Origin of the sequence: Clostridium sp. (assembly GCF_050717535.1) — a bacterium.
Taxonomy (GTDB): Bacteria; Bacillota; Clostridia; order Clostridiales; family Clostridiaceae; genus Clostridium_AD.
This window is the reverse complement of record NZ_JBOITM010000072.1, coordinates 1-57671: the sequence shown is the minus strand read 5'-3', so window position 1 is coordinate 57671 and position 57671 is coordinate 1. Positions and strand designations below refer to the sequence as shown.

Genomic DNA, 57671 nt, shown 5'->3' with positions numbered 1-57671 from the left:
TGGAATGGGTGGTGGTTCTAGAGCACCTGGAGGTGGATTCTAATGATTAAAATAACTAATTTGTACAAGATTTATACAATGGGTCAAAATAAAGTAGCTGCATTAAATGGCATAGACTTGCATATAAATTTACATGAATTTGTTGCCATAGTTGGTCCATCCGGCTCAGGTAAATCTACACTTATGAATATGCTTGGCTGCTTAGATGTTCCTACTTCTGGTAGTTATAAGTTAGATGGACAAGAAGTAAGTAGGTTAAAGGACGATAGATTAGCAGAAATAAGAAATTTTAAAATAGGATTTATATTTCAAAAATTCAATTTGCTTCAAAAATTATCAGCAATAGAAAATGTTGAGCTTCCACTAATTTACCAAGGTGTGCACAATAGGGAAGCTAAACAAAGAGCAATTGAGGCACTAACTACGGTTGGTCTTAAAGATAGGATGTATCATAGACCTAGTGAATTATCAGGAGGTCAGCAGCAAAGAGTAGCTATCGCTAGAGCCTTAGTTACAAAACCTCCAGTACTCCTTGCTGACGAGCCTACTGGAGCCCTAGATAGCAAAACTGGAATTGAAGTAATGAACATGCTTAAAGAGCTTAATTCTAATGGAAATACAATAGTCTTAATAACTCATGATAATGATCTTGCCAGCCAGGCAAAACGTATAATAAGAATTTCAGATGGAGAGATTACTGAGGATATGGAGGTGGCACAGTGAAGTTTTTTCAAGCTTATAAAATGGCTATAAAGAGTATAGTCTCTAATAAGGTTAGATCCTTCCTTACAATGCTTGGAGTTATTATTGGTGTAGGATCAGTAATTATTGCGGTAGGTGTTGCGCAAGGAAGTACCGCGAGTATAACAAGTTCACTATCTGGCCTTGGTTCAAATTTAATAAATATTAACATAACGGGTAGAGGTAGTAACAGAAATGTTACCTATGATGAGTTAAAAAAGTTTCAGAGTGAAAATAGTACAATAATTTCTAATATTGCCCCACAAGCTTCAAGTAGTGGTATAGTAAAGTCAGGAAGTTTAAGTCGTGATACTACCATACTCGGTACAAGCCCTGATTATTCAGCTATTAATAGTACTACAGTACAAGAGGGTAGATTTTTAATTCAAATGGATATTGATTATAATCAAAAGATAGTAGTTATAGGAACCGCTGTTGCTAATGATATTTTTAAAGGCACAAGTCCTATAGGAAAGACTATGAAGATAATTGGGCAACAGTTTAAGGTTGTTGGAGTGCTTACACAAACCGCAGATGGAGTTGATTCTTCTACTGATGATAGAGTTATCATACCAATAAGTGTTGCAACAAAACTCAATAAGTCTGCAATAATAAAAAATTTTTCGGCGGAGGCAGTAAGTGCTGATACTGTAGATCAATCTGTGGTAATTTTAACTGCATTTTTGACTAAGATTTATAAAAGCACTGATGCCTTTAGAGTTACAAATATGGCGGCGGTATTATCTACACTTAATTCAATTACATCGACCCTTACGGTAGTGCTTGCAGGTATAGCCAGCATATCTCTTGTGGTAGGTGGAATAGGAATAATGAATATTATGCTAGTTTCAGTAACTGAGAGGACAAGAGAAATAGGAGTTAGAAAAGCTATTGGTGCTAAGAAAAGGAATATATTAACCCAGTTTTTAATTGAAGCTCTGGTGGTAACTGGCCTAGGTGGAATTATGGGAGTGATTATTGGTGTTTGTACCATACATTTTGTTATAGGAGGTCTTGGAATAGTCCCAGAGGTATATTCAATTCCATGGATTTTACTTTCTTTTGGCATCTCACTTTTAATAGGGGTGGTTTTTGGAATGTATCCAGCCAACAAAGCAGCAAATTTAAATCCAATAGATGCGTTAGCATATGAATAAATTAGTAAAAAGGATGGTGCAAAAATGAATATAAAAAAAGCAAGTTTAAGTTTAATGTTAACAGGTGTAATGATATTTTCTACCGTAGGCTCCTCACTAGTTTTTGCAATTTCAAACCCTCTAAGCTACTCAGGTTCAATGGAGAAAATGCAACAATTAAAGGTTATAGATAAGGCTACAAAGGGTGAGAATGGACTGGTAACTAGAGGCCAATTAGTAAAAGCCATAGCAATAGCTGATGGATTGTCTTCCACCGCATTAAACTTAAATGGTACAACAATTTTCCCGGATATAAAAGCTAATAGTGATCTTAGCGGATATGTTAAAGGAGTGGTAGGTGTAGGTTTAATGTTTGGAACACCAGATGGATCTTTTCATCCTGAGCAGTATGTAACAATGGCAGAGATGGATACAATTATGGTGAGGATGCTTGGATATACAGATGCAGACCCGGAGCTTTCAAAATTGTCATGGCCTAACAATTATATTCAGCAGGCTTATAAATTAGGATTAACTACTGATATAGCTTATAAAAAAAGCGATAAGTTAACTTATAAAGTATCAGCAGTTATGTTTGATAGGCTTTTCAGTACATTGGTTAAAGACTCTCAAACCGAATATTTTTCTGATAAATATTTTGAGGATGAATATTTAAATACTGACATTACAGGCAGCTTAAAAGAAGTAACAGTGGTGGGAAATTCAAAAACCTCCGATGATCTTTTAGACAACGAAGTTTATCTTGCAGGTCAAGGATTAACTAGTTTAACAAAATATACAGTTAATAGTAATGCTGGGGACGTTGAACTTGGAGTAAAATATAAGCTTTATATTGATGGAGCTAATATTACTAAAGTAAGTGTAAAAGAAAATTCTACAGAAAACTATGCTGTAACAGGCATAACAAGTTCATTAATAGCTTACACGGATGACAAGGATTTAGCTCAAACTATGACACTACCAAAAGCTTCATTATATTACTATCATGGAGTATATGTAGATTATGAAGTTGCAGTTAAAGCTATTAGGGCTTATTCTTCAATTATTCTAACAAAGAAGAGTGACAATTCAGGCTATGATTATGGTATCATTGTTGATGCTAATTTTGGTGCACCACAAGTCTATAAAAATGACAATGCTAAACTTCTAGATCAGCTTAAGAATACAAAGTATTCGTATATTTATAGAGGTGCAAATATTCAGGAATCTCAATTGAATGCTTATGATGTGGTTTATTTTGTATCAGATATTTGGAATAAAAACACATTTGTTTATGTAAATGATAAGGTTGTTATTGGTACAATTAAAGCATTTACACCAGATATGCTTAATCCAACTGGACTCACAATTAATGGTATAAATTATACATTTAGTAAATATTTCAATAAGGCTAGACTTAATAATTATGATGGCGCTATTGGAAGTTTCTTAACTAATGTTAATGTTGATGATTTTAAAACTTTGCTTTTGGGTGTTGATGGGAAGATAGTAGATATTTACTAGGTGTGGTGAGGACTGCAAATACCTGTAAAAAGAAGGAGGATTGCTCTAAAGGGCAATCCTCCTTCTTTTTAAATTTGCCTTGACATAAAATATTTAATGTTTTATAATATGATTCGTAAGCTAAATATACCTACGCGAAATATTTGGAAGCGAAATATATTTAAGGTGGTGATTTTGTGGAAACATTAAATGATAGTATAGAAGTAGCAAAGTTGTTCCAAGAGGTTATGCTACTCTTTAAACATAATATGAGTAAAGTGCTTAACGACTCGAGTATGTCTGCGCCTCAAGGTATGGTTATGCAGCTTTTGAGTAAAGAAAAGAAGCTGAAGATAACAGAACTCAGTAATCATCTTTGTTTATCAAATAGTACGGTCTCTGGTATTATCGATAGGCTCGAGAAGCAAGACCTGGTGGTAAGAGAAAGAAGCATCGATGATAAGAGAGTAGTTTATGTAAGTATAACCAAAAGTTTTGAAGATATACATGAAAGCTTTCATAAGGAAATTGGAAAAAGTATAGAGAAAATAATGAGCCAAGGTAGCAGTGAGGAACTTAATAAGATTCTCGAAGGCTTAGATATACTTAGGAAGCTTTTAAGAGAACAACAAAAATAAAGCAATAACAATGAGTGGAGATGATATTAATGTTTAAATTATTCCGATTTTTAAAACAGTACACATTGCAAATAATAGTGATAGTTCTATTAGTTTTTACTCAAGTGCTAGCAAATCTATATTTGCCAACATTGATGGCTGATATAGTAGACAAAGGTATATCACAAAAGGATACATTGCAATCTATTTCATTTTTAGGTTTTAACGGAACTTATAAAGGTATAAATTATATTATTAGAATAGGTGGAATCATGCTATTAGTATCGGCAGGTGGAGTTTTATGCTCAGTTGTAGCTTCATTTTTATCTTCAAGAACTGCTGTAGGGCTTGGTAGAATTATTCGTAATAAATTATTTACTAAAGTTGAAGGGTTCACCCTACATGAGTTTGATAAGGTTGGGACTGCCACACTTATAACAAGGACTACAAATGACGTTGTTCAAGTTCAAACAGCAACTGTAATGATTTTTTCTATTATGTTGTTTGCTCCTTTAACTGCCATAGGAGGTATTGTTATGGCATTAAGAGAGGATGTGCAACTAACTTGGATTTTTGCAGTTGTAGTACCGATTCTTGGAATTATTATTGGAATAACTCTTAAATATGCTATGCCATTATTTAAATTGATGCAAGTAAAATTAGATAAATTAAATCTTGTATTACGTGAAGGACTTACGGGTATTAGAGTAATACGTGCATTTAATCGAATTGACACTGAAAAATCTAGATTTGATGATGCAAACGCAGATCTTATGGAAAATGCTATAAAAGTTAATAAAATCATGGCATTTTTAATGCCAATAATGATGTTAATCATGAATGTGACAACAGTTTCTATTATTTGGTTTGGTGCTAAAAGAATAGATGCTGGGAGTATCCAAGTTGGTTCATTAATTGCATTTATGCAATATGGGATGCAAATTTTAATGGGATTCTTAATGCTTGCTATGGTATTTATAATGATACCAAGAGCGCAGGCCTCTGCAATAAGAATAAACGAAGTATTAGAAATGGAATCTGAAATTATTGATTCAAAGAATACTATATTAGCAAATAAACAAAGTGGATATGTTGAGTTTAAAAATGTAACATTTAGTTACCAAGGGGCAGATCAGCCAGCTATTTGTGACATATCATTTAGTGCAAAACCTGGTGAAACAACAGCTATTATTGGGGGTACAGGTGCTGGTAAATCAACACTTATAAACTTAATACCACGTTTTTATGATGTGACTTCTGGATCCATATTGGTTAATGGAGTAGATATACGAGAAATGAGTCAAGAGGATCTTCGGTCAAAAATAGGTTTTGTTCCTCAAAATACTGTGCTTTTTACTGGAAGTATTGCGGATAATATTAAATATGGTAAAGATAATGCTACTATGGAAGAAATTAAATATGCAGCAAATGTAGCACAAGCAACGGATTTTATAAATGGAATGAAAGAAGGATATGAACATATTATTGCTCAGGGAGGAACCAATGTATCTGGTGGACAAAAGCAGCGTCTGTCCATAGCACGTGCACTAGTTAGAAAGCCTGAAATATATATTTTTGATGATAGTTTTTCAGCACTTGATTTTAAAACTGATGCAAGACTAAGGGCAGCACTTAAAAGTGAAACGATAAAGTCTACAGTGATAATTATTGCTCAAAGGGTTGCAACAGTTATGAATGCAGATAGAATTATAGTTTTAGATGAAGGTGCAATTGCGGGCATTGGAACTCACAAAGAACTTTTAAACAGTTGTAAGATATATCATGAGATTGTAGCTTCACAGCTTTCAGAGGAGGAATTAGCATGAGCGAAAACAAAAATACGAGCAAATCAAGTGGAGGCGGTATGGGTCGATCGGGTGGACCAATGGGATCATTTAAGGGACCTATAGTTAAAGCCAAAGACTTTAAAGGAACATTAAAAAGACTTTTAAGTTATTTAAAACCACAAAGAACCAATTTTATTTTAGTATTTATATTTGCAATTATCAGTACTATTTTTACTATAGTAGGGCCTAAGATTTCAGCAAAAGCTATAGATAAATTGGTTGAGGGTATTAAAAGTAAATATGGTTTAATTCAGATGCATGCTGCGCAAGATAAAATAGCAGCTGCAATAAAGGCTAATCCAGGAGCAGCAAAGAGTCCCAAAGTAATTGATGGACTGGATCAAATTAAAACCGGAATTGCTAAGATAATGGATATAAACGGTGGTAACATAGATTTCGTATATATTCAAAATATTATTATTTTGTTACTTGGATTGTATTTAATAAGTACAGTTTTCGGATTCCTTCAACAATATATAATGGCTGGAGTGGCACAGAAAACTGTTTATAATCTTAGACGTGAAGTTGAAGATAAGTTATCCAGGCTTCCACTTAAGTTTTTTGATGGAAGAACCCATGGTGAGATATTAAGTCGTGTTACAAATGATGTTGACAATATATCAACAACACTTCAACAAAGTCTTACTCAGCTTGTTACCGCTATTGTTACCATCGTTGGTATTGTTATTATGATGCTTACAATAAGCCCACTTATGACACTTGTTGTTATTTTAACTTTGCCACTATATATTACTGTGACAGCTTTAGTTGCAAAGCGATCTCAAAAACATTTTGCAGCTCAGCAAAAGGAAATTGGAGCTCTTAATGGCCATGTTGAAGAGATGTATACAGGACATAAAATTGTTAAATCCTTTGGTCACGAGAAAGATTCAATTAAAGAGTTTGAAGATATTAATGATAGATTATACAATGCAGGCTGGAAAGCTCAGTTTATATCAGGAATAATAATGCCTATGATGAGATTTGTTAGTAATATAGGTTATGTAGTAGTTTGCGTTGTTGGTGGATTTTTAGCAACACAAGGTAAAATCACCATAGGTAACATTCAAGCCTTTATTCAATATTCTAGTCAGTTTACTCAACCAATAGTTCAAACTGCAAATATTGCCAATATAATTCAATCAACAGTAGCTTCGGCTGAACGTATTTTTGAATTGTTAGATGAAGTAGAAGAGATTACGGAAACTAGTAATATTAAGGTGATTGAATTACCTAAGGGAGAAGTTAAGTTTGAACATGTTGATTTTAGCTATAAAGCAGATGAACCTCTTATTGTGAATATGAACCTTGATGTAAAACGTGGTCATACAATTGCAATTGTTGGACCAACGGGTGCTGGTAAAACTACACTTGTTAACTTGTTAATGAGGTTTTATGAGATAGATGCTGGTAAAATTACAGTTGATGGAGTGGATATAAGAGACATAAAACGTGGTGAACTACGTAGTATGTTTGGTATGGTACTTCAAGATACTTGGCTGTTTAATGGCACTATAATGGATAATATTGCTTATGGAAAAGAGGGAGCAACGGAGGAGGAGATTATGAAGGCGGCACGAGCAGCTCATGCACATCACTTTATTAAGACTCTTCCTGATGGATATAATACAATACTAAATGAAGAAGCTTCAAATATATCACAGGGACAAAAGCAACTTCTTACTATAGCAAGGGCGATACTTGCAAACCCAACTATTATGATACTTGATGAAGCTACAAGTAACGTTGACTCAAGAACAGAAGTTTATATACAAAATGCTATGACGGCACTTATGCAAAACAGAACAAGTTTTGTAATTGCACATAGACTTTCTACAATTAAAGAGGCAGAGCTAATATTAGTTATGAATAAGGGAAGTATCATTGAGATGGGTAATCATAATGAACTTCTTGATAAGAATGGCTTCTATGCAGACCTTTATAATAGTCAGTTCGCTGGGGCTGATTTGGATAACGATGTTATATAAGGGAAGACTCCTGGCTAATATGTAATATAAGCAAAACTGCTGATAAGGATAACTTATCAGCAGTTTTTTCCCTGTTATGAAACTTAAAAAAATGAGTGTTGGATTACTTGAAAGGGTAATCTTTCTTCATTTTGTAAAATATTAATAAAAAGTATTGACATGTAAAAAATGAAAATATATAATATATTACGTACACAAAATATTACTATGCGAAATGTATTTAATGGGAAAAACTATAAGGTGGTGAATAATATGGAAGAATTAAATGAAGAAAACAAATTATATGATAGCATTGAAGTTGCAAAACTCTTTCTTAGTGTTATGGGGCTGTTTAAACATAATATAATAAAAAGTTTTGAACACACTGGAATCACTGCACCTCAAGCTATGGTTATGGGAATACTCAGTAAAGAAAAAAAGATAAAAATATCTGGACTTAGCAATAAGCTTGGCTTATCTAATAGTACGGTGTCTGGAATTGTTGATCGGCTTGAAAAACAAGGTATTGTAGAAAGGGAAAGAAGTCGTGAGGACAGAAGAGTTGTTTATGTAAATATCTGCCCTAAATTCAATGAAGTACATGGAGATGCTCATAAATTAATTCGAGAAAATACTGCAAATGTAATAAAAAAAGCTACACCTGAAGAAATTAGTAAAATAGTTGAGGGGCTTAGCATTCTTAAAAAGCTTTTAATAGAGTAGTAAAAATAATTAACCCTAGTTCACTTATGGGAGATGAATAATTCGTGATTAAATTGTACAGATACTTAGATGAATTTACAACACAAATTGCAGCGATAATTGTACTCATTTTCTTTCAAGTGATTGCAAATCTTTATTTACCAACCTTAAGTTCAGATATTATTGACAAAGGGATTGTTAATAATGATTTAAATTACATTATAAGAATTGGTGGGCTTATGCTTATTATTTCAGCAGGTGGCGTATTATGTTCTGTGGTAGCGGGATTCTTATCCTCAAGAACTGCAGTAGGCCTTGGAATGATTATTCGCGGTAAGATTTTTGAAAAGGTAGAAAGTTTCTCACTACATGAATTTGATAAAATAGGTACGGCTACGTTAATAACAAGAACAACAAATGACGTAACTCAAATTCAGCAAGTAACGGTAATGATGTTTTCTATAATGTTATTTGCACCACTTACTGGTATAGGTGGTATTATTATGGCGCTGAGAGAGGACAAACCTTTAACCTGGATTTTCGTAGTAGTAATTCCAGTACTTTTTATTATTATTGGTTCAGTTCTTCGAAAGGGCCTTCCACTGTTTAAGTTAATGCAGGTTAAATTAGATAAACTAAATCTTGTTTTACGTGAAGGACTTACAGGTATTAGAGTAATACGTGCTTTTAATCGTATAGAACATGAGAAAAAAAGGTTCGATTTTGCAAATCGCGATCTTATGGATAACTCAGTAAAAGTAAATATAATTATGGCTATATTAATGCCAGTTATGATGCTTATTATGAATCTTACAACAATTGCAATTTTCTGGTTTGGAAGCATGCGAATAGATGCTGGTAGTATGCAAGTTGGATCACTTATGGCATTTATTCAATATGGAATGCAAATTTTATTTTCTTTCTTAATGGTTGCAATGATGTTTATTATGATACCCAGGGGTCAAGCTTCCGCAGTAAGGATAAATGAGGTACTAGATATGCAGCCTGATATCGAAGATTTAGAAAAGACAAGGCTAGCAGATGAGAAAAATGGTTATGTTGAGTTTAAGGAAGTCTCATTTAGCTATCCAGGTGCAGAACAACCAGCAATTAGTAATATAAACTTTAGTGCGGGACCTGGAGAAACAACAGCTATTATAGGAGGTACTGGTTCAGGTAAATCCACTCTAGTAAATTTAATACCTCGTTTTTATGATGTTGTTTCGGGGTCAGTTTTGGTGAATGGGGTGGATGTACGCGAAATTAGCCAGGAAGACTTAAGGTCAAAAATAGGTTATGTTCCACAAAAAAATATTCTCTTTTCTGGTACTATTAATGAAAATATTAAATATGGAAATGATAGTGCTACGCGAGAGCAAATTGTGCATGCGGCTGATGTAGCTCAAGCCACAGAGTTTATAAATGGAATGGATATGGGGTTTGATCATTTCATTGCACAAGGAGGGACTAATGTTTCAGGTGGGCAAAAACAACGTCTTTCTATCGCTCGTGCCTTAGTTAGACAACCTGAGATATATATATTTGATGATAGTTTTTCAGCACTTGATTTTAAAACAGATGCAAAACTTCGGGGTGCGCTTAAAAAAGAAACAGCTATTGCCACTGTTATTATCATAGCCCAAAGAGTTGCAACAGTTATGGATGCAGATAGAATAATAGTTTTAGACGAAGGCCGAATTGCGGGAATAGGAACTCATAAAGAACTTTTAGATAGTTGCAGAGTATATCATGAAATTGTATCCTCACAGCTCTCAGAGGAGGAATTAAAATGAGCGAAAATACTAAAAATGAAAAACCTAAAGGAGGGCCTGGTGGAGGCTTTGGAGGGAATTTAGGAAAACCTGTAGAGAAAGCAAAGGACTTTAAGGGCACGCTGATGAGGCTTTTGTCATACTTAAAGCCAGAGATGTTTAAATTTATCATGGTATTTATATTTGCAATTTTAAGTACAATTTTTAGTATAGTGGGTCCAAAGATTTTAGGGAAGGCAACAACTAGTTTGTTTGAGGGCATAATGGCTAAAATGCAGCTGAAAACTTTAATACCACAAGAGGCTATGCTTGCACCACTAGCAGCGAATCCATATACTGCTACGCCAACAGTTGTAGCGAGTCTAGTCAAAGTTAAAGCTGCTATTGCTCAAATAATAAATTTTAATGGTGGTAACATAAACTTTCCATATATAAAACGTATAATTTTACTGTTAATCGCATTATATGTGATTAGTGCATTATTCGGTTACGTCCAACAGTATATAATGGCTGGAGTAGCTCAGAAAACTGTTTATATTCTGCGAACAGATGTTGAAGATAAATTATCTAGATTACCACTGGAATTTTTTGATTCAAGAACTCATGGTGAAATACTAAGTCGTGTTACTAATGATGTAGATAATATCGCGACTACGCTTCAACAAAGTCTTACACAACTTGTTACATCAATGGCTACTATTATTGGGGTTGTTGTTATGATGTTATCAATAAGCCCATTATTGACACTGGTGGTTATACTGACGCTGCCAATATATGGAATAGTGGTGATGTTAATTGCGAAGAAATCACAAAAATTTTTCGCAGCTCAACAGAAAGAGATTGGTGCGCTTAATGGTCATGTGGAAGAGATGTATACAGGGCATAAAATTGTTAAAGCCTTTGGACATGAAAAGGATTCTGTAAGACAGTTTAATACAATTAATAAAAGACTATATAATTCAGGTTGGAAAGCACAGTTTATCTCAGGTATGATAATGCCACTAATGAGATTTATAAGTAATTTAGGTTACGTTTTAGTGTCGGTGGTAGGTGGTATTCTAGCCACTCAAGGGAAAATTAGTGTAGGTGATATTCAGGCATTTATTCAATATTCTAGTCAGTTTACTCAACCAATTGTTCAAACTGCAAATATTGCAAATGTAATTCAATCAACGGTGGCATCTGCTGAGCGTGTTTTTGAACTTTTAGATGAGGTGGAAGAATTACCTGATGAAGTTAATGCTAAAGTTTTACAGTCACCTAAAGGTGAAGTAAAGTTTGAAAATGTAGATTTCAGCTATAAAACAGGAGAACCACTTATAAAAAATATGAACATTGACGTAAGGCAGGGCCATACTATAGCTATTGTAGGACCAACTGGTGCCGGTAAATCTACTCTTGTTAACCTATTGATGCGTTTTTATGAAATAGATGCTGGAACAATTTCTATTGATGGAGTAGACGTTAAAGATATAAAACGTGGAGAGCTAAGAAATATGTTTGGTATGGTACTTCAAGATACCTGGTTATTTAATGGCACAATAATGGAAAATATAGCTTACGGTAAAGAAGGTTCAGGGCTAGAGGAAGTTATGGTGGCAGCTAAAGCGGCTCATGCCCATCACTTTATTAAGACCCTTCCAGATGGTTACGATACTTTGCTTAATGAGGAAGCATCTAATATATCACAGGGTCAGAAACAGCTTTTAACCATTGCTAGGGCCATACTTGCAAATCCAGCAATAATGATACTAGATGAAGCTACAAGTAGTGTTGACTCAAGGACAGAAGTTTATATACAAAAGGCCATGGCAGAGCTTATGCAAAATAGAACAAGTTTTGTTATTGCACATAGACTTTCTACAATTAGAGATGCAGAGCTAATACTAGTTATGGATAAGGGAAGTATTATTGAGATGGGTAGCCATTATGAACTGCTTTCCCAAAAAGGTTTTTATGAAGATCTTTATAACAGTCAATTTGCTGGTGCAAATTTAGATAATTAAAATAAAAGAAATATCCTATAAATAATAAAGGTAGGTGCACAAAATGAAGGGTAAATTTAAATTATTGTTAACAAGTATTTTAGTCCTGGCTTTACTTTTAGGAGGGGCTACAGTGATATATTATTGGTATGCTGATACCCATTATGTGTCAACGGATAATGCGGTAATATCTGCTGATTTTATAAAAGTAACACCAATGGCTTCTGGAAAACTTTTGGAGTTTAATGTAAAAGAAGGAGATTCTGTAGTTAAGGATCAGCTTCTTGGGCGAATAGATGCGGGTGTAACTGCTGGTGCGGCTTCAAATATAAGAGCACCAATTAGTGGGACAATTGTACAAAACAATACACATATTGGAGAATACGTATCAAGTTTGCAGGTGCCAACACTTGCTCTGATAATGGATCCTGCGCATATTTATGTTACAGCTAATATAGATGAAACAGACCTTAATAAAATAAAGATAGGCCAATCAGTTAGTATAACTATAGATCAATTTAAGGGTGAAAAATTTGCTGGTAAAGTAAAATCAATTGCACAAGCAGCAGCGGATGCTTTCTCTTTTCTTCCAGCTCAAACCAGTGGTACTTTTACAAAGGTTGAAAAAAGAGTGCAAGTTAAAATTGAATTTAATACTATTGATACTAAATTATTACCAGGCACAAATGCCAGTGTGAAAATACAAACAAAGAAGTAGTGCATGAGATAATCTATAAGTTTAATAAATGTGAATGGAAGGTGACTAATATTGAATTTAGAGTTAAATAATAAAACTAATAAGGCACATAAAAAGAGATTTCGAAGAATAGTAGGGCTTTTGGTAATAGCAATTATCGTTATTACCGGGGTAATATTAAATAATACTGTGATGAGTAATAAGGTAGTAGGTTCTAGAAGTGCCGCAAATCAGAAAACTGCAACTGTAAAAAGAGGCAATATAGACATTGTGGTTCAAGGTTCAGGTCCTATAAATTTTACTAAAAGTAATAAACTATATTCTAGAGTTAATGCAACAATTAAAAAGGTTAATTTTAAAACTGGGGATAAGGTTAAAGCAGGGGATGTAATATATGTACTTGATGATAAAGATGCTCAAACTGCTTTAAATGTTTCTAAGCAAGGACTAGAACAAGTAAAGGTGTCTGCAGATGCATCTAATGAAGCTGTAGGTAATTTGTCAATTAATGCTCCATTTACAGGACAAGTAACCAATATTCCTGTAAGTGTTGGTGATACTGTTCAACCTGGAGGCACAGTTCTTACAATTGTAGATACTTCAAAACTTAAAGTATTACTTAATTTTAATGCTGCAGATGTAGGACAAATAGCCTTGGGTCAAGTAGCTACTATAAGTGTAGCTTCGTTAATGCAAGAGGTTAATGGAACTGTGACCTATATAAGTAACCAGCCCTCAGCAACAATTTCGGGGGGGCAGTTATACACAGTAGAAGTGCAAATTAATAATCCAGGTGCTCTTCTTGGGGGGATGCTTGCTAGTGGACAGGTTAAAACATCTAAAGGGAGTGTATCTAGTACAAATAATGCTAGTCTAAATTATTTAAATAAGCAAGCAGTTATTAGCAAGACTGGAGGAACGGTTAAGCGAATTGCAGTTAAAGAAAGTCAAAAGGTTAGTTCCGGAAGTCTTCTTATTCAAATGGAAAATAATACAGTTATGAGAGCTCAAGAAACTTCCAATATAGGGATTGTAACTTCTAAGGACCAAATAAGCTTAACTGGTTCACAGCTTGAATATTTTAAAGTAGTTTCTCCTATTAGTGGAGTGTTATCAACTGTGAGCTTCCAAGCTGGAGATATCGTAAGTCCCGGTATGCAAGTCTCAGAAGTCTTAGATACCACACAAATGAAATTTGATGTACCTGTGGATGAAATTGATATAGCTAAAATAGTACCAAGGCAGAAGGTAAATATTAGAGTAAGTTCTCTTCCAGATACTTTAACCACTCCAGTTCTAGGTGAGGTTGAATACGTTGCAGTTAAAGGTACTTCTGTAAGTGGAGTAAACACATATCCAGTAACTATTAAGGCCTTGGGTGGATTTAATATACTTAAGGGTGGAATGAATGCAAATGCTGAAATACAAGTAACTAATAAACAAAATGTGTTATACCTTCCCGTAGAGGCAATAACAAAGTCTGAGGGGTTAAACTATGTTTTAGTAAAAGGAAAACAAGAGGGTGGAGAGCAAAGGGAAGTGAAATTAGGCGTAAGTAATGTGAAATATGTAGAGATTACCAGTGGATTAAAAGAAGGTGATGCAGTAATTTTGGCTCAACCATATGCAGCAGTAAAGTAGGGGTAGACCTTTGGGTAAATAGGAATTAAATTATGCAGCAATGTGTTAATAACAAAAAGGATGGTGTAAAAAATGAAATTTAAAAAAACAGGTTTAAGTTTGATATTGGCAAGTGTAATGGTACTTTCTACTATAGGTTCCTCTCAAGTTTTTGCAATCTCAAACCCTCTAAGCTACTCAGGTTCAATGGAGAAAATGCAACAATTAAAGGTTATAGATAAGGCTACAAAGGGTGAGAATGGACTGGTAACTAGAGGTCAATTAGTAAAAGCCATAGCAATAGCTGATGGATTGTCTTCCACCGCATTAAACTTAAATGGTACAACAATTTTCCCGGATATAAAAGCTAATAGTGATCTTAGCGGATATGTTAAAGGAGTGGTAGGTGTAGGTTTAATGTTTGGAACACCAGATGGATCTTTTCATCCTGAGCAGTATGTAACAATGGCAGAGATGGATACAATTATGGTGAGGATGCTTGGATATACAGATGCAGACCCGGAGCTTTCAAAATTGTCATGGCCTAACAATTATATTCAGCAGGCTTATAAATTAGGATTAACTACTGATATAGCTTATAAAAAAAGCGATAAGTTAACTTATAAAGTATCAGCAGTTATGTTTGATAGGCTTTTCAGTACATTGGTTAAAGACTCTCAAACCGAATATTTTTCTGATAAATATTTTGAGGATGAATATTTAAATACTGACATTACAGGCAGCTTAAAAGAAGTAACAGTGGTGGGAAATTCAAAAACCTCCGATGATCTTTTAGACAACGAAGTTTATCTTGCAGGTCAAGGATTAACTAGTTTAACAAAATATACAGTTAATAGTAATGCTGGGGACGTTGAACTTGGAGTAAAATATAAGCTTTATATTGATGGAGCTAATATTACTAAAGTAAGTGTAAAAGAAAATTCTACAGAAAACTATGCTGTAACAGGCATAACAAGTTCATTAATAGCTTACACGGATGACAAGGATTTAGCTCAAACTATGACACTACCAAAAGCTTCATTATATTACTATCATGGAGTATATGTAGATTATGAAGTTGCAGTTAAAGCTATTAGGGCTTATTCTTCAATTATTCTAACAAAGAAGAGTGACAATTCAGGCTATGATTATGGTATCATTGTTGATGCTAATTTTGGTGCACCACAAGTCTATAAAAATGACAATGCTAAACTTCTAGATCAGCTTAAGAATACAAAGTATTCGTATATTTATAGAGGTGCAAATATTCAGGAATCTCAATTGAATGCTTATGATGTGGTTTATTTTGTATCAGATATTTGGAATAAAAACACATTTGTTTATGTAAATGATAAGGTTGTTATTGGTACAATTAAAGCATTTACACCAGATATGCTTAATCCAACTGGACTTACAATTAATGGTATAAACTATACATTTAGTAAATATTTCAATAAGGCTAGACTTAATAATTATGATGGCGCTATTGGAAGTTTCTTAACTAATGTTAATGTTGATGATTTTAAAACTTTGCTTTTGGGCATTGATGGGAAGATAGTAGATATTTACTAGGGGTCAGACTCCTGGGTAAAAAATTAAACTGAAAAAACAGCACCTTTTAAATAAAAGGTGCTGTTTTTTTGTTATCTTTATTTAATAAGAACATTGAATATAAAGCTTTATTACAGTAGTATACATAAAGATTTAACTCAATGAAAGAAATGGGAAATAATATAAATCTTAGTTTCCTGTTAAACCACTTTTGTGAAACTCTTTTACAAAGTTTTCAGTTGTTTTATTTATTTTCTCTTTTAAGAAGATTCCAAGAAATAGGGAAACAACAAAATAAATTGCGAGTATTAACATATCTTTAATTAATACACCTGGTATAATTCCTGCGGTTGCTTCTCGCATTCCACCTATGGCATAAGTAAAGGGCATCATAGGATTTATATATTGAAAGAAATCACCTAATAATTCTATTGGAAAGGTTCCTCCAGAACCAGAAACTTGTAATACCATTGTTACCATGGTGATAGCTAGACCACCGTGACCGAAAACCGATACTAATGTATATATGATGGTAACAAACACTATACTTACATACACTCCAATTAGTACCATTATAATAGGAGATACGGTATAAGTCTTAAGAACTAATAAGTTTCCGGCAATAGTTACTAAAGTTTGCATAATTGATACACTTACAAAAAGAAGATATCTTCCCAGAAAGCTTTCGTTTGTATTTATAGGTGTGCCATCATCAAATTTTCTAACATGAACTGACAACAATGAAACTAGTATATAGGCACCAACCCAAATAGCAAGTGTAGTATAAAAGGGGGTCATAGCTGAGCCGTAATTAGGTATTGGGTAGACTCTATTTTCTACTAAATCTATGGGATTTGATAAAAAGTCACTTTTCTTTTTGCCATCCTCTTTTAGTATCTTTATAAGCTCATTAAGCTTTTCATCAGAAGTAAGAAGCTTTAATTTTTCTGAATTTGAATGCATATCTTGTTGAATCTTAGGGAATTTGTTTTTTATTTCCTTTAAGCTGTTTACACCTTGGTCTAGCTGAGTATTGGTTTGATCAAGTATACTATTAAATAGTGGCATAGCACCTTGTATATTCTGTAACATAGTGCCTGCATTGTTTGTTATATCACTTGCATTGTTTATTGTATTGTTTATTGTATCGTCAATTACTGGGTCAGTATCTCTGTTGAAATTATCAATTGTATTACTCATTAATCCTGAAGTTTTATTGGCGCCGTTTATTGCAGCATTTATATCACTAGTTAAAACCTCATTACCAGTATCTATGGTATTAATCATAGAATTAACATTGGTTTGCTGCGTTACCATTTCAGTTCTAACTCTTGAAAGACTATTATTGAAAGCATCAACAACGTTACCAGTTATGAAATTATCTATTAGCTTATTAAAATTTAAAACATTGTCGATTTTCTTTATTCCTTCACTATAGTTATTTCGAACTTTAACTAAAGTTGCTCTAATTAGAGAATTATTTGAAGGATTGCTATCTTGAAGTTGAATTAAAGAGGATTCTGCAATATCCGCTGTATTCTTTATAAGGGTAAGGTCAGATTTGATAATTGGAGATACATTTTTAAATGGATTTTTTGCCTTTCCAATATATTCATCACTTGTTTTAGTAATATCCAAAGTATTGTCTACGGAACCAGATATAACAGGAATATCTTTTTGGATGTTTTTCATGAATTTCTGAAACATTACAGAACTTTCATAAGCATTGTCTATGGACTTTCCAATTGCGGGCATATTATCATCTATGCTAATCATTTTATCAATAAGAAGTTCAAGTTCCGGTTTGTTTTTTTCTAGATTATTTCCAAGTTTGTTAAGATAAGTGAAAATTGTTCCACCAGCTGTTTCAATAAAGCTTTCCGTAATTTGTCCACGTAGAGCAGTGGCACCTTTTCCAGTAATTTTTGGTGCTATAGCATTTCTTTTTTCATTAACAGTATAAATTAGTTTTGCTTTTATTGGGTTATTATGTGTTGCAATAGAAAGGAGATCCTTTGAAAAATCCTTGGATATAGTCAAGCTAGCATAATATTTACCAGTTTTTACACCCTCTTGTGCTTGGGTTTCATTCACAAAGGTCCAACCAATAGAGTCATTAGTCTTTAATTTTTTTATTACATCATTTCCAATATTAATTCTAGGTTCTTTTGGCTTTGAATCAGTAGCCAGGGGAGCTGAGCCAGCATCCAAATTGACAACTGCAACTAAAATTCCACTAGTATTTGAATATGGGTCCCAGCCTGCTTGAATATTAAACCATGCATAAAGCGCGGGTAGACATGATACCCCAACTATTATCAGTATTGTTATATAGTTGGAGAATATATTTTTCATATCTCTTTTGTAAATTTTGAAAACAATTTTCATATCTATTTTATGAGGTTTTAAAATATTTTTTATATATATTTTAGAACTTTTTAAAATATTCTTCATAGACCTCCACAACCTTACATATATATTTTTGTTTATAGTTCTTATAGTATTTTTAAATGAATGCTATTAATCTGCAAAGCCACTATCATGAAAAAGTTTTGCAGAGCGCTCAGCTATTTTACTCATTTTATCTTGTAATAAAAATCCTGAAAATAAAAAAACAATAAAATATTTGCCAAGTGTTAACACATCCATAATTAATGCTTCTGGTAAAATTCCTGCGATGGCTTCCCTCATCCCACCTATAGAATAAGTATATGGAAGCATAGGGTTTATATGTTGAGAGAACGTGCCTAGCATTTCTACTGGAAATGTTCCTCCTGAGGCTGAAATTTGTAATACCATTACTACAACCAGCAAGGCTTTACCTATATTTCCAAAAATACATACGGTGGAATACATAATAGTAACAAATACAATACTTACATAAAGTCCAAAAAGTACAAGGATAACGGGAGAAACAGCATAAGTCTTAAGTAAAAACAAGTTTCCACCCATAGTTACTAAAACTTGTATAGCTCCAATACTTATAAAGGTAAAATATCTCCCTAAAAATTTTTCTTTTGTAGTTATAGGTATGGTACTTTTAAAGTCGTTAACCTCAACTGATAGGAATGAAAACATTATCAGCGAACCTACCCAAATAGCAAGTGTAGTATAAAATGCGGACATAGCCGAACCATAATTAGGTATTGGATACATTCTATTTTCTTTTATTTCTATTGGGTTTGATAAGAAATTGCTTTCTTTATTACCGTCCTTTTTTAACATGAGGATAATATCATTAAGTTTTTTATCACTAGTAAGTGTTTTTAATTGTTCTGCACTTGAATGCATATCTTGTTCTGTTTTGGGGAAAGTATCCTTTATTTTTTTTAAACTATTTACTTTTGAGTCCACTTGGGCGCCAGTATCATTAAGTATTTTACTGACCGCGGGCAGATTGCCTTTTAGTTTCTGTAACATGCTGGTTGCATTTTTGGATAGCACGGTTATATTATCCATTGCATTATCAATTTTAGGATTGATATTAGTGTCAAATTCATCCGTTAAATTTTTAGTTAAACTTGAAGCTTTATTTGCTCCATTTATTGCAGCACTTACATCGCTAATTAAAATCGGATTACCACGCTCTAATGTATTAATCATAGAATTGACATCATTTTGCTGGGTTGCCATTTCATTTCTAGCATTTGAAAGAGTATTAATTAAAGTCCCAATATTATCGCTTTCTAAAAAATTGTTCATTGATTTATTTAAACTTAAAACATTGTCAATTAATCTTATTCCATCACTATACTGGTCTCTAGCACTAATCAAAGTCTGTTTAATTAAAGCATTATTTGATGGGTGTAAGTCTTGAACATCCTTTAATGAAGATTCAGCAGTATTAGCTATATCATTTATAAGGGAAAGGTTTTTCTTTACAATTGGATATACTTCTTTCATTGAATCTTTAGACTTTGCTACATAGGAACCACTTGTCTTAGTAAAATCCAAAATATTGTCTACTCCATTAGTTATAGCAGGGATATCTCCCTGAACCTTTTTAATATATGTTTGAAACATTACAGATTCCTCATAAACATTATCTAGGGACTTTTTAATCTTAGGCATATTATCATCTAGCTTAACAATCATATCAACCATACTTTCTAGTTGAGGTTTATTATTTTCGAGTTCCACACCAACTTGAGTTAGAAAAGAAAAAATTGTTCCACTAGCTGTTTCGATAAAAGTTTTCGTGATTTCTGCTTGCAGGGAACTTGCACCACTTCCGGTGATTTTTGGAGATATAGCATTTACTTTTTCATTAACTGTGTAAATTAATTTTGCTTTCGTTGGACTCGCGCTAGTTGCAACAGAAAGGAGGTCTGTTGAAAACTCCTTAGGAATAGTCAAGCTAGCATAATATTTACCGTATTTTATACCTTCTTTAGCCTCGCTCTCATTTACAAAAGTCCAATTAAAAGAGTTATTAGTTTTTAAGGTTTTTATCACATCATTTCCAACGTTAACCTTAACACTTCTTAATTCTGAACCACTATCTAGATTAACAACTGCAACTGAAAGCCCTTTGGTATTTAAATATGGATCCCATCCAGCTTTAATATTAAACCATGCATAAAGTGCTGGTAATATAGTTAGTAATAGTATGATGGTTAGGGTTGCAGGACTTTTTACTATGTTTCTAATATCTCTTTTATAAATTCTAAAAACATTTTTGAAATTTATTTTATGATTTATTAAAATGCTTTTTATATAAATTTTAGAGACTCTAAAGGCATTTTTTATATATATTTTAGAATTTCTCAAGGCAATTTTTATATATAATTTAGAGCCTTTTAAAATATTTTTCATAAACTATCACGACCTTACATATTTATTTTTAGGGACTTATTCGCTTTATTTTTTCTATAATCATAATCAATTTTTTTCGAATTTATTTACCAGAATACAAGTCATCAGTATATCTTAGCACCTTTAAGATTAAATGTATATATTAGAAGGGCAAAGAATATACAGCAAAGATTTGGAGCATTTCTAATAAGGTATTGACATCTATAGGCCATTGAATTAAAATTTAACTTAATTGTTAATTAAATACGTGTTGTATGAAAATGGGGACGTCTAGCTATTTCGTTAGCAAACAAAGGAATAGCAGAGGGGGAATTTGATTGAGTGAAGCAATTGTTGTTAAAAATTTAGTGAAGTCTTATCATATGGGTGAAACAAAAATTATTGCTGTTGATGATGTAAGCTTTTCCATAAAAACAGGATCTTTGGTTGTTTTGATTGGAGCAAGTGGTGCTGGCAAATCTACAGTTTTAAATATTTTAGGTGGAATGGATACAGCGACGTCTGGAAGTGTTAATGTTCTTGGACAGGAAATAACAAACTATAATGATTTAAAACTTACATTATATAGAAGAAATAGCATAGGGTTTGTTTTTCAGTTCTATAATCTTATGCCAAATCTAAATGTTCTAGAAAATGTAGAATTGGCAAGTCATATATGTAAAAATCCAATTGATGCAAGAGAAAGCCTAAGGCTGGTTGGACTATCAGATAGAGAAAGAAATTTTCCGTCTCAAATATCTGGGGGAGAACAGCAAAGGGTTGCTATTGCAAGGGCTCTTGCTAAAAACCCAGATTTATTATTATGTGATGAACCAACTGGGGCATTGGATTATATAACAGGTAAAAGTGTACTTTCACTTTTACATAAAATATGCCGTGAGAATAATAAAATTGTCATAATTGTAACGCATAACCTTGCAATTGCACCTATAGGAGATATGGTTATCAGAATGAAGAGTGGACAGGTAGTAAGTATTGAAGAAAATCCATCACCTATACCTGTGGAGAGGATTGAGTGGTGATATAGATGCTAATTCGTAACTTTTTTAGAGATATATTTTCAACATTACCAAGGCTTCTTGCTGTAATAATTATTACGGCCCTTGGGGCAATGGTTTATGTTGGTATGAGTGGATATGGTTATAACCTTACCAAAGTAGCTAATAGTTATTATAAAAGTCAGAATGTTGCTGATTATTGGGTGTATGGAAGTCAGTTTACTAAATTAGATGAAAAGCAAATTGCTAAGCTTGATGCTGTGGAGAGTATACAATCAGAAATCAGTATACCAACAGAAGATTATGAAGATGAAAATATTAGCATTGACCTAAGTGGTGTATCAGGGGATTTTAATATTAATAAACCATATATTATATCTGGAAGGATGTTCCAAAGTAATAGGGAATGTATGCTAGATGCTTCCTACGCAAAAGCTCATAATATCAATATTGATGATAAAATTGAGCTAAGAATTAAAGAAATGGAAAAAAAGTTAACTTTCACCGTTTGTGCGTTAATTAATAGCCCAGAAAATATATACAATGTGGGTGGTATGGAGCTCGTACCTAATAGCTATAAACATGGGTTTGCATATGTAAAAGAAGATGCATTGGGCGATATGAAAGAGATCATGTCCTATAATAAAATTACTTTAAAAGTTGTGGATAATACAGATAAAAATAAATTCAAAGTGGATATGGAGAAAATCCTGGGAACAAAGTTAAACCAGCTTTTAAGTTTTGAGGATAATCAAAAGGCTTCTATTATAATAAGTGAAGTTAAAAATACAAAAGCAATCGCCAGTATACTACCTATGATATTCTTTCTCATTGCAGCATTTATTATGTTTACTACTATGTCAAGGGTTGTAGAAAACAATAGAATGATGATAGGAACATTAAAGGCATTTGGCTATAGCAAAATAGTTATTTTCAATTATTTTTTCTCTTATGCCTTTATAGTGGTTATTTTGGGTAATCTTGTGGGAGTCCTATCGTCAAGCTTAATAACAAACTCAATGTTAAAGATGGCTACTACTAGTATGACTATGCCGAAACTTATAGTTAGCTTTGATGTTTTATCAATTTTCAAGTCGGTAGTTATTACAACTATTATTTGCTGTGGTACAGCCGCATTTATATGTGCCCGTGAGATAAGATACTCCCCAGCAGAATGTATGAGACCAAAGTCACCGAAGGTTGGTCGCAAAAATTTTATTGAAAGAATTAAATTTTTATGGGCAAAGATGAATTTTGAACAAAAGACTATAGCGCGGAATATATTCAGAAATAAAATGAGATTAATTATGTGCGTTTTGGGTGTTTCAGGTTGTATGGCAATTATAATTACAGCTTTTGGATTTCGAGATACTACTGGAAAATTAATGGTTAACATGTTTTCAAATATGTATAAATATGATATTCAGGTAATATTCAAAAAAGACACCTCCATCTTAGAAACTGAGAGAATAAAAAAACTTGTTAGTGTAGATAAGGCTGAAAGTGTAATGAGTGCGGTTATTAAAGTATCTAAAGGTTCTAAAAGTGAAAGTAGTACAATTAGTGTGATGGAGGATACAATATCGCTGATGGTGCCTACTATGGAAGCCATGGATAGTATGGTTATGCCCAGTGGCGGAGTTATAGTATCAACTTTTCTTTCGAAAAAGTTAAATATTCATGAGGGAGATATCATTGACCTTGTAGTTTCGGAAGAAAATGATGTAAGAAAAGTAAAGGTAGTTTCTATTAAAGACAATATCACAGGTTGTTATGTAAGTAGATCCCTATGGAGAAAAATTGGCGAGGAATATACAACCTCTTATATATATATAAATACAAAGGATCCAACTAGTTTTATAAAAAATACAAAAAAATATGACTTTATCCTTGCTATAAAACAAAAGAGTGAACTAGTAGATTCTATAAATAGTCAGATGAGTGCAATGAACACAATTGCCTTCATACTTATTGTTTTTGGTGGAATTCTTGCACTAGTGGTTTTATATAACTTGGGGATTTTAAATTTTTATGAACGAATGAGAGAGCTTGCAACCTTAAAGGTACTTGGATTTATGAATAATGAAATAAAGACATTGGTTTTAAGAGAAAATACGATTTTCACAATTATTGGCATTATTATTGGAATGCCAATGGGTATAGGACTCACAAGATTTATAATGACTGCCTCAGCACAAGAAGATATGACATTTAGTCCATATATTAAGGGTGTTACATTCCTATATGCTGCAGGGTTAACCTTTATGTTTTCTATTTTTGTTAATATGCTTCTTAGTAAAAAGCTAAAGCAAATTGATATGCTTGGAGCTTTAAAAAGTGTAGAGTAGCTCATGTTAATAGCATTGTAACTTCCAATGTAGCTTCCAATAAGAACAGTTGCACAGATGATGATTTGATATTCAAATATTGAATTTATAAAATCAAGGGGGGAATAAATAAAAATGAAAAAAATATTTTCAAAGAAAATTGTAAAATATACTGTAGGGATTGTTATAATAGTAATTGTATCTGTGCTTTTATACAAATCACCTATAGTTCAAAATAAACTTGCAGGCAAAGTAGTTATAGAAAAAACTGCCATAGTAAAGAAGGGGGATATAAAGTTTTTGGTGTCAGGTACAGGAGCAGTATATTATGGGAAAACTGCAGCTATATCATCGAAGGTAAACAGTAAAGTAACAAACATATATTTTAAAGAGGGAGACAGGGTTAAAGTTGGCGACTTGATTTGTGATTTCGATGATTCTGCGGCTATTTTAACTGCCAGCCAAAGCAAAAATGCACTAGTTACAAATCAATTATCTAATGATGCAAATACAACACTTGTAAGCAAACTTAATATTGTGACACCTTTTTCAGGTCAAATTACTAATATTGTAGTAAAACAGGGAGATGTAGTTCAAAAGGGAGGAGAATTATTTACTATTGCTGATACTTCAAAACTAAAGCTAGCAGTGGAATTTAATGCAGCTGATATAAATAAGATATCTGTAAATCAATCCGTTGATGTAAATATAACCTCTTTGATGCAATCGGTTAAGGGAAAAATCACCTATAAAAGTGACAAGTCAGTATCTACAAGTTCTGGAGGTAAGTTATATACTGTAGAAATAACAATGAATAATCCAGGGGCACTTTCAGAAGGTATGAAAGCTGGTGCATCAATAGACACATCAAGCGGAAGTATATCCAGTACAAATAGCGAAGCTTTAGAATATATAAATAAGACAACCGTTATAAGTGAAACTGGTGGCACAGTAAATAATATTTCCATGAAGAAAAACCAACAAATTAATTCGGGAAGCGAAGTTATTAAAATTAAAAATGATGATGTTACACTAAATCAAGAAATAGGTGTTTCTAAGATTACTGATTCAGAGATTCAAATAGCCTCAACTCAGAATCAGCTTGGAGACTATAAAATATATGCACCTATAGATGGTATAATAGCTAAGCAGATAATAAACAAAGGCGATAGTATAATCATGGCACAGTCAGTAACTACTATAGAAGAAACAAATGTAGTACAAGTTGATGTAGATATAGACGAGCTAGAAATAGCTAAAGTTGCTATAGGACAAAAGGCAAAACTTACTGTAGATGCTATTCCCGGGACAATAGCAGTGCCTATAGAAGGTGAGGTTGTAAAAATAGCGCTTGATGGAATTTCTAAAAATGGTGTAACAAACTTTGTAGTAACTATTAAGGTTAAGGGTATACAGAGCATGCTTAAAGGTGGAATGAATTTAAGCGCTGACATAGAAACAGAAAGTACAACTAATGTATTGTATCTTCCCAAAGAAGCAATAAAAAAGGCTTCTGGAAAATCAATAGTAAAGGTTAAAGAAGGTAACGAAAATGTAGTAGAAAAGGAAGTTAAGGTTGGGGTAAGTAATGGTTCTATTGTAGAAATAAGGAGTGGGCTTAGGGTAGGAACTATTGTGATTTTGCCTGGAAATAAGTAATGATATCCTCAAAAAATACCTTATATTATAGAGAATAAGCTTCATAGATTAATTGGTTGTACAAAGTAGATTGGAGATGGTGAAAATAAGTAAAAAAATATCAAAAATAGTACTAACGTTAACTATGGCATTAATTTTAATTATAGGAAGACAAGCCATAGCCTTTGGAATAACAAATCCAACATTAGATTTCCTGAAAATGTACAAGTTAGTTGATACTTATACAATTAGTAATATTAAAAATGGAGATAGTGGAGATTTGCTTAATACAAAAGCAACTATAACTTTAGGAACTGATTTAAATTCTCCATATATCACAAATGTAAGTGATTTTAAAGCATCTGAAGGGACAATAACTAAAGATGTAAATGGCATTTATGTGTTGACGGCTGTAATGGATCGCACAGCTCCAAATACCTCGCATTCTATATCTATTGAAAGAACTTTTACAACAGGGACTATTGATTATAATATAGATAAGTCTAAAGTTACATCAGATTATAGTCAATTAGACAATTATATGGATTATTTAAAAGAAGAAGCTGGTGTAGAAGTAAATAGTTCAGCAATACAGGCAAAGGCTAAGTTGCTAACTGAAAATATTGCTAATCCTTATGATAAAGCTTTTGCAATATTTAGATTTGTTAACACAAGTATGACGTATAATCTAGATTCACAATATGCAAACAAAGGCGCTTTAAGTGCACTAGTTTTTAAAGAGGGTGTATGTCAAGATTATGCGCAGCTATTTGTTGCTTTATGTAGAGCGAGTGGAATACCTGCTAGAACTGTGATTGGATTTAGGAATAATGCTAATTTGATTAACAAAAGCTCTGTTGATTTAACAGGACTCGGGCATATGTGGGCAGAAATATATTTGCCGAGTTATGGATGGACCATTGCCGAACCAACTGAAGTATTTGACAATAACGGTGTAATAATCAAATCAGTATCAGATAATACACTAATGCAATATTTTGCTAAAGCACTTATACCATCGGAACACATTGCTACTAGCTACGAAACCGGTGTGTCCTTTAGAAGTGCAGTTGTTACATCAAATTATTACCGTGAAACAGTTAGTAGACCTACCATGAGCACAAATTCTAAATCAATGCTGTATTTAGAAGATGATGAAATTATTAAAACAATTGAAACGGCTAAATCGGCTATAGAAAATACAGATAATAATCTTACATTAGATAATTATAAAAAAGCAATGGAATTAGTGTATAAGTTGGATGATTCAGTGACAGAAAAAAAATCGTTATTAGAAAAGCTAGATATTATATTAGAGAATTTAGTAACTAAAAATCCAAAAGATGAAAAAATGAAAGAATTAGGTAAAATTATTGTTGCTATTAAAAGAGCGGAATTGCAAACAAGCTACAGTACTTATGATTCAGCAATATACTTAATGTCAACATTAAGTGATTCTGATTTTGGAAAGGCATCAAATAGGCTAAAGGATAGATTATCAATAGTAGCTACTAAAATTGAATATAAAAAATCAAATAGTAAATTTTTAGATTTAGCAGATTTCCCATTTTTACAAAGTAAAGATACTAAAAAAGTTTGGAATATAACATTTACTCAATTAGTTGATGCAAAAACAGTTAATACTGATAATATCTCAATAAAAAACTCCAAAGGCAAATTGATTGATTTTAAGGCATCTTCTAATGGAAAAATTATAAGTATATCACCGATTAATAAATTTGAACTTGATGAACAATATGCAGTTTATATTAGTAACAAGGTTCTAAGTATCAGAGGTGATTGCATCACAAATGGTTGGTACTTCACCTTTAAAATTAATCCTTAAAAATCAAGTGCAACTATTTGCAAGTTTTAACGTAATTTATAATGGGTAATCAAAATGAGAATGTATTGTTGGAGTTAACTATTGTTGGAGTTAATTAAAATGAGAATTTATTATTTGCTTTAAAAGCATGTGATATAATAAACTATAATTTGATGAAATAAACTGTAATTAGTGACGATTAATATTGGGATAAAGCCTATTAGGAGGAATTTAGTGTGAAAAAAAATGAAACTGCAATAATAACAGAAAAGGAATCAGTAAACATAGAGCTGCATCTTAATGAATATGATAAAGGGGCTATGTCTGATTTTCAAAAGGAATTTTTGAATGAAGAGTTAGCGGATCTACCACCTTTAGAAGAGGGTCAAGTATCTATTAATGGTATATATACCTTTGATATGGGAGATAAAATAGAGGTTAGTGTTTATTTTAGAAATGGACTTACAAATCAAATTAACTTTGACAAGGTTCCACTAGTAATTGTAAATAATAATGGAGATATACTTGCGAAACAAACTATGTACATGCAGGAGTTTGGCATATTACCTTCTCTTTCTGCAAGACCTTATAAAATTTATTTTGATAAGGCAAACGTATTTGTTGATACAATTCCAATGGATGATTGGAAAATACAATTTGAAAATACTGTTAGTGCTATAAATACTGTAAAGATTGAATTTGAAGACATGCCAGAAAATATGGACCACGATTTAAAAAATAGCTTCGTAAAATTTTTAAATAAGTTACCATATATAAAAGCTGGAGATGTTAATGTTGAGGTATTTAAAATAGAAAAACGCATGGATAACTCTATTTCTATAGTTGTATTAATCCGTAATGGTTGTGATAAAGTTATAAACTTAGAAAAATTGCCAATATTAGTAGAAGATTTACAAGGCGAAACAGTAGCTAAGGGAATATTTGAAACCCAAAACGTAAATGTTAACGCACATAAAGCTAAAATTTATCAACTTGTTATAACAGAAGATTATATTGTTAATAAGGATTATGACATAAATAACTGCAAAGTACATTTTAAAGCATAAACCCTTGGGGCAGGTTCACACCCGGGGGTCAACCCCACCCCGGGATTTTAAAACATATCCTTCTTGTTCAAGTAATAAATAACCAATATGCCAATAACACCAACGATTGCAACCACATACCAAAAGCCCATGCCTACACCAGTAGTACCAAAGGGTACTCCAGTTACATTCATACCAAATAGGCCAGAAATCATATTAGGTATAGCCATAACTATAGTAATAGCAGCTAGTAATTTCATTACTATATTAAGGTTATTTGAAATAACAGACGCATAAGCACCCATAGTTCCACTTAAAATGTTACTATAAATAGTACACATCTCTATAGCCTGCCTATTTTCAATAATAACATCTTCTAATACGTCATTATCATCCTCATACTTTTCAAGGACGTCTAGTTTAAGCATTTTTTCCAAGGTGACCTCATTTGCTTTTAAGGAAGTAGAAAAATATACAAGAGACTTTTCAAGTGCCAATAGTTGAAGAAGTTCCTTGTTTTTCATGGATTTATGTAACTGTTTCTCTACCATATAGCTTTTCTTGTCAATTTGTCTTAAATATATAAGATAAAAGTTGGCAATTCTATATAAGATTTGTAACATAAATCTTGAACGCTTAAAAGTAAAAAAAGAGCCAACCTTTCCTGTAGTAAAATCTGATAATATTTTGCTGTTTTTTAAACATACAGTAATTATAACTTTATCAGTATGTATCATGGATAGTGGGTAAGTATCATAGGTTAGTGAGTTATCATCCATATCTGTAAAGGGAATATCCAAAATAATTAAGGTGCAATCATCTATATCTATTCGAGAAGTTTCCTCTTCATCTAAGGCAGCTTTTAAAAAATCCATAGGAACATTTGCCTTTTTTGATACAAATATTAATTCCTCATCAGAAGGATCTATCATATTAATCCAGCAACCTGCCTCTATATTTTCCAGCTTTGTTAGCTGTTTATTTTCTGCACTGCTATATATTGAAATCAATATAACACCTCCTTGTATATTCCCTTTACATTATAATCCATAGAAGAGGATATATACAACTAAAATTAATTTAATGATTTTTAGCTATAGAGATTAAAATGGTGTTGACAAAAAACTTTGAATAATTGATAATGAATATGAAATGCTATACATGATGAATTAGAAAATTGGAATAATAATAAAGTAATTATACTAAATATATTGTAGAGTATTATTTTGGGAGGTAATTCATGGATTTATACTCACTTTTTACAATTGCTTTAGCATTATCTTTAGATGCTTTTGGGGTGGCTTTATGTATAGGATTAAATAGTCAAACTAGATTCACAAATAAGATAGGTTTTATTATTTCTTTTGCATTTTTCCAATTTTTATTTTCATACATAGGGGCTTATGCTGGTTTTCTTTTCAACACATATGTAGCGGCCATGCCCAGTATAATTGGTGGCATGCTTATATCTTTCGTTGGAGTGCTAATGATTAAAGAAGGCATTGAGGATCAGGGGAAGTGTCCATTACTGAAACTTAAAATGTATTTTATTTTAGGAATGTCGGTAAGCATAGATGCTATGGTGATAGGTTTCACAGTATTAAATAATATAACAAAGGTTATATTATTTAAAGATACATTATTTATTGGTGGTATAACTCTAGTAATGTCCACAGCGGCCTTTATAATTTCTAAATATCTAAAAAAAATAGAAGTTGTAGGAAAATATGCGGACTATATTGGGGGAATAATTTTAATAATTTTTGGGTTAAAAATGATGTTTTTTTAAACGAAAGGATGATAAACATGTTAGAAAAATTAAAAGGTTTAAATTCATATGAGGCATTTAAATATTTTAAAGAGATGAATCAGATTCCAAGAGGCTCAGGTAATGAGAAAGCAGTAAGTGATTGGTTTGTAAAATTTGCAAAGGAACGTAAGTTGGAGGTTATACAAGATAGTGCGTTTAATGTTATTATTAAAAAACCTGCAACAAAAGGTTATGAGAAGGCTCCAATTATAATACTTCAAGGTCACATGGACATGGTTTGTGAAAAAAACTTAGATATAGTTCATGATTTTGAAAAAGATCCTATTGAATTTATTGTAGAAGGAGATTTTTTAAGAGCTAATGGAACTACTTTGGGAGCTGACGATGGAATTGCAGTAGCATTTGGCCTTGCTGTTCTTGCATCGGAGGGTATTGCTCATCCATCAATAGAGTTATTAATAACTACTGAAGAAGAAACAGGTATGGGTGGTGCTAAGGCGCTAGAGCGTAAAAATTTAGATGGAAAAATATTAATAAATATAGATTCAGAAGAAGAAGGAAAACTTTTAGTAAGTTGCGCTGGTGGAGTAAGAGAAAAAATAATGCTCCCAATAACTTGGGAAAAAGCAGATAAAAGTTTTATAAACTGTGCAATAAGACTAAGAGGCTTAAACGGCGGACACTCTGGAATGGAAATTAACAAAGAAAGAGGAAATGCTAACAAAATTATGGGACGTTTCCTAATGGATTTAAAATCAGTTATAGATTTCAAAATAAATTCAATAAACGGCGGAGCTAAAAACAATGCAATTCCTCGCGAAGCAGATGCTATTATATTGTTTAGAGAAAATGATAAGACACTCGTTATTGAAAAATTATCACAGTGGAATTCTATATTGAAAAATGAACTGAAAAGTGTTGACCCAGAAGTTAATTTAGCTATGGAAATACTAGATAAAAAAGTTGAAAGAAATTTTTCGGATGATACTGCTACAAAAGCACTGCAAGTACTTTTCCTTATTCCAAATGGAGTTAAAAGTATGAGTATGGAAATTGCTGGCCTAGTGCAAAGTTCAACAAATATAGGAGTTCTTATTACTCATGAAGATAATGTAGAATTTGATTCTGCAATAAGAAGTTCTGTAAAGACTTTAAAGCAAGCAATATGTGATGAAACTATAGTACTTGCAGAAATGGTAGGAGCAACTATTGAATTCCAATCTGATTATCCAGAGTGGGCATATAATCCAAACTCTGAGATAAGAAAAGTATTACAAAAGACATATAATGATACATTTGGTAAGATGCCTGAAATAGCAGCTATACATGCTGGTCTTGAGTGCGCATTATTTAGTGAAAAATTTGAGGGCGAACTTGATCAAATATCATTTGGACCTAATGTTTATGATGTACACACACCTAAAGAGCATTTAAGTATCTCATCAACAGATAGAATGTTTACTTACTTGGTAGCAATATTAAAGGAAATTAAATAAACAATCTACATTAATGTATTAATCCGTTTTAGTGGGTTCTGAAAGGCTTTTACTTTTGTAGAAGCCTTTTTGTAATATGAAAAAAGATCCATTATTCAATGCAATGCTTGTATTCATGACAAGATTGAGGTATATTATAATTGTTATAATTGTTATAATAATTTAGTAAGGTGATGTAAATGGATATAATTTTGTACTTAAAAGAGAAAAATATTAAAGTTACTAAAGCAAGAAAAAGTATATTGGAAATTTTACTTTCTAGTGAAGATGCTATAAATGCAAATCTTATATATTCATTGCTTAAAAAAGATAACATAAAAATAGACTTGTCTACGGTATATAGAACACTAGATTTGCTGGAGAGTAAAAAAATTTTAAATAAATTTGATTTGGGAAATAATATGTATAACTATACTATAATTAAAAATGCGCATAAACATATAATTCAATGTGATTTATGTCATAAGGAAATGATTATAGATTGCCCTATACCTCAGATAGAGGAACAAATAAGAGCAAAGACTGGAATAACACTTACAGAAAGTCGTGTTTATTTAAAAGGTATTTGCAAAGAATGCAGTGAATGTAGTGACTGCAATAAATGTAAAAAATAAGAGAGGATGGTTTTTATGCAATTTTCTTCACTAGTACTAATGGAAATAGATAAAGAAACTAATCAATTTGTTAAAGAACTTGGAAGCTTTGAAGCTTCAGAGGGAGCACAATTTGTTACAAAATTAAATTATTATGGAGAATCCATAAACTTGTATTTTGATACTCAGGTAGATGTGGAGGAGTGGCAATATACAGCAATTTATGATTATTTTAATGAAGAAGCTTTTAAATCTAAAGGTTATTCTATTGAAGTTATCGATGATGAATATAACCCAACTTGGCTGGTAAAGTTTGAATATTCTAAAGACCATGAGGTTGTTTCCGATGCTATAATTGAGATATGTGAGTTAATAAAGCAAGAACTTAAGGAAGCCTTTGAAAAAATCAAAGGAAAAGAAGAAGAATATAAATAGATGAAAAAATGTTGGCAATTTATAAAAATACTTAATTTAAGAATGAATTTTTAGGAGTAATTATGAGACTTGAATTTATTAATAGAGTAAAGGTTGACGAGATTTTAGGACGAAATATATTAACAAATGACGGAAGCATTTTGCTACGAACAGGAGTCAAGTTGACGGAGCAGTATATTGTAAAGCTAAAAGAATTAGGCGTTTTTTATGTATATGTAGAAGATGCTAGATTAGATGATATAACAATAGAAGATGAAAAATTAAGTGATTTAAAAGCAATAACAATGAAAAATATGTCTAAGATAATAAAAAATGTAACCACTGGAGATAAAAAAGGTACTAAAGATTCATTAGCAGTTGTGGAAGATTTAGTTAATTATATTATCGAGATGGGTGATGTAAATAAAAGCTTGTATGACATTCAAACTTATGATAATTATACCTACCTTCACTCTATAGATACAGGAATTATGGCGATTTTTCTTGGCCTTTCAATGAACCTAAAGCAAAATGAATTAAAAGAGCTAAGTATTGGAGCAATATTACATGATATAGGTAAGATTAAAGTTCCTATAAAGATTATAACAAAGCCAGGTAAACTTACAGTTGAAGAGTTTGAAGAAATTAAGAAGCATCCTACTTATGGAAGAAGTATTCTAGAAAAAAATTATTCTATATCTACCGAGGTCCTAAAAGCAGTAGAATTTCATCATGAAAGAGTTGATGGTAACGGCTATCCATTTGGGCTTATGGGTAATGCAATCCCTAAATTCGCAAAAATAATTTGTGTTTGTGATGTTTATGATGCTGTAAGTAATGATAGAACTTATAGAGAAAAATTTAGTCCTAGTGATGCTTATGAACTAATTTTAGCAGGTTCTGGGAATGCCTTTGACGAGGAAATAGTACAAAGATTTAAAGAAACATTCTCAGTATTTCCGTTAGGTGTTTGTTTAAAGCTATCCAATGGAGTGGAGGGCTATGTAATTAAGCAAAATAAAAATTTTCCTGATAGACCTATAATAAGAGTGCTTTATGAACATAAAACTAGAAAACCTATTAAATTTTATGAAATAGATCTATTAGAATTTCCTAATGTTGTAATTAAGTCAATAATATGAAATGGGTGTCATCCAAATGGCAAGTTTTAACTTGCCATTTGTCACGTGAGTGACACCATATAGGAGCAAAATATGAAAGAAAAAAATATAGAAATAGTTATGAATGGTCTTACGAGGCAATATGGATATTTATTAGACAATATAAAAAGTGGGGATAACAATTCTGAACTATGGACATTGAGCAAAGATATAAGTGGAGTGCAGTACAGATTAATATTTATGAACTCCCAGAGCCTAGATAAGTTAAAACAATACCATATTTTAGAGGACAAAAACAATATATATATACTATTCTCTGATGATGAACTGAGTTTAGAAAAAGATAACCAGGCCCTTTCAATGAATAATTTATCAGAAAAACCAACAATTAGAGTAGAATTAAAAGGTAAGAAAGTAAACTATTCTCAAAATGTTAATTTGCAGGTAGTTCAGGAGCTAGCTTCTGTAATGAGCAATAACAATTTGAGAAGTAGTAAGGAAAAAATAAATTTAGAAGATAAACCTTGGATTACTATAGGTATTATAAGTATAAATGTTATTATGTATATAATTACGGCTTATTTAAGTCTTGTTTATGCAAAAGGTAGTATACTTAATAGTGATATCAATGTTCTAATTTTGCTTGGAGCTAAAGTTAATGAGTTAATCCAAAATGGGCAGTATTACAGGCTTATTTCTTGTATGTTTTTACATGGCGGGCTTGTGCATTTAGCTGTAAATATGTATTCGCTTTATGCTATTGGGCCAATGGTTGAGAAGGTTTATGGCAAGGTAAAATACATTGCTATTTATTTTATTTCTGGAATAATTGCATCTGTATTCAGTTATATTTTTTCAACGAGTGTTTCTATTGGAGCATCCGGTGCAATCTTTGGATTACTTGGAGCAGTACTTATTTTTGCAGTTAAGTCTAAGGGCAAAACGGGTAGTGGATTTATAAAAAGCATTTTATCAGTAATATTTATAAATATATTTATTGGAGCAACATTGCCTAATATCGATAATTTCGCCCATATGGGTGGACTTATGGGCGGAATGCTAGTGGCATTCTTGGTTTCTTTTAGAACAGAGAGTTAGCCACCCAGACCACGGAGTAGAACTACACCCTGGGTAAGTTAAAAAAGAAGGCCTCTCAAGGATTTATCTTGAGGGGCCTGATATGTTTTATGCAATTTTATTTTTTTTGTCTCCAACAATATTAATTAAATCTTCATAATATATAGTTTCTTTTTGGATTAATAAATCTGTCATAGATTCCAGAACTTCTTTTCCATCTGTAAGGATATTTTTGACCTCTTCATATAATTCTGAAATTGTGTTTTTACATTCTGAAAATACCGCTTCTTGATTTGCAAGTCCTGAGTCACTTAGTTTGTTCATAGTAAGTAGCCCCAGTGCTTCACCCATACCATATTCTGTTACCATGCTTGTTACTAACTGGGTACTTCTTTGCAGGTCATTGTAAGCACCTGTGGTTACATGATCTTGTCCGAAAATAATTTCTTCAGCTGCCCTACCACCTAAAAGTACCATTATTTTTTTCTTTAAATGCTCCTTGTTATGATACAGAGTCTCTTCAGGAATACTTAGTGTATAACCGCCTGCACCTTTAGTAGTTGGAATTATAGTTACTTTTGATACTTTATCATTTGGCAACACTTTAAGTGAAATTAAAGCATGTCCTGCTTCGTGGAAGGCAGTAATTTTTCTATCTACATCTTTAATATAGCCTCTATTCACTTTCTCATAACCAGCTAGCATTATTGAATAAGCTTTATCTAAATGTTCATTTTCAATGAAACAAGAATTATCTTTGCAGGCAATAATAGCTGCTTCATTGGCTAAGTTCTCTAGTTTTGCACCTGAAAAAGATGTAGTTTTATGTGCCCACTCCGAATAATCTATATCCTTTATAGGTTTATTTTTAAGATGAAGCTTTAAAATTTTCTCTCTAGCGGATACGTCAGGTAAGGTAACTTCAATATGTCTATCAAAACGGCCGGGACGCAGTAGAGCGGGATCTAACATATCAAGTCTATTGGTTGCTGCAATTATAATTATGCCTTCTGTTTCATTAAAACCAGACATTTCTGTAAGCAAGGCATTAAGTGTCTGATCTTTTTCGTCAGAACCACCACCACTTCCGTTATCTCTTTTCTTACCAATAGCATCAATCTCATCGATAAAGATAACTGCTTTGCCATGACTTCTTGCTTTTTTAAATAAACTTCTAATCCTTCCAGCACCAACCCCTACATATATCTGAACAAAATCTGAACCGGATACAGCATAAAAAGGTACGTTTGCTTCTCCAGCCACAGCTTTTGCAAGTAAGGTTTTACCAGTTCCAGGATCACCATATAAAATCAGTCCTTTTGGCATTCGAGCACCATAAGCTGAATATTTTTTAGGGTTTTTAAGGAAATCTACTATATCTTGTACACTATCTTTAGCTTCTTCGTTACCTGCTACATTATCAAAGTTAAAACCTATATCCTCAACGCAAGCTACATCAAGATTTGTAGCTGAGAACATGCTTTTCGTTTTTATCTTTGAAGATTTAAAGGCCATAATTCCAAGCACTATAAGTGATATTACAAAGCCTGCAATTGAAGCTATTTCAGCAGGATTTGTTAAAGTTTGCTCAGAAACGTTTATTCCACTTTTTAATAAATTTTCTTTGAAATTATTTGTTCGTGGATTATCTGTTTCATAAATACTACCATCCTTAAGTTTAACTTGAATTTTAGGAGAGGCAGTTACATATACAGTGGATATGTTTTTAGAAGAGGCATCTTTTAGAAAATCTATATATAATTTATCCGTAGATATTTTAAAAGTATTACTCACAAAGATGAGGAATACTAATGAAAAAATTGCAGTTATAACAGGAAGTAAAATATACTTGTTTTTAATTTTATTCATAAGCTCAAAGCGATAAAAGCACTATAGATTTAATATAGTAGCTAAGTCGCCTCATTCACCATCCTTTTATATATTTTATTTTTTCTCTTTTCTACAAATTGAGAGATTGTAATATGTACTACAAGGATTAGTATAATATGTTTTTAAGGCCTTGTCCAACGATACTCATAGAATTTGGAAATGTAAATATTGTAAAAAATGCAATTGATAAATTCATAATTTGTTGTATACTTTATTTATAATAGATATAGTGGTATTCCATATGACTCTAAGTTTGAACTACAATTATGAAAAAGTTTTAGGGTATGAAATACATTTACACGAAGGAGAATGGATAAAATGGCAAAGAAAGTTTACGCAATAAAAGAGGGCTTTAATTCTAATACTAACCAGAAAATAGAAAATAAAATAGTCAACACTTGGGCAGAGTGCTTAAAATATGTAAAAGGTGTAAAAGGAGCTAAGTATAAGAGCTTTGAGGATATAAATGAAGCTGAAAAGTTCCTAAATGATGCAGGAAGTTCACTAAAAAAAGCAGATAATAATTATCCGAAAGATTGTCTTCATATTTATGTGGATGGTAGCTATAATTCTGCCACAGAAGAGTATTCTTATGGAATGGTGGCTGTTCAAAAGGAAGTAGTTCTTCATATAGAAGGTGGAGCAGGAAAAAGTGAAGCGGCAAAAAATATAAGACAAATAGCAGGGGAATTAGAAGGCGCAGTAAAAGGGGCTCAGTATGCCCTGGGCAGAGGTGAAAAGAAGGTGTTAATTTTTCATGATTATGTAGGAATTTGTTATCATGCTACGGGTTTTTGGGAAAGGCGCGAAGAATCATCAAAGGAATATTATAAGAAAATGCAAGAACTCATGAACAGCGGACTAGAAATTTTGTTTGTTAAGGTGGATAGTCACACGGGAGATTTGTTTAATGAACTTGTTGATGAAAAGTGTAAAGAAAAATTAGGGATAAAGTCAGATAAGGTGGTAGAAAAATGGCTTAAGAAAAATATTATAAATGTAGCGAGTCCTGATGTAAAAGAAGAAATTTTAAAATTAGCTCCTAAGGGTGAAAATAATATTATTATTGTGGAACCTGTTGATAATCATGTGGATAAAAGAGATAAAGCAGAGAAAGAAGAAGTTAAGGTGTATGGCTTTAATGATATTATTAATGAATATAATATAAATCCAGAAGCGGCAAATAGTTTAATAGATAATTTAAGTGACAAAGAAAAAACAAAGTTCATTAAACACTTATTAGAGTGCAATGGGAGAATTATTGGTAGTAATTCATAACTTTTTTTAAAATAGACTAATTATTTCAAAAAATGCACATGCTATAAAGAATAAATAAAGAAAGGAAGTGTAACTTATGGCGGGTAGATTTATATCAACAATTACAACAGGTGCTATAATTGGAGTAGTTGCAAGTGCGATGTTAATGCCTAATATGGATAGAAGCACAAAAAGAAGAGTTAGGAAAACTGGCAAAATGGTAAAAAACATGGCAGAAGATGTGTTTGATAGCATGAAGGACTATATTTTATAAATATCATTAAAAAACTCCACACCATATAACATTATATGGTGTGGAGTTTTTTAATGATATCTCCTAAAATTTAAAATTTATTAGAAATATTTTGCAGTTTAAATGGAAACTATGTTATAATTGAGTAAATTGTCTAAGGTTGTTTAAATTAATAATATTATATACAATATTATTAATATTACCATGCAGCGAAGGAAGAGTGATTATGGAAATATTGTCTTTAGGTGAAAAAATCAAGAGAAAAAGAAAAGAACTCAATATGACATTGAAAGATCTTGCAGGAGCGAGAATAACTCCAGGACAAATTAGTCTGGTTGAATCTGGAAAATCTAATCCTAGTATGGACCTTTTAGAATATTTAGCAAATGCTTTAAATACAACTGTTGAATATCTAATGGAGTCAGAAGAAACTCAAGCTGAAAAAATATGTTTATTTTATGAAAACATTGCTGAATCACTTATTCTAAATAGCGATCTAGTACAGGCGGAGCAAAATATTGAAAAATCACTATATTATTCTGAAAAATATAAATTGGAATATAGGAAAGCCAGAAATTTATCATTAAGAGGGGATATATACATGGCTAGGGAAGAGATCGCATCTGCTCAACAGGTTTTTCTTTCCTCAAATGTTATATTTATAAAGAATAACTCTTATGAAGAAATAATAAAGACTTTTCTAAAACTTGGGAGAATAACACTTAAACTTAAGGGATATCAGTCAGCTTCAAGCTACTTTCAGCAAGCTGAAAAGGTTTTTATAGACAATGAAATGGGAAATGACTTTTTATTAGGTGAAATATACTATTATATAGGTTACACTTATTTTAAGTTAGAAGACATGGAAAAAGCTATAAAATACTCCTATTTGGCTCAAGAAAAATTTAAGCAAATAGATAGTAAAAAAGAATATGCTAATTCACTTTTATTATTGGCAAATGAGTATAATGAAAAAGGTGATATTAAGAATGCAATAAAATATTCCAAGATTACTTTGAAAGTATTTTATGAAATCAATAATTTAACTTATGTTTCTGAAATAGAGAATAATTTAGGAAGATTATTTTATGAGTTTGAAAATATGGAACAATCCTTTATTCACTTAAATAAAGCTAAGGAAATAAGACAAAAGACTAAGGATTTAAAGTTAGTTGATACATTAGCTAATATATGTGAAAATTATATCAAGCTTAAGGCTATAAGTAAAGCGAGAGAAGCTTTAGAACGTATTTTAGAATATGTGGAAGATGGTAATCATACAGCATTGCATCAATATTATTTATTAAAATATAAGATTGATTTATTAGAAGGTAATATGAATGAAGCAGAAAACACATTGTTACAAGCACTGAGTTTTGTAAAAGAACAAGAACAAACTAAGGAAGCAGCAGAGATTTCAATAATGATTGGGAAGTTCTATATTGACGGTGGTAAAGATAAACAGGCGGCTAGATATCTAAATGAGGGTGTAGAGTTATTTAACAAACTTGGAATGATTAAGTGATTTAAATAAAATTATTTTATGGCATGCGTCATAAAATAGTTATCTAATCTATAGATAGGTGATGAAAATGGAAATATTATCAACGGGAGAAAAGATTAAAAGGACTAGAATTTATAAAGGGTATACATTGAGAGAAATGTGTGCTGACAAAATCTCAGTATCTAAGATGAGTTGTATAGAAAACAACAAAGTTATGGCAGAACCATGGGTATTGGAACTAATAAGTGAAAAATTAGATATAGATATTGGATATTTAAATGAAAATGTAAAAGAACAAGTTGAGACAAATATTGTGGTATTAAAAGAAGAAATGGAGGATAATAAATCTAATGATAACAAAGCTAAGGATAATAAATCTAAGGATAGCAAAGATTTAAAGGATAATGACTTTGAGGCTAGAGTATCCTATAATTTAGAGTTTGCTGAAAAATACAACTACTATGACTTTGCTATTGAATTAATCCATATGTTGTTTAATTTCTATTTAGACAAAAGAGACTTTGAAAAGACGCAATCAATTACTTCAGAGTATTATGATTTGTATTTAAAAACATCTAATAATGATAATCAATTAACTTACTATATAGACATGGCAAGACTCTTATATATAAAAGAGGAATTTCTTCAAGCATCTAGCTATTATTGTAATGTTAGGCATAGGTTAAGAAACAATGAAATTCCTAATTATAAAAAATTGATTATTGTGACTTATAATGAGGCCGCTTGCAATATTATGTTGAAAAATTATGAGAGAGCTTACGAAGTAGGTAGCAGATTATTAGATTTGGTAGATTATGTGGATACGGAATTTAAAGCTGCTGAGATATATCATATGTTAGCAATGTTATCTATAAGAATGAACAATGGTAAGTTTGAGGAATATGAAAAAAAATCCTATAAGCTTTATAAAGATAAAGCATCCAATAAGGCAGTAGCTATTTATAATTATGGGTCCACAATGTTTGACTGTAATATGAAAGCTACAGCTATCAAATATATAAATAAGGGATTAAGTAGCTATCCTAGGGATAACAAGGTAGGACTAGTTAGATTTATGCTGGATTGTGTTAATGAGCTTATTGAAAATGATGTGTTGGAGCTTGCACAATCTATTTCAGATGAAGTATTAAACTATGCAATTAACTTAAATGATATTAAATTCATTGAAAAAGGATATTACTATAAAGCAATTATTCTTGACAAGCAAGGGAATTCATCTAGTGCAGAGATGTATATGAATTTATCACTAGATTCACTACTCAAATTTGGCGGAAAGCAAGATATATATATGCGTTATTTAGAGATGGGAAGTATGTACCATAAACTTGGCAGTGTTGCTGAATCCATAAAGTACTTTACTTTAGCTATACAATTAGAGAAAAAAATGTAGATATAAAATAATAAAGATGCAGGTTTAGGATTTTCCTAAACCTACATCTTTTTTTTATTATATAGGAAACAGCTTGCGGAAAATAATGTGGATAACTTTTTTATAGATGAGAGTTAATATTTCTATCAAATGTTTTTAGTCGCAAAAAAAAGTATATATTACGTATAATGCATTTGAATAAGCTTTAGAACTTCTTATTTTATTTTAAATTAAGCTGCGTTAAGAAAAATATATGTTTGAGCGAAGCGAGTTTATATTTTTTAGCAGCTTAATTAAAAATAAAATTAGTAGTTCTTAGCGAAATGAATGCATTAGTAGTAATATATACTTTTTTATTTTTTATTTAGAAGTTTCTCTATTAATTATGAATTCCTTAGCTTTAATTTCTAAACTATCATCAAGGGTTGTTAAAGCTACCTCATTATATTTATTGTTTAAGGCTAGTGAGAGTATCCTATCTGCAAGCTCAGGATTTTTAGATAAAAGAGACCCATGAAAATAGGTACAGAAAGTATTTTTATAAACACAACCCTCATAACCATCTTCTCCGTTGTTACCATATCCAGCTAGAACTTTTCCAAGTGGTTTTAAACCATTTATATAAGTCCTGCCAGAATGATTTTCAAAGCCTACATAGGTTTCATCAAAAGCTTCATTATGAATAACTGTGTTGCCTATGAAACGTTTATCTCCACCTTCTGTGTAAATATCTAAAATACCAAGACCCTCAAGTTTTTCACCCTCGGGGGTGGTATAATATTTCCCAAGCAATTGATATCCTCCACAAATGGCTAAAAATACTTTTCCACTTTGAATATAGTTGTCTATGGCAGATTTTTTGAATTCTATTAAGTCTGGGGAAACTATTGCCTGCTCATAATCTTGTCCCCCACCAAAGAAAACAATATCATAATCTTCCTCATTAAAAATATCCCCCATGGATACATTAACGATACTTACTTTTATATCTCGGGATTCAGCTCTGTGTTTCAATATTAAAATATTTCCTACATCACCATATACATTAAGTAGATCAGGATATAAATGACAGATATTAATTTCCATATTACTCACCTTCTAATTATATTTTGTTTGTTATAATGTTACCAAATTTTATCTATATACCCTTTAGCATGTAAAAACTTTCTTAAGTTTATCATAGCTGTATAGGTAGCTAGTACATAAACTATTTTTCCATCACAAGCTTTAATTTCATTAAGTAATGATTCGTCGTCTTTGCACAGGAGGAAGGAATCTGGTTTAAAGCCTGCTACTTTAAGCCTTATTGCCATATCGTAAAGACGTATTCCAGAAATCATAATCTTGTTGATATTAAGAGAAGTTAAACGTTCAAAATTAACATCCCAAATCCACGAAACATCTTTTCCATCTGCGTAATTATCATTTAAAAGAAGAGACAAATTAATTTTTCTTTTGTCGAGATTAATAGTATTTACAGCTTCATCATAGCCCGCAGGATTTTTAACTAATATTATTTTAACCTCGATGCCTTCAATATTTAATGTCTCTTGTCTACCAAAGCTACTAGCTACGGTTTTAAGTGATTGCTCTATAGTATTGTCTGAAATGTCTAGCACCTTAGCTACAGAGTATGCGCAGAGAGCATTGTAAATGTTGTAAGTACCTGGCTGGTTTATGTAGTACTCCTTATTATTAATGTGAACCGTGGAGCCACTTGTGGAAAGTTCAACAACTTTATCTATAGAATATGTAAGAGCTGGTCTTTTATATCCACATTTACTGCAGTAGAAATCACCTAGATGATTATAGGTAATAAAATTATATTTATAAGGAGCCTTGCATACGGTGCAAAACTTAGCATCTGCATTTATGTCTACAATTTTGTTGTCATTAACCTTAGTACCAAATCCATAGTATATTATAGGGTTTGGTAGGTTTGTGTTTCCAAGTAGTGATTCATCACCGTTGAGAATAAGAGTGGAAGATGGGCTCTTTTCAACACCTTCTATTATCTTCTTTAGAGTTGTGTATACCTCGCCGTATCTGTCTAGTTGGTCTCTAAATAGATTGGTAATAGTAATGATTTTTGGAGATATATAATCGGTTATAAACTTAACATTGGCCTCGTCCACTTCTATAACAGCAATCTTTCTTTGCGTTGATTTTTTAAAAGAATAATTGGAAATAAAACAGGCGACTATTCCTGTATACATATTTGCACCAGTATTATTAGTAATTACTGGTTTGTTACTAGCTTTTATGATGCTATAAATCATGCTTGTTGTGGTGGTTTTCCCATTTGTACCTGTTATAAGTATGACATCATAATTATTAGCTATGGTTTTCAAAATATCTTTATCAAACTTTAAGGCAATTTTGCCGGGAAAATTGGTGCCACCTTTAAATAAGACCTTTGATAATTTCATAATAAACTTCGAAGCGAGTATACTGAGCAATGACTGAATTTTAATTTCTAACACATCCTTTAATTGTACTTAGGCATATGAGTATTATTAATTTGCAATATTACATTTACCTATTACTGTTTAATTGTTACTATTAGTAATAATTAAAATTAACATTATAATTAAATTGTTATATTTAATTATTGACATTTATATAGAAAAACTTATCACTTATTTTAAAACCTGAATTTTGTGAAAGTCTATTTAAGGTACTTAGGGTGGTTATCTTAGCATCACCCTTAAGAGGAGTTGGGCGATAGTCATTTTTATAATCCACGGAAGATATACTGCAAGGAATAGCCCTTACACCTATAGCTGTTAACTTATTATTTGTGAATTTTAAATTACTTTGAAAAATAAAAGTAGTCTTATCTTTGGGATTAGAATTTCCACCAAAGCAGAAATTTCCCAAACTATAGGCGATAATCCTATTTTTATATTGTTCAATGCCTTGAATTACATGTGGGTGATGACCTAGTATTATGTCTGCACCATTGTCAATTGCAAAGTGTGCAACCTGTTTTTGAGCATCAATAGGATAATGCTGATTTTCATTTCCCCAGTGAAAATTTATTATCACAACTGAGTTAGTCTTTTTTAACTGCGCAATATCTTTCTTTACACCATTAAGAAAACTTTGCTCTGTGGACCAACCTCTATAGCCCAAAAATCCAAAGGAATGATCTTTAATTTTTGGAGTCCATTTTGAGCCTTCTCCAAAGTAGTTCACCTTTTCATTTTGGAGGGCAAGCTTAGTATCTTTAAACCCCTTTTCCTTATAGTCATAAATATGGTTATTAGAAAGATTCACTCCCTCAATAGAGCCTAGGGTTAAACTTTTAGCAAAATCACTGGGGGCCTTGAAGTTAAATTGTTTTTCTGCTTTATCAGTTGAATCCGTAAAGGTTGTTTCTAAATTGGCAATTGTAATGTCGTCGCTACTGAAAATACTATATACATTTTCAAAATAATAAGAGAAATCCTTGTTAGAATTTGATACTATAGCAGGAAGACTGCTAGCGTAATCGAAATTAGTATCAGTTCCTATAGTACAGTCTCCCACAGCAGATAAAAGCACCTCTGTGTTTTTTATCGCAGTAGATGTCTCTACTGGCTTAGATTTATCTATTCCCACAGAATTAGCAGGCATATCTTTGCTATTAGAAGTCATTTTCAAAGAAGTAGATTTTTCTTCTTTAGATATATTATTTTCACTAAGCTTTTTTAATGAAAATGAAATAGCTTTAACGGCAACTGTGGTTAAAATTATACAACAAAATAGTAGTAAAGAGATATTTTTTATTGCTTTATTTCTGTTAATTATTCTTAAACGTGATCTTTTCAAACAATACCCTCCCTCTATCATGTTTAAAACAATAAATAAAATTATATTAAGTCAATATAATTTTATAACATAGTTGCATAAATGTCTAACATATTAATTTAAATGGTGATTAAATATTCTAGCTTTTTACCAGTGCATTTGGTAAAATTAATTTGATGGACTCTTATGATGTTTACATTATATTATTAGAGGACCGAAAGGTGTGTTATTTTGAAAAAAGGATATATTTATTCAATTCTTTCTGCTATCTTATTTGGAAGTGCAGGGCTTTTTGTAAAACTAGCTTTTGTGGGGGGAATTGATTCCATAAGTTTATTAACCTTACAATATATTATAGCCGTACCATTAATGTTTGTATTTATGTTTCTTTTTAAAAAAGAAGCATTTACGGTTACAAAAGTTCAACTATTAAGATTGGGGGTGCTGGGCGCCATTGGAAATACATTTATGACAGTGTTTTATTATATATCTTTTAACTATTTGCCAATTCAAATGGTGGCTATATTATTATACACTTATCCCTTAATGGTATTTATATACTCAGCTGTGTTTAAAAGTGAATCACTGAGTTATAAAAAAATATTTGCTGTATTTTTAGCATTTTTTGGTTGTATATTAACTTTGGATATATTATTTGGAAACTTTAAATATTCACTTAAGGGAGTAATATTTGCCTTAATTTGTGCAATGTTTTATGCCTTTATGAATATTTATAGTGAAGAAAAATTGCAAGGACTTGCACCGTTAACTATTAACGCATATGCTACTTTTTTTTCATTAATATGCCTTATGATTTATAAGTTCCCTCTATTTATTTTTAGAGGGGAGGTAACTGCCAAGTTATTTGGATATACAACTATACTTGCACTGTTTTGCGAAATAATCCCTTTAACATTATTATATGCAGCTATAAAGCAGATAGGCTCACTAAAGGTATCAATAATAGGAAATCTTGAAATACCAACGGCTATGCTTCTATCATTTTTTATTTTACATGAGAAGATTGGAAATATGCAAATAATTGGAACTTGTTTGGTAATATATGCAATATATAGTATAAGAAAATAGTTTGTCTAACAAGAATAAACATAATTTTTAATGAAATATATATTAAACTAAATTCGTTTAGTTTAATATATATTTTTTTGTGAATTTTAAAAATTCAGAACATTCATTTAACAAAGAAAAAATAAATGTTTTAAATTGGGAAAAATCCTGAAAACAAAAGTTAATAATGTCATATTTATTAACAATATACTTGATATTAAAGGGTGCAGAGCATTAATAGTCCATCTAACAAATATAAGATATGTTACTGTATCATATAAGGCAAAAGCATATGCTATAACAAGTATAATTTATCATAATGAATGAACACATTCATAAGAATATTAAAATATAGTTTGAGTAATTCTTTTCTTGCATTTTGTTGTTAAAATGTTGTAATATGTTAGTATAGTAACACAAATAAATGTAACAAAAATAAATGTAACAAAAATAAATGAACACAGTTATGATGGTGCAACAATAAGATAATAATCGGGGGTAATATTGTGGAATATTTACAAAATTTAAATTATTTAAATATAAAAACATCAAAGAAAATATACAGGAATTTACCTGTATCTGATTTAGTAAGCTTTGCATTGCAAAAGGGAGAAGGTACACTAACAGAATCAGGAGCATTGGCTGTAAATACAGGTAAATATACAGGAAGGTCTCCTAAGGATAGATTTATTGTTTCGCAGGAAAGTATTGTGAAATTAATTAATTGGGGAGACGTAAATTTACCCATTGAAGAGAAAATATTTGATAATTTATATAGTAAGGTGGCTAAATATTTAAGTGATAAAGATATATTTGTTTTTGATGGTTATGTTGGGGCTATGGAAGAATATAGCCTTCCCGTTAGAGTGGTAAATGAGCTTGCTTCAGAGGCATTACTATCCAATCAACTATTAAGAAGGACAGATAAACCTACAGTAGAGGACCATAATGTTGATTTTACAGTTATTGCAGCTCCAGGATTTAAGGCAAAGGGAGAAATTGACGGAGTGAATTCTGAAGCTTTTGTTATAATAAATTTTGATAAGAAAATTGTGTTAATAGGTGGAACTCAATATGGTGGAGAAATTAAAAAATCTATTTTTTCAATAATGAATTTTTTACTTCCTCTAAAAGGAGTATTCCCAATGCATTGTTCTGCTAATATAGGCGAAAATGGTGAGACAGCAGTATTCTTTGGCCTTTCAGGTACTGGGAAGACTACATTATCAGCAGATCCAGACAGAAAGCTTATTGGTGATGATGAACATGGTTGGTGTGATAGTGGGGTCTTTAATTTTGAAGGTGGGTGTTATGCTAAAACTATAAAGCTAGATAAAGATAAAGAAAGTGAAATTTATGGCGCTTTAAAATTCGGATCACTTCTTGAAAATGTTGTGCTTGATGAGGATAAGATACCTGACTATGATGATGGTAGCTTAACAGAAAATACAAGAGGTGCATATCCATTAGAATATATTCCAAATGCACAGTTAAGTGGAATTGGTGGAAACCCAAGTACTATAATATTTTTAACAGCAGATGCGTTTGGAGTTATTCCGCCAATATCAAAACTGTCTAAGGAAGCTGCCATGTATCATTTTATGTCAGGATATACAAGTAAGCTTGCGGGTACAGAACGTGGAATTACAGAACCATTAGCTACATTTTCAGCTTGTTTTGGAGAACCTTTTATGATGATGAGGCCATCAGTTTATGCAAAACTTTTAGGTGAGAGAATAGATAAACATGATACTGAGGTATTTTTAGTAAACACAGGTTGGAGCGGTGGTGGATATGGTGTAGGGTCAAGAATGAAACTTTCTTATACAAGAGCTATGGTAAAAGCTGCTCTTGAAGGTAAGCTTAAGGATACTCAATATACACAGCATCCAATATTTAAAGTGGGAATTCCGGTGGCGGTGCCAAATGTTCCTTCTGAGATATTAAATCCAGAAAATACATGGGAAAATAAAGAGATGTATAATTTAAAAGCTAAAGAATTAGCTGCTAAATTTCATGCAAACTTCAGTAAATTTAAAGGAGTTTCAGAATGTGTAAAAAAGGCTGGTCCTATAAGTAATTAATCTAATAAAGTGACGGCTAAAATTTATAGGCTCCCCTTGGAGAAACAGATCAAATAATTAAAATCTGTTACTAGAAAGGGGAGCATTTTTATGTAAATTTTGCTTTATATATGATATACTCATTAATAAATGTGTATTTACTTCAGGACATGTAGTGGTTCATAACAGTTATATAATCAAGAGATACAAAAATATAAACGAGGAGGTATTATGAGAAAAAATAGCATTCAATTTAGGAATATATTTTTTGTTGTTATAGCAGTAGCCTTAATTTTTTTGATTTTTAAAGCTAAATACGGTTTTAATACTAGCGACGAAAGTATTAAAATTACTAAGTGGGAAAATTTTTATACTGGAGATAATATTCATTTTTATTATTTGAGCCCTGAGAATGAAAACATATTAAAAGTTAAAGAAACCTACAAACTCCAGAAACTTGTAGAACCAAAAGCTGATGGACTTGAAAATTCAATGAAAATTATGAAATTTCTTAACGAAAATGTAAAAGCTGGAAGTACCGCTATGACTAGTGATAAAAATGCTTTAGAAATAATGAAAATAGCTTTTGACGGAACTAAATTATCAGATAGTGATTATGCCATTATGTATGAGGAATGTTTAGCTTCCATTGGAATTAATGTGCGTAGAGGCATATTACGAAGTGCTGATAAAAAGATTAGTGGAAAATCTTACTTTAATGTATGTGAAATATGGAGTGATAAATATAATAAGTGGGTAATGATAGATGGTGTCAATGGATGCTATATGACCGAAGGTGATATTCCCTTAGGTGCAGTTGAAATAGTAGACAAGGGAATACAAAAGGTTAAAATTAACGGTGTGAAAAATAGCAGCAAATATATTAGAGACATGTCAAGCTACTATCAAAGCTATAGTATATCTGTGGATAATAATAAATATGGGGAGTTAAAAAGTAATTCCAAACTTACATTTTTGAAAAGTAAAAAGCTTCCTATATTAGAAACAAAAGAAGGGTTTATTCAACCTACAATCTTTGTTAATAATCCACAAGTATTTAAGCAGTCACCAAAAAAACAATATGTAAATAGTGACACGGAGAAGATTCCCACTTTAATATTTGCAAAGAGAGACCTTAAAAATGACACAGAAGAAATAGAAAATTTTACAGTTGGGGCATTTATGAATAGTTATATGCTGTCAAATTACTTTATAAGTGTTAATGGAGGCGACTATATAAAGGTAGATACTTATTTGGATTTAGAAATTGTTGGTGGGACAAATTCTATTAAATTATCACAAGATGGTAAAACCTTAGATAGGGAGGTGATAATAGAGAAATAAACATTTTAACAATAAGGTATAATTCTAATTATACTCGTTCTTTAATATAGTATAATGAAAAAAGATTTTATAAATTAATGCTATAAGGAGCGGGTATTACATGAATTTGAACATTATATTAATATTTAAAGCTATAATAATAGCTATAGTAGAGGGAGTAACAGAGTTTATTCCTATTTCCTCTACTGGACATATGATTATTGTGGGAAATGCTATTAATTTTAAAAGTGCATTTGCAAATAGCTTTGAAGTAATCATTCAATTAGGCGCAATTCTTGCAATTATAGTTTTGTATTGGAATAAAATATGGACATCAGTTGTGGAATTTTTCCAGGCAAAACCATCAGGGATTAAGTTTTGGACTAATATTATAGTGGCATTTATACCAGCTGCAATATTAGGGTTTATTCTAAGTGATAAAATCGATGAATATCTTTTTAATCCAGGTGCTGTAGCTTTGGCATTAGTAGTTGGTGGAGTTCTTATGCTTATTATAGAGAAGAAGTTTAGGCATTTGGATAGAACAAAAAATGTAGAACAAATAACTATTAAACAATCAATAAAAATAGGAGTTTTTCAATGCTTTGCACTATGGCCAGGGATGTCTAGGTCGGCATCTACTATAATGGGAGGTTGGGTTAGTGGGGTATCTACAGTTGCTGCAACGGAGTTTTCTTTCTTTTTAGCAATACCAACTATGGTTGGGGCTACAGCCTTAACACTATTTAAAAGTGGAATGAGTTTTAGTAGTGGGGAAATTCTTACTTTGGTTATTGGCTTTATAACAGCCTTTTTAGTTGCATTAATTGTGGTTGAAAAATTTGTTAATTATCTAAAAAATAAACCTATGAAAATTTTTGCTATATATAGGATAATAGTAGGTATAATATTGTTAGGACTAATTAAATTTGCTAATATCTCCATATAAACATTATTTTTTTTGATTTAGTGTATAATCTGAGCTAATATGTTGTGTTAATCCTTAATGTGATATACAACATATTAGAAATATGCAACATTTAGCCCTTTTATAGATTATATTATTTTATATTATGATGTTTTTTTTATTTGTGTTATGCTATTTGTGAAAAGTTGAGAATATTTCATTAATAGGAGTGTATCATTTATATTTACTACATTAGGGTGTATAATGAGTCAAATAGAGTTTGGGGGAATGTGTATGGGACAGCAAATTAAAAAAATAGGAGTATTAACTGGTGGGGGAGATTGTCCAGGCCTCAATGCAGTAATTAGAGCAGTTACACGTAATGCAATTTTAAATTATGGTTATGAAGTAATTGGTTATAGATTTGGATATAGAGGGCTATATAAGAATGAAACAATGCCGCTAACGTTGGAAACGGTATCAGGAATTCAACATAAAGGCGGAACAATATTATATTCTTCTAACAAAGATAATTTATTTGATTACACTGTTGAAGAAGATGGTATTGAAGTTAAAAGGGATGTATCAGATGTAGCAATAGAAAACATGAGAAAAGAAGGTGTGGATGCACTAATTGTTATTGGTGGAGATGGTACACTTACAAGTGCTAGGGATTTTGGCAGAAGAGGTGTTAAGGTAATAGGGGTTCCAAAGACTATAGATAATGACTTAGCATCTACAGATTTTACTTTTGGATTTAATACTGCCGTGGGAGTAGCAACAGAGGCTCTTGATAGACTTCATACTACAGCTGAGTCACATCATAGGATAATGATACTAGAAGTAATGGGAAGAAATGCAGGTTGGATAGCATTAGAATCTGGAGTTTCAGGATCAGCAGATGTAATTTTAATACCTGAAATAGATTTTGATATTAATAAGATTGTTGAAAAAATAGAAGAACGTGAAAGAGAAGGTAAGTTATTTAGTATTATTGTTGTTGCAGAGGGTGCGAAACCAATAGGTGGAGATGTTGTAGTTAGTAAAATAGTAACAGACAGTCCAGACCCAATAAGACTAGGTGGAATAGGCAACAAATTAGCTTATGATCTAGAAGGTCTTGTAGAAAATCATGAAATTAGATGTACGGTTCTTGGTCATATTCAAAGAGGTGGTATCACATCATCTTTTGATAGGATGCTTTCTACTAGGTATGGGGTAGCAGCTGTGGATTTGATTGATGCAGGAAAATTTGGAAATATGGTTTGTCTTACAGGAAATAAAATATCTTATGCACATTTAGAAAATGTTATAGGAGATACTAAAAATGTAAATCCTAACGGAGAATTAGTTAAAGTAGCTAGGGCCATTGGAATTTCATTTGGTGATTAATAGACCACTTTTGCATGACATTAAAATATGGTAGATAACTATTAATGATTCTTATCTACCTAATATGAAAGTCAGGAGGATATTATGAAAGTAATAAAAAAATACTTAGAGACTAGAGAAGGTAACTACAGTTTTTATTTTGAAGAAATAAATAGTGGGTATCTTTATGGAGTTAATGAAAACAAAGGAATGGTTTCAGCTGGATGCATAAAATTACCACTAGCCATTGCGCTACTTAAAGAAGTGGAAAATGGAAAAATAGAATTGCAATCAAAAATTAAAATAGAAGCAGGGGATAGGACTCAGGGCTCAAATGGAATAATACATGAATTTTCAGCTAGTGAATATTCAATTCGTGATTTATTAATAGCCATGCTAATACAAAGTGATAATACGGCAGCAAATAAAATTATCGATATCTTAAGTCTTAAGCGAATAGATGAATTGTTCAAAGATATGGGACTTAAAAGCACAAATTTGAAAAGGATTACAACAGACATTAAATTAGAACAGGAAGAATTAGAAAATACTACTTCTACTTTTGATTTAAGCAAGTGCTTTAAGTTATTATATCTAAAGCAATATTTAAATGAAGAAAATAGTAATTTGATTTTAAATATATTAAAAAAACAGCAGGCTACAAATAAAATACCTTTTTACATTCCCAGAAATGTTCAAGAGAGTGTTGCAAACAAAGGTGGTAGCCTTGAAAATGTTGAAAATGATGCAGCCTTAATTATGATTCCAAAAGGAAATTTTATTTTTACAGTAATGGCCAGCAATTTACCTAACAATGTTTATGGAATAACTACCATATCTAGAGTGGGAAAAATGGTATGGGACATCATAGACAAAGATTGGAGATAATTATGGTTATGTATGTAGAGGCAAGTTAAATGATAAAACTAGGTAATCTAGTTTTTTTATTTTGCTCCATATCTAGTTGTATTTGTGCCGTTGCTTATTAGGATGATATCTTTATCTAAATCAGTTCTATAGATCATGCAATTTAATTTTTCAAGTTGATCTAGTGTTTCTCTATTTGGGTGACCATAACTGTTATAGGCTCCACAGGATATTACCGCGATTTTCGGGGAGACTTTATTTAAAAAATCTTGCGATGTTGATGTATTGCTACCGTGATGAGCCACTTTAAGCACATCAGCACTTATATCATAATTTTTAGCTAAAATCTCATCCTCACTTAGTTTTTGTATATCACCTGTGAATAGGTAAGTTGAATTCTTGTAAGATACTCTTATTGTGCAGGAGTAATTATTAGTATCTTTGTAAATTGTTTTATTAGGTGATAGCATGATACAGGTGGTATTGGGACCTAAATCTAAAGTTATATTAGGTTTAGTTATTTTTATTTTAAGCTCTTTGCTTTTTAAAGCTATGATCATTTCTTTAAAAGCCTCTGAGGTAGAGGTAACTTTGGGTGCGAAGAATTCGCCTATTTTAAAGGTTTTAATTACACTAGCCATACCGCCTATGTGATCGTCATGGGGATGGGTTTCAATTACATAGTCAAGTTTTGTAACATTATTTCTTTTTAAGTACCTAATTACTTTTAATTTTGAATCACCTGTACCACTATCGATTAATAAATTTTTATTATTTACTTGAATGAGGATACAATCACCCTGTCCTACATCAATAAAATGTGTGACCATATTATTTTGAAGGCTTATGTTAGTTTTTATGCTAGGTTTATAAATTACTATTATACCTACACCCAAAGTTATAATAGCTAAGAAAATGCAAATTGTGGTATATGTTATCCAGGTTTTCTTTGGCATACGATTAATCTCCTAGTGAATATTTAAAATTATATAAGTGATTTTAACCAGTTATATAGAAAAATATCAATATTTGAAAAAAAAGCGGATATTTATTTATGTTTAGATATTAACTTAAGGAAAAGTTTGTAGTAGAGCTTATTAACTAGTATAATAAATTGTGATGATTTAGTATTAAATCATCATCTGCGATGCTGCAATATTAACAACTTTGGAAGCAGATTTAGAATGCCACCAAAGTAATCTTCTAGGCTAGGCAACTTCCACTTATAGAAGATGGCAGACTTGAAGCTTCCAAAATGTTGTTAAAATGATATATGAGAAAGGGACAGATATATGAAAACCGTATATTTTTATTTTCGTCTTATTATTAATCTAATTGGGACGGGCTTTAAGGAAATAAAGCTAAATAGTTTTAAAAAACATAAAACTAAAGAAGAGGCAGAAGAGTATGTGACTCAGGTGGCTTTAAAATGGTCCAATTTCGTACTTAGGATTGCAGATTTAAATTTGACCGTGATAGGAAGAGAAAATATACCAAATGAACCTTGTGTGTTTGTGGGAAACCACCAAAGTAATTTTGATATACCATCTATATTAGCTAATACCAATAGACTCACTGGCGCAGTTGCTAAAAAAGAAATGGAAAAAATACCAGTCATGAGCTATTGGATGAGGCAAATTCATTGTGTATTTATGGACAGAGAAAATCCGAGAGAGGCTTTGAAGGCAATTGCTGAAGGTGTTGAAAATTTAAAAAATGGTTATTCTATGATTATTTTTCCAGAAGGGACTAGAAGTAGAAGCAATACTATGGGAGAATTCAAAAAAGGTAGTATGAGGCTAGCAATAAAGGCAGGAGTTCCAATTGTACCTATAACATTTTATGATACTCATAAAGCAATGGAGGGTAATAATGGAAAAGTTAGAAAGGCAAATGCTAAGCTTATAATTGATAAGCCTATATATATGAATAATATGTCAAAGGAAGAAAAAGCAGAGATTTCAGAAACCGTAAAAAATATAATCCAGACAAATTTAGAAAAAGAAAATAAAAATAAGTAAATATAGAAGCAGTTAAAGTAGTACCGAGGTGATGATTTAACTGCTTCTTTTATCATGTTATGGATTTATTAGTAAAACTGTGGCTTTTGATCTAGTCATAGCCTCAATACTATATTTTATACCTTGAGTGCCCATACCAGAGGATTTTGTTCCAGAGAAAGGAAAATGGTCAGGCCCTCTTTCAGGCTTATTGTTAATTTGAACTGTACCTACATCTAATTGATTAGCAATATTGAAGGCATCATCTATATTTTTAGTATATACAGAAGTCTGAAGACCATATTCAGATCCGTTAGCAATGAGTATAGCTTCTTCGATATTTTTAACTCTAATCACTGGCAGTACTGGCCCAAAGGGTTCTTCCCAGGCTAGCCGCATGTCTGTAGTTACGTTATCAAATAAGGTTGGGTATATTAGATTATTGATTCGCTTATTTCCATATAATAGTGTGGCACCTTTATGCAAAGCATCATCTATAAGTTCTTGAACATAGTCTGCAGCATTATTATCTATAAGTGGAGTTACTTCGCAATCATCTTGTGGAGCACCTACTTTTAATAATTTTATATTTTTCATTAACTGGGCAATGAGGTTGTCTGCAACCTCATTAATAACTAGAACTCTTTTAACTGCAGTACATCGTTGCCCTGAATAGCTAAAGGCACCAGCAACAATATCTTTACCAGCATTTTCAATATCTGCATCACAGAGTACTATAGCGGCATCTTTGCCACCAAGCTCCATAATCATAGGCACCATACCGGCAATTACAGCTATATGTTTTCCTACTTCTGTACTTCCAGTAAAATTAATAAAATTGATATCCTTGTGGGTTACTAAATAATCACCTATTTCAGAGCCTTTACCTGTTATTGTGTTTAAAACTCCATTTGGAACTCCGGCTTCATGAAAAATTGCGGCCAGATGGAGTGCACTAATAGCTCCCTTAGTGGAGGGCTTTAAAATTACACTATTTCCACCAATAAGGGCTGGGGCTATTTTAGATGCAGAAAGATTAATGGGGTAGTTAAAAGGCGAAATTGCGAGGACAACACCTACTGGCACTTTGGTGACAAAGGATATTTTGTTTTTCTTAAAACCAGGAAAATTATCTGCACCTATAGTTTCGCCTTCTAAATTTTTACCAGCATCTGCAGTAAATCTAATAAAATCTGCGGTCCTTTTTATCTCAGCATCGCAAGAGTGTTTATCTTTAGCAATTTCCTTTTGCATGATGACTGATAAGTAATCAACATTTTCATCAAGTAGGGCAGCACATTTATGTAAAATTGATGCACGAGAGCTAATTGCCATGTTTGCCCATTCCTTTTGAGAGGCCTTTGAATTTGCAATAACTAAATTAGCTTCATCTTTACTCATAGCAGGGATGCTACCTACTAAACTGTTGTCTACAGGAGAAAAAATATCTATAGTATTAGTTGATGTAACCCAATCTCCATTAAATAAGTTTTTGTATATTTTATCTTCGCACATACTATGGAACAATATAAAACACCTCACTTTAAGATTGTTATGCTAGGTAGGATGAAATGAATAACAAGTATAAACTTGCTATTTATTTGTTTGTACCTCATTATAGTATTAACGAAAGATAAATATATTATTGATTATATTAATTATATATTAGCTGGGGAAGTAATAATCAATCGTGTCTTTTAGTCAAAAAATCTTGAATTATAGATATTTTAGATTGAAGTAATTTATTTTTACTTTCTAGTTTTAATATATTATTTTTGGATTCAATATTTTTATTTTTTAGAATTTTTATAGTTTCCTGTAAAGACTTGTTTATGTCAATTTTTTCACTGATAATTGGATCGTATAATTTGTTTAATGTGGAATGTTTATCAATTAAAAATTTCGTATCATTATAAAATTCCATTAGATATGATTTGACTTTTTTACACATATATTTTAAATTGGAAAAGATCCAGTCTATAAACTTATTCATTTATAATCACCTCGATTATATTCTACCTAATGAATACTAGGAAAGGCAAGGTAAAATTAATGGATAAAAATGGTAATGACTATTATTTAGAGAAAATTAAAAATAAAACTATTAAGCTAGATCAAAAGAAGAGTCAATATGAAGTAGAAATAATGCAGCAAAACAATTTATTAGAACATAATAATTATGCTATGCAAAACTTGAATAGTGAAAATGATGTATTATCTGATGAGTATAATAGTTTAATAAGATTACTTCATGAACAAGGAATAATTTTTGAAATGATTTTTTATAAATATACTCCTCATCAGTGGGAAAATTTATTTATAATAAAAAACTCTAAAGGGTATGAAATTCAAACTAAATCGGGTAGTGTTTTAAGGATGCTAGATGAAAAGTTTTCAAAGATTATAGAAGATATAGACAAAAAAGATGCCTATAGTTTAATTGTAATAAGAGTTACAGACAAAACTGCTTTGGTTCAGCTAAGATTTAACTGAACCAAAGTATATATTATGCGTATTGCAATACGACTAATGCATTATACGTAATATATACTTTTTTTTGAGTGTAAGAGTATTTGATATTTATTTTAATATAATAAAAAGATTAGACCACAAAAACTTGTGTTTTATCCGTTAGGATATTGGGCTATTCCAATTTTAACTTGTTTAACTTGAATATATTGTAAAATAACAGAAAAATAGCAATAAAAAATTTATTTAGGGCGTCAG

46 protein-coding genes (1 of these 46 running past the window's edge) are annotated in these 57671 nt (G+C 31.6%); 36 read left to right on the top strand and 10 right to left on the bottom strand.

Annotated features, from left to right (window positions below; translation table 11 throughout):
* The 13 genes from ACREVU_RS12995 to ACREVU_RS12935 all read left to right on the top strand — a co-directional run.
* Positions 1 to 43, top strand: partial view of an efflux RND transporter periplasmic adaptor subunit gene (locus tag ACREVU_RS12995; protein ID WP_431552026.1) — the 3' end only. The gene continues 1784 nt to the left of window position 1, outside the view; 43 of the gene's 1827 nt are visible here — the last part of the coding sequence; the start codon falls outside the window, past its left edge; it ends in the stop codon at positions 41 to 43.
* Positions 43 to 723 (top strand): ABC transporter ATP-binding protein, encoded by a 681-nt coding sequence (locus ACREVU_RS12990; RefSeq protein WP_431552025.1) that lies wholly within the window; start codon positions 43 to 45, stop codon positions 721 to 723. Before ACREVU_RS12995 ends, ACREVU_RS12990 begins: the two co-directional genes overlap by 1 nt.
* Positions 720 to 1898 carry an ABC transporter permease gene (locus tag ACREVU_RS12985; protein ID WP_431552024.1) on the top strand — a complete coding sequence of 393 codons (1179 nt, stop codon included), beginning with the start codon at positions 720 to 722 and terminating at the stop codon, positions 1896 to 1898. The genes ACREVU_RS12990 and ACREVU_RS12985 overlap by 4 nt, the downstream gene beginning before the upstream one ends.
* A gap of 24 nt (positions 1899 to 1922) precedes the next feature.
* Positions 1923 to 3401 (top strand): S-layer homology domain-containing protein, encoded by a 1479-nt coding sequence (locus ACREVU_RS12980; RefSeq protein WP_431552023.1) that lies wholly within the window; start codon positions 1923 to 1925, stop codon positions 3399 to 3401.
* Positions 3402 to 3577: 176 nt separating this feature from the next.
* Positions 3578 to 4018 (top strand): MarR family winged helix-turn-helix transcriptional regulator, encoded by a 441-nt coding sequence (locus ACREVU_RS12975; RefSeq protein WP_431552022.1) that lies wholly within the window; start codon positions 3578 to 3580, stop codon positions 4016 to 4018.
* A 29-nt stretch (positions 4019 to 4047) separates the two neighbouring features.
* Positions 4048 to 5823 carry an ABC transporter ATP-binding protein gene (locus ACREVU_RS12970; protein WP_431552021.1) on the top strand — a complete coding sequence of 592 codons (1776 nt, stop codon included), beginning with the start codon at positions 4048 to 4050 and terminating at the stop codon, positions 5821 to 5823.
* On the top strand, positions 5820 to 7832 hold the full coding sequence (locus ACREVU_RS12965) for an ABC transporter ATP-binding protein (RefSeq protein ID WP_431552020.1): 2013 nt from the start codon (positions 5820 to 5822) through the stop codon (positions 7830 to 7832). The genes ACREVU_RS12970 and ACREVU_RS12965 overlap by 4 nt, the downstream gene beginning before the upstream one ends.
* A 252-nt stretch (positions 7833 to 8084) precedes the next feature.
* Entirely contained in the window at positions 8085 to 8534 is a 450-nt protein-coding gene (locus ACREVU_RS12960; RefSeq protein ID WP_431552019.1) for a MarR family winged helix-turn-helix transcriptional regulator, read from the top strand.
* 44 nt (positions 8535 to 8578) lie between these two features.
* On the top strand, positions 8579 to 10306 hold the full coding sequence (locus ACREVU_RS12955) for an ABC transporter ATP-binding protein (RefSeq protein WP_431552018.1): 1728 nt from the start codon (positions 8579 to 8581) through the stop codon (positions 10304 to 10306).
* Positions 10303 to 12291, top strand: coding sequence for an ABC transporter ATP-binding protein (locus ACREVU_RS12950; RefSeq protein ID WP_431552017.1), 1989 nt, complete (start codon positions 10303 to 10305; stop codon positions 12289 to 12291). The genes ACREVU_RS12955 and ACREVU_RS12950 overlap by 4 nt, the downstream gene beginning before the upstream one ends.
* 112 nt (positions 12292 to 12403) lie before the next feature.
* The gene (locus ACREVU_RS12945) at positions 12404 to 12988 is read left to right on the top strand and encodes an HlyD family secretion protein (RefSeq protein ID WP_431552016.1); all 585 of its coding nucleotides are present in this window, start codon (positions 12404 to 12406) and stop codon (positions 12986 to 12988) included.
* A 51-nt stretch (positions 12989 to 13039) separates the two neighbouring features.
* A complete protein-coding gene (locus ACREVU_RS12940; protein ID WP_431552015.1) occupies positions 13040 to 14608 on the top strand; it encodes an efflux RND transporter periplasmic adaptor subunit in 1569 nt (522 codons plus the stop codon).
* Positions 14609 to 14680: 72 nt separating this feature from the next.
* Positions 14681 to 16159, top strand: coding sequence for an S-layer homology domain-containing protein (locus tag ACREVU_RS12935; RefSeq protein WP_431552014.1), 1479 nt, complete (start codon positions 14681 to 14683; stop codon positions 16157 to 16159).
* Between the two features lie 168 nt (positions 16160 to 16327).
* Here ACREVU_RS12935 and ACREVU_RS12930 read toward each other — a convergent pair whose 3' ends face one another.
* Complete coding sequence (locus tag ACREVU_RS12930) at positions 16328 to 18592, bottom strand: YhgE/Pip domain-containing protein (RefSeq protein WP_431552013.1); 2265 nt, start codon at positions 18590 to 18592, stop codon at positions 16328 to 16330.
* 66 nt (positions 18593 to 18658) lie between these two features.
* Complete coding sequence (locus ACREVU_RS12925) at positions 18659 to 20953, bottom strand: YhgE/Pip domain-containing protein (RefSeq protein ID WP_431552012.1); 2295 nt, start codon at positions 20951 to 20953, stop codon at positions 18659 to 18661.
* 317 nt (positions 20954 to 21270) lie between these two features.
* Here ACREVU_RS12925 and ACREVU_RS12920 point away from each other — a divergent pair, with 317 nt between their 5' ends.
* From ACREVU_RS12920 to ACREVU_RS12900, 5 genes are all read left to right on the top strand, one after another.
* Entirely contained in the window at positions 21271 to 21975 is a 705-nt protein-coding gene (locus ACREVU_RS12920; RefSeq protein WP_431552011.1) for an ABC transporter ATP-binding protein, read from the top strand.
* Positions 21976 to 21980: 5 nt separating this feature from the next.
* Complete coding sequence (locus tag ACREVU_RS12915) at positions 21981 to 24299, top strand: ABC transporter permease (RefSeq protein ID WP_431552010.1); 2319 nt, start codon at positions 21981 to 21983, stop codon at positions 24297 to 24299.
* A 114-nt stretch (positions 24300 to 24413) separates the two neighbouring features.
* The gene (locus ACREVU_RS12910) at positions 24414 to 25937 is read left to right on the top strand and encodes an efflux RND transporter periplasmic adaptor subunit (protein WP_431552009.1); all 1524 of its coding nucleotides are present in this window, start codon (positions 24414 to 24416) and stop codon (positions 25935 to 25937) included.
* A 76-nt stretch (positions 25938 to 26013) separates the two neighbouring features.
* Positions 26014 to 27762, top strand: coding sequence for a transglutaminase-like domain-containing protein (locus tag ACREVU_RS12905; protein WP_431552008.1), 1749 nt, complete (start codon positions 26014 to 26016; stop codon positions 27760 to 27762).
* 215 nt (positions 27763 to 27977) lie between these two features.
* Entirely contained in the window at positions 27978 to 28808 is an 831-nt protein-coding gene (locus tag ACREVU_RS12900) for an SLAP domain-containing protein (protein ID WP_431552007.1), read from the top strand.
* A gap of 47 nt (positions 28809 to 28855) precedes the next feature.
* Here the strand turns inward: ACREVU_RS12900 and ACREVU_RS12895 are convergent, their stop codons facing one another.
* Positions 28856 to 29797 (bottom strand): magnesium transporter CorA family protein, encoded by a 942-nt coding sequence (locus ACREVU_RS12895; protein WP_431552006.1) that lies wholly within the window; start codon positions 29795 to 29797, stop codon positions 28856 to 28858.
* 230 nt (positions 29798 to 30027) lie between these two features.
* On the opposite strand from ACREVU_RS12895, the gene ACREVU_RS12890 reads away from it, so the two are divergent.
* The 6 genes from ACREVU_RS12890 (at position 30028) to ACREVU_RS12865 (ending at position 35280) form a co-directional block, all read left to right on the top strand.
* Complete coding sequence (locus tag ACREVU_RS12890; RefSeq protein WP_431552005.1) at positions 30028 to 30576, top strand: manganese efflux pump MntP; 549 nt, start codon at positions 30028 to 30030, stop codon at positions 30574 to 30576.
* Positions 30577 to 30593: 17 nt separating this feature from the next.
* Positions 30594 to 32054, top strand: coding sequence for an aminoacyl-histidine dipeptidase (locus ACREVU_RS12885; RefSeq protein WP_431552004.1), 1461 nt, complete (start codon positions 30594 to 30596; stop codon positions 32052 to 32054).
* A 179-nt stretch (positions 32055 to 32233) separates the two neighbouring features.
* A complete protein-coding gene (locus ACREVU_RS12880; protein WP_431552003.1) occupies positions 32234 to 32668 on the top strand; it encodes a Fur family transcriptional regulator in 435 nt (144 codons plus the stop codon).
* 15 nt (positions 32669 to 32683) lie between these two features.
* Positions 32684 to 33082, top strand: a complete 399-nt coding sequence (locus ACREVU_RS12875; protein ID WP_431552002.1) for a DUF6762 family protein — start codon at positions 32684 to 32686, stop codon at positions 33080 to 33082.
* Positions 33083 to 33144: 62 nt separating this feature from the next.
* On the top strand, positions 33145 to 34203 hold the full coding sequence (locus ACREVU_RS12870) for an HD-GYP domain-containing protein (RefSeq protein ID WP_431552001.1): 1059 nt from the start codon (positions 33145 to 33147) through the stop codon (positions 34201 to 34203).
* 72 nt (positions 34204 to 34275) lie between these two features.
* Positions 34276 to 35280 (top strand): rhomboid family intramembrane serine protease, encoded by a 1005-nt coding sequence (locus ACREVU_RS12865; RefSeq protein WP_431552000.1) that lies wholly within the window; start codon positions 34276 to 34278, stop codon positions 35278 to 35280.
* A gap of 87 nt (positions 35281 to 35367) precedes the next feature.
* Here ACREVU_RS12865 and ACREVU_RS12860 read toward each other — a convergent pair whose 3' ends face one another.
* Positions 35368 to 37128: an ATP-dependent metallopeptidase FtsH/Yme1/Tma family protein gene (locus ACREVU_RS12860; RefSeq protein ID WP_431551999.1), complete on the bottom strand. Its 1761-nt coding sequence runs from the start codon at positions 37126 to 37128 to the stop codon at positions 35368 to 35370.
* A 339-nt stretch (positions 37129 to 37467) separates the two neighbouring features.
* Here ACREVU_RS12860 and ACREVU_RS12855 point away from each other — a divergent pair, with 339 nt between their 5' ends.
* From ACREVU_RS12855 to ACREVU_RS12840, 4 genes are all read left to right on the top strand, one after another.
* The gene (locus tag ACREVU_RS12855) at positions 37468 to 38427 is read left to right on the top strand and encodes a ribonuclease H1 domain-containing protein (RefSeq protein ID WP_431551998.1); all 960 of its coding nucleotides are present in this window, start codon (positions 37468 to 37470) and stop codon (positions 38425 to 38427) included.
* 76 nt (positions 38428 to 38503) lie between these two features.
* The gene (locus ACREVU_RS12850; RefSeq protein WP_431551997.1) at positions 38504 to 38680 is read left to right on the top strand and encodes a YtxH domain-containing protein; all 177 of its coding nucleotides are present in this window, start codon (positions 38504 to 38506) and stop codon (positions 38678 to 38680) included.
* 205 nt (positions 38681 to 38885) lie between these two features.
* Positions 38886 to 40184 (top strand): helix-turn-helix domain-containing protein, encoded by a 1299-nt coding sequence (locus tag ACREVU_RS12845; RefSeq protein ID WP_431551996.1) that lies wholly within the window; start codon positions 38886 to 38888, stop codon positions 40182 to 40184.
* A 67-nt stretch (positions 40185 to 40251) separates the two neighbouring features.
* Positions 40252 to 41574: a helix-turn-helix domain-containing protein gene (locus tag ACREVU_RS12840; protein ID WP_431551995.1), complete on the top strand. Its 1323-nt coding sequence runs from the start codon at positions 40252 to 40254 to the stop codon at positions 41572 to 41574.
* A gap of 339 nt (positions 41575 to 41913) precedes the next feature.
* On the opposite strand, the gene ACREVU_RS12835 is transcribed toward ACREVU_RS12840, so the two are convergent.
* From ACREVU_RS12835 to ACREVU_RS12825, 3 genes are all read right to left on the bottom strand, one after another.
* A complete protein-coding gene (locus ACREVU_RS12835) occupies positions 41914 to 42639 on the bottom strand; it encodes a type 1 glutamine amidotransferase (protein ID WP_431551994.1) in 726 nt (241 codons plus the stop codon).
* 38 nt (positions 42640 to 42677) lie between these two features.
* Entirely contained in the window at positions 42678 to 44036 is a 1359-nt protein-coding gene (locus ACREVU_RS12830; protein WP_431551993.1) for a MurT ligase domain-containing protein, read from the bottom strand.
* A 121-nt stretch (positions 44037 to 44157) separates the two neighbouring features.
* Positions 44158 to 45366, bottom strand: coding sequence for a CapA family protein (locus ACREVU_RS12825; protein WP_431551992.1), 1209 nt, complete (start codon positions 45364 to 45366; stop codon positions 44158 to 44160).
* Positions 45367 to 45576: 210 nt separating this feature from the next.
* On the opposite strand from ACREVU_RS12825, the gene ACREVU_RS12820 reads away from it, so the two are divergent.
* The 6 genes from ACREVU_RS12820 to ACREVU_RS12795 all read left to right on the top strand — a co-directional run bounded on the left by ACREVU_RS12820 (position 45577) and on the right by ACREVU_RS12795 (position 52965).
* Complete coding sequence (locus tag ACREVU_RS12820; protein ID WP_431551991.1) at positions 45577 to 46434, top strand: DMT family transporter; 858 nt, start codon at positions 45577 to 45579, stop codon at positions 46432 to 46434.
* 485 nt (positions 46435 to 46919) lie between these two features.
* Positions 46920 to 48497, top strand: coding sequence for a phosphoenolpyruvate carboxykinase (ATP) (gene pckA, locus ACREVU_RS12815; RefSeq protein WP_431551990.1), 1578 nt, complete (start codon positions 46920 to 46922; stop codon positions 48495 to 48497).
* A 210-nt stretch (positions 48498 to 48707) separates the two neighbouring features.
* Positions 48708 to 49820, top strand: coding sequence for a hypothetical protein (locus ACREVU_RS12810; RefSeq protein ID WP_431551989.1), 1113 nt, complete (start codon positions 48708 to 48710; stop codon positions 49818 to 49820).
* A 100-nt stretch (positions 49821 to 49920) separates the two neighbouring features.
* Positions 49921 to 50748 (top strand): undecaprenyl-diphosphate phosphatase, encoded by an 828-nt coding sequence (locus ACREVU_RS12805; RefSeq protein ID WP_431551988.1) that lies wholly within the window; start codon positions 49921 to 49923, stop codon positions 50746 to 50748.
* Positions 50749 to 51000: 252 nt separating this feature from the next.
* Positions 51001 to 52098: a 6-phosphofructokinase gene (locus tag ACREVU_RS12800; protein ID WP_431551987.1), complete on the top strand. Its 1098-nt coding sequence runs from the start codon at positions 51001 to 51003 to the stop codon at positions 52096 to 52098.
* 84 nt (positions 52099 to 52182) lie between these two features.
* Entirely contained in the window at positions 52183 to 52965 is a 783-nt protein-coding gene (locus ACREVU_RS12795) for a serine hydrolase (protein WP_431551986.1), read from the top strand.
* 56 nt (positions 52966 to 53021) lie between these two features.
* Here ACREVU_RS12795 and ACREVU_RS12790 read toward each other — a convergent pair whose 3' ends face one another.
* On the bottom strand, positions 53022 to 53900 hold the full coding sequence (locus tag ACREVU_RS12790; RefSeq protein WP_431551985.1) for a ComEC/Rec2 family competence protein: 879 nt from the start codon (positions 53898 to 53900) through the stop codon (positions 53022 to 53024).
* A 336-nt stretch (positions 53901 to 54236) separates the two neighbouring features.
* Between ACREVU_RS12790 and ACREVU_RS12785 the strand changes: the two genes are divergently transcribed.
* On the top strand, positions 54237 to 54965 hold the full coding sequence (locus ACREVU_RS12785) for a lysophospholipid acyltransferase family protein (protein ID WP_431551984.1): 729 nt from the start codon (positions 54237 to 54239) through the stop codon (positions 54963 to 54965).
* A gap of 57 nt (positions 54966 to 55022) precedes the next feature.
* Here ACREVU_RS12785 and ACREVU_RS12780 read toward each other — a convergent pair whose 3' ends face one another.
* Both ACREVU_RS12780 and ACREVU_RS12775 read right to left on the bottom strand, forming a co-directional pair.
* Positions 55023 to 56459, bottom strand: a complete 1437-nt coding sequence (locus ACREVU_RS12780) for an NADP-dependent glyceraldehyde-3-phosphate dehydrogenase (RefSeq protein WP_431551983.1) — start codon at positions 56457 to 56459, stop codon at positions 55023 to 55025.
* 169 nt (positions 56460 to 56628) lie between these two features.
* Positions 56629 to 56895 (bottom strand): hypothetical protein, encoded by a 267-nt coding sequence (locus ACREVU_RS12775; protein WP_431551982.1) that lies wholly within the window; start codon positions 56893 to 56895, stop codon positions 56629 to 56631.
* Positions 56896 to 56966: 71 nt separating this feature from the next.
* On the opposite strand from ACREVU_RS12775, the gene ACREVU_RS12770 reads away from it, so the two are divergent.
* Positions 56967 to 57437, top strand: a complete 471-nt coding sequence (locus ACREVU_RS12770; protein ID WP_431551981.1) for a hypothetical protein — start codon at positions 56967 to 56969, stop codon at positions 57435 to 57437.
* The last annotated feature ends 234 nt before the right edge of the window (positions 57438 to 57671 follow it).

Coding starts and splice junctions, on each gene's coding strand:
- ACREVU_RS12870 (WP_431552001.1), top strand. CDS start 33,145: ATGAGACTTGAATTTATTAATAGAGTAAAGGTTGACGAGATTTTAGGA.
- ACREVU_RS12880 (WP_431552003.1), top strand. CDS start 32,234: ATGGATATAATTTTGTACTTAAAAGAGAAAAATATTAAAGTTACTAAA.
- ACREVU_RS12930 (WP_431552013.1), bottom strand. CDS start 18,592: ATGAAGAATATTTTAAAAAGTTCTAAAATATATATAAAAAATATTTTA.
- ACREVU_RS12795 (WP_431551986.1), top strand. CDS start 52,183: ATGAAAGTAATAAAAAAATACTTAGAGACTAGAGAAGGTAACTACAGT.
- ACREVU_RS12980 (WP_431552023.1), top strand. CDS start 1,923: ATGAATATAAAAAAAGCAAGTTTAAGTTTAATGTTAACAGGTGTAATG.
- ACREVU_RS12835 (WP_431551994.1), bottom strand. CDS start 42,639: ATGGAAATTAATATCTGTCATTTATATCCTGATCTACTTAATGTATAT.
- ACREVU_RS12925 (WP_431552012.1), bottom strand. CDS start 20,953: ATGAAAAATATTTTAAAAGGCTCTAAATTATATATAAAAATTGCCTTG.
- ACREVU_RS12965 (WP_431552020.1), top strand. CDS start 5,820: ATGAGCGAAAACAAAAATACGAGCAAATCAAGTGGAGGCGGTATGGGT.
- ACREVU_RS12785 (WP_431551984.1), top strand. CDS start 54,237: ATGAAAACCGTATATTTTTATTTTCGTCTTATTATTAATCTAATTGGG.
- ACREVU_RS12875 (WP_431552002.1), top strand. CDS start 32,684: ATGCAATTTTCTTCACTAGTACTAATGGAAATAGATAAAGAAACTAAT.
- ACREVU_RS12845 (WP_431551996.1), top strand. CDS start 38,886: ATGGAAATATTGTCTTTAGGTGAAAAAATCAAGAGAAAAAGAAAAGAA.
- ACREVU_RS12865 (WP_431552000.1), top strand. CDS start 34,276: ATGAAAGAAAAAAATATAGAAATAGTTATGAATGGTCTTACGAGGCAA.
- ACREVU_RS12970 (WP_431552021.1), top strand. CDS start 4,048: ATGTTTAAATTATTCCGATTTTTAAAACAGTACACATTGCAAATAATA.
- ACREVU_RS12960 (WP_431552019.1), top strand. CDS start 8,085: ATGGAAGAATTAAATGAAGAAAACAAATTATATGATAGCATTGAAGTT.
- ACREVU_RS12775 (WP_431551982.1), bottom strand. CDS start 56,895: ATGTGTAAAAAAGTCAAATCATATCTAATGGAATTTTATAATGATACG.
- ACREVU_RS12860 (WP_431551999.1), bottom strand. CDS start 37,128: ATGAATAAAATTAAAAACAAGTATATTTTACTTCCTGTTATAACTGCA.
- ACREVU_RS12790 (WP_431551985.1), bottom strand. CDS start 53,900: ATGCCAAAGAAAACCTGGATAACATATACCACAATTTGCATTTTCTTA.
- ACREVU_RS12885 (WP_431552004.1), top strand. CDS start 30,594: ATGTTAGAAAAATTAAAAGGTTTAAATTCATATGAGGCATTTAAATAT.
- ACREVU_RS12780 (WP_431551983.1), bottom strand. CDS start 56,459: ATGTGCGAAGATAAAATATACAAAAACTTATTTAATGGAGATTGGGTT.
- ACREVU_RS12910 (WP_431552009.1), top strand. CDS start 24,414: ATGAAAAAAATATTTTCAAAGAAAATTGTAAAATATACTGTAGGGATT.
- ACREVU_RS12800 (WP_431551987.1), top strand. CDS start 51,001: ATGGGACAGCAAATTAAAAAAATAGGAGTATTAACTGGTGGGGGAGAT.
- ACREVU_RS12855 (WP_431551998.1), top strand. CDS start 37,468: ATGGCAAAGAAAGTTTACGCAATAAAAGAGGGCTTTAATTCTAATACT.
- ACREVU_RS12850 (WP_431551997.1), top strand. CDS start 38,504: ATGGCGGGTAGATTTATATCAACAATTACAACAGGTGCTATAATTGGA.
- ACREVU_RS12950 (WP_431552017.1), top strand. CDS start 10,303: ATGAGCGAAAATACTAAAAATGAAAAACCTAAAGGAGGGCCTGGTGGA.
- ACREVU_RS12890 (WP_431552005.1), top strand. CDS start 30,028: ATGGATTTATACTCACTTTTTACAATTGCTTTAGCATTATCTTTAGAT.
- ACREVU_RS12770 (WP_431551981.1), top strand. CDS start 56,967: ATGAATACTAGGAAAGGCAAGGTAAAATTAATGGATAAAAATGGTAAT.
- ACREVU_RS12935 (WP_431552014.1), top strand. CDS start 14,681: ATGAAATTTAAAAAAACAGGTTTAAGTTTGATATTGGCAAGTGTAATG.
- ACREVU_RS12915 (WP_431552010.1), top strand. CDS start 21,981: ATGCTAATTCGTAACTTTTTTAGAGATATATTTTCAACATTACCAAGG.
- ACREVU_RS12810 (WP_431551989.1), top strand. CDS start 48,708: ATGAGAAAAAATAGCATTCAATTTAGGAATATATTTTTTGTTGTTATA.
- ACREVU_RS12805 (WP_431551988.1), top strand. CDS start 49,921: ATGAATTTGAACATTATATTAATATTTAAAGCTATAATAATAGCTATA.
- ACREVU_RS12840 (WP_431551995.1), top strand. CDS start 40,252: ATGGAAATATTATCAACGGGAGAAAAGATTAAAAGGACTAGAATTTAT.
- ACREVU_RS12905 (WP_431552008.1), top strand. CDS start 26,014: ATGGTGAAAATAAGTAAAAAAATATCAAAAATAGTACTAACGTTAACT.
- ACREVU_RS12990 (WP_431552025.1), top strand. CDS start 43: ATGATTAAAATAACTAATTTGTACAAGATTTATACAATGGGTCAAAAT.